This window comes from Haloferax sp. ATCC BAA-644 (assembly GCF_000336975.1).
Taxonomy (GTDB): Archaea; Halobacteriota; Halobacteria; order Halobacteriales; family Haloferacaceae; genus Haloferax; species Haloferax volcanii.
Genome location: NZ_AOLF01000027.1, coordinates 52,557 through 108,492, shown reverse-complemented (window position 1 = coordinate 108,492; position 55,936 = coordinate 52,557). Strand labels below are relative to the sequence as shown.

Annotated in this window: 53 protein-coding genes, 4 tRNA genes and 1 pseudogene (2 of these 58 only partly in view); 33 read left to right on the top strand and 25 right to left on the bottom strand. The window is 66.7% G+C overall.

The genetic code is table 11. From position 1 onward, the window contains the following. The 5 genes from rqcH to C458_RS12840 form a co-directional block, all read left to right on the top strand. Positions 1-1,899: the 3' portion of a ribosome rescue protein RqcH gene (rqcH, locus tag C458_RS12860; protein WP_008576255.1), read on the top strand. It extends 210 nt beyond the left edge of the window; the window shows 1,899 of its 2,109 coding nt (coding positions 211-2,109); the start codon falls outside the window, past its left edge; its stop codon occupies positions 1,897-1,899. Between the two features lie 180 nt (positions 1,900-2,079). Continuing rightward, the gene (locus tag C458_RS12855; RefSeq protein ID WP_008580436.1) at positions 2,080-2,802 is read left to right on the top strand and encodes a DUF4013 domain-containing protein; all 723 of its coding nucleotides are present in this window, start codon (positions 2,080-2,082) and stop codon (positions 2,800-2,802) included. Between the two features lie 67 nt (positions 2,803-2,869). After that, the gene (locus tag C458_RS12850; protein WP_008576250.1) at positions 2,870-3,550 is read left to right on the top strand and encodes a DUF4013 domain-containing protein; all 681 of its coding nucleotides are present in this window, start codon (positions 2,870-2,872) and stop codon (positions 3,548-3,550) included. A gap of 71 nt (positions 3,551-3,621) precedes the next feature. Continuing rightward, entirely contained in the window at positions 3,622-4,692 is a 1,071-nt protein-coding gene (locus tag C458_RS12845; protein ID WP_008576249.1) for an mRNA surveillance protein pelota, read from the top strand. 62 nt (positions 4,693-4,754) lie between these two features. After that, the gene (locus tag C458_RS12840; RefSeq protein WP_008576247.1) at positions 4,755-5,189 is read left to right on the top strand and encodes a hypothetical protein; all 435 of its coding nucleotides are present in this window, start codon (positions 4,755-4,757) and stop codon (positions 5,187-5,189) included. A 15-nt stretch (positions 5,190-5,204) separates the two neighbouring features. On the opposite strand, the gene C458_RS12835 is transcribed toward C458_RS12840, so the two are convergent. After that, entirely contained in the window at positions 5,205-6,203 is a 999-nt protein-coding gene (locus C458_RS12835) for an ornithine cyclodeaminase family protein (RefSeq protein ID WP_008576245.1), read from the bottom strand. A gap of 72 nt (positions 6,204-6,275) precedes the next feature. Then, positions 6,276-6,524, bottom strand: a complete 249-nt coding sequence (locus C458_RS12830) for a hypothetical protein (protein WP_007273297.1) — start codon at positions 6,522-6,524, stop codon at positions 6,276-6,278. A gap of 228 nt (positions 6,525-6,752) precedes the next feature. On the opposite strand from C458_RS12830, the gene C458_RS12825 reads away from it, so the two are divergent. After that, on the top strand, positions 6,753-8,120 hold the full coding sequence (locus C458_RS12825) for an MFS transporter (RefSeq protein ID WP_008576240.1): 1,368 nt from the start codon (positions 6,753-6,755) through the stop codon (positions 8,118-8,120). Positions 8,121-8,180: 60 nt separating this feature from the next. Here the strand turns inward: C458_RS12825 and C458_RS12820 are convergent, their stop codons facing one another. Both C458_RS12820 and C458_RS12815 read right to left on the bottom strand, forming a co-directional pair. Continuing rightward, positions 8,181-8,597, bottom strand: a complete 417-nt coding sequence (locus C458_RS12820) for a DUF3054 domain-containing protein (RefSeq protein WP_004061238.1) — start codon at positions 8,595-8,597, stop codon at positions 8,181-8,183. 21 nt (positions 8,598-8,618) lie between these two features. After that, positions 8,619-9,201 (bottom strand): annotated as a pseudogene (locus C458_RS12815) (class I SAM-dependent methyltransferase). Between the two features lie 58 nt (positions 9,202-9,259). Here C458_RS12815 and C458_RS12810 point away from each other — a divergent pair. The 3 genes from C458_RS12810 to C458_RS12800 all read left to right on the top strand — a co-directional run bounded on the left by C458_RS12810 (position 9,260) and on the right by C458_RS12800 (position 12,328). Beyond that, positions 9,260-9,880, top strand: coding sequence for a GNAT family N-acetyltransferase (locus C458_RS12810; protein ID WP_008576237.1), 621 nt, complete (start codon positions 9,260-9,262; stop codon positions 9,878-9,880). 27 nt (positions 9,881-9,907) lie between these two features. Further along, a complete protein-coding gene (gene fen, locus C458_RS12805) occupies positions 9,908-10,888 on the top strand; it encodes a flap endonuclease-1 (RefSeq protein WP_008576236.1) in 981 nt (326 codons plus the stop codon). Positions 10,889-10,954: 66 nt separating this feature from the next. Then, positions 10,955-12,328 (top strand): hypothetical protein, encoded by a 1,374-nt coding sequence (locus C458_RS12800; protein WP_008576235.1) that lies wholly within the window; start codon positions 10,955-10,957, stop codon positions 12,326-12,328. 9 nt (positions 12,329-12,337) lie between these two features. Here the strand turns inward: C458_RS12800 and C458_RS12795 are convergent, their stop codons facing one another. Continuing rightward, positions 12,338-13,690 (bottom strand): aspartate aminotransferase family protein, encoded by a 1,353-nt coding sequence (locus C458_RS12795; protein WP_008576234.1) that lies wholly within the window; start codon positions 13,688-13,690, stop codon positions 12,338-12,340. A 221-nt stretch (positions 13,691-13,911) separates the two neighbouring features. On the opposite strand from C458_RS12795, the gene C458_RS12790 reads away from it, so the two are divergent. Continuing rightward, positions 13,912-15,180 carry an AI-2E family transporter gene (locus C458_RS12790; protein WP_008576233.1) on the top strand — a complete coding sequence of 423 codons (1,269 nt, stop codon included), beginning with the start codon at positions 13,912-13,914 and terminating at the stop codon, positions 15,178-15,180. Positions 15,181-15,194: 14 nt separating this feature from the next. On the opposite strand, the gene C458_RS12785 is transcribed toward C458_RS12790, so the two are convergent. Further along, complete coding sequence (locus C458_RS12785) at positions 15,195-15,482, bottom strand: PadR family transcriptional regulator (protein WP_004044685.1); 288 nt, start codon at positions 15,480-15,482, stop codon at positions 15,195-15,197. A 608-nt stretch (positions 15,483-16,090) separates the two neighbouring features. Beyond that, positions 16,091-16,237, bottom strand: a complete 147-nt coding sequence (locus C458_RS18495; protein WP_004061251.1) for a hypothetical protein — start codon at positions 16,235-16,237, stop codon at positions 16,091-16,093. Positions 16,238-16,380: 143 nt separating this feature from the next. On the opposite strand from C458_RS18495, the gene C458_RS12780 reads away from it, so the two are divergent. Together C458_RS12780 and C458_RS12775 are read left to right on the top strand one after the other, a co-directional pair. Then, a complete protein-coding gene (locus tag C458_RS12780) occupies positions 16,381-17,091 on the top strand; it encodes a hypothetical protein (protein ID WP_008576230.1) in 711 nt (236 codons plus the stop codon). Between the two features lie 58 nt (positions 17,092-17,149). Continuing rightward, on the top strand, positions 17,150-17,383 hold the full coding sequence (locus C458_RS12775) for a hypothetical protein (protein ID WP_008576229.1): 234 nt from the start codon (positions 17,150-17,152) through the stop codon (positions 17,381-17,383). A gap of 79 nt (positions 17,384-17,462) precedes the next feature. On the opposite strand, the gene folD is transcribed toward C458_RS12775, so the two are convergent. The 4 genes from folD to glyA all read right to left on the bottom strand — a co-directional run bounded on the left by folD (position 17,463) and on the right by glyA (position 20,671). Then, entirely contained in the window at positions 17,463-18,356 is an 894-nt protein-coding gene (gene folD / locus C458_RS12770) for a bifunctional methylenetetrahydrofolate dehydrogenase/methenyltetrahydrofolate cyclohydrolase FolD (protein WP_008576228.1), read from the bottom strand. Positions 18,357-18,455: 99 nt separating this feature from the next. Then, entirely contained in the window at positions 18,456-19,025 is a 570-nt protein-coding gene (locus C458_RS12765; RefSeq protein ID WP_008576227.1) for a VIT1/CCC1 transporter family protein, read from the bottom strand. Continuing rightward, positions 19,025-19,324, bottom strand: a complete 300-nt coding sequence (locus tag C458_RS12760) for a DUF211 domain-containing protein (RefSeq protein WP_008576226.1) — start codon at positions 19,322-19,324, stop codon at positions 19,025-19,027. The genes C458_RS12765 and C458_RS12760 overlap by 1 nt, the downstream gene beginning before the upstream one ends. A gap of 99 nt (positions 19,325-19,423) precedes the next feature. Next, positions 19,424-20,671 carry a serine hydroxymethyltransferase gene (gene glyA / locus C458_RS12755; protein WP_008576225.1) on the bottom strand — a complete coding sequence of 416 codons (1,248 nt, stop codon included), beginning with the start codon at positions 20,669-20,671 and terminating at the stop codon, positions 19,424-19,426. A gap of 366 nt (positions 20,672-21,037) precedes the next feature. On the opposite strand from glyA, the gene tbsP reads away from it, so the two are divergent. Beyond that, a complete protein-coding gene (gene tbsP / locus C458_RS12750; protein ID WP_004061260.1) occupies positions 21,038-21,865 on the top strand; it encodes a transcriptional regulator TbsP in 828 nt (275 codons plus the stop codon). Positions 21,866-21,914: 49 nt separating this feature from the next. Beyond that, positions 21,915-23,603, top strand: coding sequence for a YcaO-like family protein (locus C458_RS12745; RefSeq protein WP_008576223.1), 1,689 nt, complete (start codon positions 21,915-21,917; stop codon positions 23,601-23,603). 237 nt (positions 23,604-23,840) lie between these two features. Here the strand turns inward: C458_RS12745 and C458_RS12740 are convergent, their stop codons facing one another. The 3 genes from C458_RS12740 to C458_RS12730 form a co-directional block, all read right to left on the bottom strand. Then, on the bottom strand, positions 23,841-24,959 hold the full coding sequence (locus tag C458_RS12740) for a DUF63 family protein (RefSeq protein ID WP_008576221.1): 1,119 nt from the start codon (positions 24,957-24,959) through the stop codon (positions 23,841-23,843). A gap of 134 nt (positions 24,960-25,093) precedes the next feature. Next, entirely contained in the window at positions 25,094-25,564 is a 471-nt protein-coding gene (locus C458_RS12735) for an Lrp/AsnC family transcriptional regulator (protein WP_004044674.1), read from the bottom strand. Positions 25,565-25,650: 86 nt separating this feature from the next. Next, complete coding sequence (locus C458_RS12730; protein ID WP_008576219.1) at positions 25,651-26,448, bottom strand: inositol monophosphatase; 798 nt, start codon at positions 26,446-26,448, stop codon at positions 25,651-25,653. Positions 26,449-26,539: 91 nt separating this feature from the next. On the opposite strand from C458_RS12730, the gene C458_RS12725 reads away from it, so the two are divergent. Then, entirely contained in the window at positions 26,540-26,809 is a 270-nt protein-coding gene (locus tag C458_RS12725; protein ID WP_004044672.1) for a hypothetical protein, read from the top strand. Positions 26,810-27,653: 844 nt separating this feature from the next. Here the strand turns inward: C458_RS12725 and C458_RS12720 are convergent. Continuing rightward, a tRNA-Leu gene (locus C458_RS12720) sits at positions 27,654-27,737 on the bottom strand. A 131-nt stretch (positions 27,738-27,868) separates the two neighbouring features. Between C458_RS12720 and C458_RS12715 the strand changes: the two genes are divergently transcribed. Together C458_RS12715 and C458_RS12710 are read left to right on the top strand one after the other, a co-directional pair. Next, positions 27,869-28,354, top strand: a complete 486-nt coding sequence (locus tag C458_RS12715) for a DUF309 domain-containing protein (protein WP_008576215.1) — start codon at positions 27,869-27,871, stop codon at positions 28,352-28,354. 120 nt (positions 28,355-28,474) lie between these two features. Then, positions 28,475-29,341 (top strand): succinylglutamate desuccinylase/aspartoacylase family protein, encoded by an 867-nt coding sequence (locus tag C458_RS12710; RefSeq protein ID WP_004061266.1) that lies wholly within the window; start codon positions 28,475-28,477, stop codon positions 29,339-29,341. An 87-nt stretch (positions 29,342-29,428) separates the two neighbouring features. On the opposite strand, the gene C458_RS12705 is transcribed toward C458_RS12710, so the two are convergent. Together C458_RS12705 and C458_RS12700 are read right to left on the bottom strand one after the other, a co-directional pair. Beyond that, positions 29,429-29,878 (bottom strand): UPF0179 family protein, encoded by a 450-nt coding sequence (locus tag C458_RS12705; protein WP_004061267.1) that lies wholly within the window; start codon positions 29,876-29,878, stop codon positions 29,429-29,431. A 24-nt stretch (positions 29,879-29,902) separates the two neighbouring features. Continuing rightward, positions 29,903-30,283 (bottom strand): DUF5820 family protein, encoded by a 381-nt coding sequence (locus C458_RS12700; protein ID WP_008576210.1) that lies wholly within the window; start codon positions 30,281-30,283, stop codon positions 29,903-29,905. Between the two features lie 559 nt (positions 30,284-30,842). On the opposite strand from C458_RS12700, the gene C458_RS12695 reads away from it, so the two are divergent. From C458_RS12695 to C458_RS12670, 6 genes are all read left to right on the top strand, one after another. Then, positions 30,843-32,915 carry a PrkA family serine protein kinase gene (locus tag C458_RS12695; protein WP_008576209.1) on the top strand — a complete coding sequence of 691 codons (2,073 nt, stop codon included), beginning with the start codon at positions 30,843-30,845 and terminating at the stop codon, positions 32,913-32,915. Between the two features lie 2 nt (positions 32,916-32,917). Further along, complete coding sequence (locus tag C458_RS12690; RefSeq protein WP_049896889.1) at positions 32,918-35,191, top strand: PrkA family serine protein kinase; 2,274 nt, start codon at positions 32,918-32,920, stop codon at positions 35,189-35,191. Beyond that, positions 35,182-36,501, top strand: coding sequence for a YeaH/YhbH family protein (locus C458_RS12685; RefSeq protein ID WP_008576206.1), 1,320 nt, complete (start codon positions 35,182-35,184; stop codon positions 36,499-36,501). The genes C458_RS12690 and C458_RS12685 overlap by 10 nt, the downstream gene beginning before the upstream one ends. After that, positions 36,498-38,507, top strand: a complete 2,010-nt coding sequence (locus C458_RS12680; RefSeq protein ID WP_008576205.1) for a SpoVR family protein — start codon at positions 36,498-36,500, stop codon at positions 38,505-38,507. Before C458_RS12685 ends, C458_RS12680 begins: the two co-directional genes overlap by 4 nt. Before the next feature lie 8 nt (positions 38,508-38,515). Beyond that, positions 38,516-39,064, top strand: a complete 549-nt coding sequence (locus tag C458_RS12675; RefSeq protein WP_008576204.1) for a hypothetical protein — start codon at positions 38,516-38,518, stop codon at positions 39,062-39,064. 105 nt (positions 39,065-39,169) lie between these two features. Beyond that, on the top strand, positions 39,170-40,681 hold the full coding sequence (locus C458_RS12670; RefSeq protein ID WP_008576203.1) for a DASH family cryptochrome: 1,512 nt from the start codon (positions 39,170-39,172) through the stop codon (positions 40,679-40,681). Here the strand turns inward: C458_RS12670 and C458_RS12665 are convergent. The 6 genes from C458_RS12665 to C458_RS12640 all read right to left on the bottom strand — a co-directional run bounded on the left by C458_RS12665 (position 40,678) and on the right by C458_RS12640 (position 47,458). Then, the gene (locus tag C458_RS12665) at positions 40,678-41,109 is read right to left on the bottom strand and encodes a disulfide bond formation protein B (protein WP_008576202.1); all 432 of its coding nucleotides are present in this window, start codon (positions 41,107-41,109) and stop codon (positions 40,678-40,680) included. The two genes, C458_RS12670 and C458_RS12665, sit on opposite strands and share 4 nt — an antisense overlap. 254 nt (positions 41,110-41,363) lie before the next feature. Further along, positions 41,364-42,728: an MgtC/SapB family protein gene (locus C458_RS12660; protein WP_008576200.1), complete on the bottom strand. Its 1,365-nt coding sequence runs from the start codon at positions 42,726-42,728 to the stop codon at positions 41,364-41,366. 384 nt (positions 42,729-43,112) lie between these two features. Beyond that, a tRNA-Glu gene (locus tag C458_RS12655) sits at positions 43,113-43,187 on the bottom strand. A gap of 86 nt (positions 43,188-43,273) precedes the next feature. Then, positions 43,274-45,259: a 3-hydroxyacyl-CoA dehydrogenase/enoyl-CoA hydratase family protein gene (locus C458_RS12650; RefSeq protein ID WP_008576199.1), complete on the bottom strand. Its 1,986-nt coding sequence runs from the start codon at positions 45,257-45,259 to the stop codon at positions 43,274-43,276. Between the two features lie 141 nt (positions 45,260-45,400). Beyond that, positions 45,401-45,982, bottom strand: a complete 582-nt coding sequence (locus C458_RS12645; protein ID WP_008576196.1) for a DNA-3-methyladenine glycosylase — start codon at positions 45,980-45,982, stop codon at positions 45,401-45,403. A gap of 114 nt (positions 45,983-46,096) precedes the next feature. Then, entirely contained in the window at positions 46,097-47,458 is a 1,362-nt protein-coding gene (locus C458_RS12640; protein ID WP_008576195.1) for a RimK/LysX family protein, read from the bottom strand. Between the two features lie 131 nt (positions 47,459-47,589). On the opposite strand from C458_RS12640, the gene C458_RS12635 reads away from it, so the two are divergent. From C458_RS12635 to C458_RS12600, 8 genes are all read left to right on the top strand, one after another. Continuing rightward, the gene (locus tag C458_RS12635) at positions 47,590-48,615 is read left to right on the top strand and encodes a succinylglutamate desuccinylase/aspartoacylase family protein (protein WP_008576193.1); all 1,026 of its coding nucleotides are present in this window, start codon (positions 47,590-47,592) and stop codon (positions 48,613-48,615) included. A gap of 109 nt (positions 48,616-48,724) precedes the next feature. Continuing rightward, positions 48,725-49,120 (top strand): succinate dehydrogenase, cytochrome b556 subunit, encoded by a 396-nt coding sequence (sdhC, locus tag C458_RS12630; protein ID WP_008576191.1) that lies wholly within the window; start codon positions 48,725-48,727, stop codon positions 49,118-49,120. Further along, on the top strand, positions 49,120-49,491 hold the full coding sequence (locus tag C458_RS12625) for a succinate dehydrogenase hydrophobic membrane anchor subunit (RefSeq protein WP_008094908.1): 372 nt from the start codon (positions 49,120-49,122) through the stop codon (positions 49,489-49,491). The genes sdhC and C458_RS12625 overlap by 1 nt, the downstream gene beginning before the upstream one ends. Beyond that, positions 49,491-50,372, top strand: a complete 882-nt coding sequence (locus tag C458_RS12620) for a succinate dehydrogenase/fumarate reductase iron-sulfur subunit (RefSeq protein WP_008576189.1) — start codon at positions 49,491-49,493, stop codon at positions 50,370-50,372. The genes C458_RS12625 and C458_RS12620 overlap by 1 nt, the downstream gene beginning before the upstream one ends. Before the next feature lie 55 nt (positions 50,373-50,427). Next, positions 50,428-52,275: an FAD-binding protein gene (locus C458_RS12615; protein WP_008576187.1), complete on the top strand. Its 1,848-nt coding sequence runs from the start codon at positions 50,428-50,430 to the stop codon at positions 52,273-52,275. Positions 52,276-52,425: 150 nt separating this feature from the next. After that, positions 52,426-52,523: transfer RNA gene (locus C458_RS18165), tRNA-Cys, on the top strand. 222 nt (positions 52,524-52,745) lie between these two features. Continuing rightward, entirely contained in the window at positions 52,746-52,964 is a 219-nt protein-coding gene (locus C458_RS12605; protein ID WP_004043049.1) for a helix-turn-helix domain-containing protein, read from the top strand. A 447-nt stretch (positions 52,965-53,411) separates the two neighbouring features. Then, the gene (locus C458_RS12600; protein WP_004061307.1) at positions 53,412-53,831 is read left to right on the top strand and encodes a hypothetical protein; all 420 of its coding nucleotides are present in this window, start codon (positions 53,412-53,414) and stop codon (positions 53,829-53,831) included. Between the two features lie 36 nt (positions 53,832-53,867). On the opposite strand, the gene C458_RS12595 is transcribed toward C458_RS12600, so the two are convergent. Together C458_RS12595 and C458_RS12590 are read right to left on the bottom strand one after the other, a co-directional pair. Continuing rightward, a tRNA-Thr gene (locus C458_RS12595) sits at positions 53,868-53,941 on the bottom strand. Between the two features lie 11 nt (positions 53,942-53,952). Further along, positions 53,953-54,489, bottom strand: coding sequence for an N-acetyltransferase (locus tag C458_RS12590; protein WP_008576181.1), 537 nt, complete (start codon positions 54,487-54,489; stop codon positions 53,953-53,955). Between the two features lie 328 nt (positions 54,490-54,817). Here C458_RS12590 and C458_RS12585 point away from each other — a divergent pair, with 328 nt between their 5' ends. Beyond that, the gene (locus C458_RS12585; RefSeq protein ID WP_008576180.1) at positions 54,818-55,756 is read left to right on the top strand and encodes a branched-chain amino acid ABC transporter permease; all 939 of its coding nucleotides are present in this window, start codon (positions 54,818-54,820) and stop codon (positions 55,754-55,756) included. Further along, positions 55,753-55,936 carry the beginning of a branched-chain amino acid ABC transporter permease gene (locus C458_RS12580; protein ID WP_008576179.1) on the top strand. 1,184 nt of this gene lie beyond the right edge of the window, so 184 of the gene's 1,368 nt are visible here — the first part of the coding sequence; the start codon lies at positions 55,753-55,755; the stop codon falls past the right edge of the window. Before C458_RS12585 ends, C458_RS12580 begins: the two co-directional genes overlap by 4 nt.

Sequence of the window (55,936 nt, the reverse complement as noted above, 5' to 3'; positions counted from 1 at the left end):
CCGGACGCTCCCGGTCGGCCGCCGAACTTCGCGATGATGCTCAGAAACCGGCTCAGCGGGGCCGACTTCGCGGGCGTCGAGCAGTACGAGTTCGACCGCATCCTCACGTTCACGTTCGAGCGGGGCGACGAGAACACGAAAATCGTCGTCGAGCTGTTCGGACAGGGCAACATCGCGGTGCTCGACGAGACGGGCGAAGTCGTCCGCAGTCTGGAGACGGTGCGACTCAAGTCGCGGACGGTCGCGCCGGGGTCGCAGTACGAGTACCCCGCCTCGCGGCTCGACCCCCTCACCGTCAGCCGCGACGCCCTCGGCCGGAACATGGAGCAGTCCGACACCGACGTGGTGCGGACGCTCGCGACGCAGTTGAACCTCGGCGGCCTCTACGCCGAGGAACTGTGCACCCGCGCCGGCGTGGAGAAGACCCTCGATATCGCCGACGCCACCGACGACGACTACGACGACATCTACGACGCCATCGTCGACCTCCGCGAGCAGGTTCGCGCCGGGGAGTTCGACCCGCGGCTCTACCTCGACGACGACGGCGAAGTCGTGGACGTGACGCCCTTCCCGCTGCGCGAACACCAGAACGCCGGGCTCGACGAGGAGGCCTACGACACGTTCAACGACGCGCTCGACGAGTACTTCTTCCGGCTCGATTTGACCGCCGACGAGCAGGAGGCGACCTCCGACCGCCCGGACTTCGAGGAGCAAATCGCCAAACAAGAGCGCATCATCGACCAACAGGAGGGCGCAATCGAGGGTTTCGAACAGCAGGCCCAAGACGAGCGCGAGCGCGCCGAACTGCTGTACGCCAACTACGACCTCGTCGACGACGTGCTCTCGACCGTCCGCGACGCGCGCGAGGAGGGCGTCCCGTGGGACGACATCGGCGCGACGCTGGAGGAGGGAGCCGAACAGGGCATCCCCGAGGCCGAGGCCGTCACGAACGTCGACGGCGCGAACGGCACGGTCACCGTCGACCTCGACGACGCGACCGTCACCCTCGACGTGTCGATGGGCGTCGAGAAGAACGCCGACCGCCTCTACACCGAGGCCAAGCGCATCGAGGAGAAAAAGGAGGGCGCGCTGGCGGCCATCGAGGACACCCGCGAGGAACTGGAGGCCGTAAAGAAGCGCCGCGACGAGTGGGAGGCCGACGACGACGAGGACGACGAGGAAGACGAAGACGAAGAGCCGGAGGAGACCGACTGGCTCGCGCTCGACTCGGTGCCCGTCAAGTCCACGGAACACTGGTTCGAGCGGTTCCGTTGGTTCCACACCTCCACGGGCTACCTCGTCGTCGGCGGCCGAAACGCCGACCAAAACGAGGAGTTGGTGAAGAAGTACATGAGCAAGCACGACCGCTTTTTCCACACGCAGGCCCACGGCGGGCCGGTGACGCTCCTGAAGGCGACGGGGCCGAGCGAACCCGCCCAAGCGGTCGATTTCTCCGAGGAGACGCTCCACGAGGCCGCGCAGTTCGCCGTCTCGTACTCCTCCATCTGGAAGGAGGGTCGCTTCGCCGACGACGCCTACATGGTCGAGCCCTCGCAGGTGTCGAAGACGCCCGAGTCCGGGGAGTACATCGAAAAGGGGAGCTTCGTCGTCCGCGGCGACCGCGAGTACTTCGAGGACGTACCCGCGAAAGTCGCGGTCGGCATCCAGTGCGAAGACGAAACGCGGGTCATCGGCGGCCCGCCGTCGGCAATCGAGACGCGCGCGGAGACGACGCTGACGCTCACCCCGGGGCAGTACGCCCAGAACGACGCCGCGAAACTGTGTTATCGTCGGCTCCGCGAGCGCTTCGCAGACAAGTCGTTCGTCAGAAAAATCGCGTCACCCGACCAGATTCAGGAGTTCCTCCCGCCGGGCGGGAGCGATATCGCGGACGAGTGAACGTCACCGCCGTCCGTCGGTAATCGAGAGTTAGACGGCTTAATGTTCAATTATTCGGTCACGTCGGGTACAAGATTATATACTTTCTCGTCGTAATGTTGCTTCGAGCGCGCGTGTCAACCCGCGGTTCTCACGCGGCCGAACGGCCGGTGGGTGGGTGGTGGCGCTCGGTGAAACATCATGATTTCAGAATCACTTTCGTATCCTCGCAACGACGAGAATTGGCTCAAGACAGTCCTCATCGGTGGGGTGCTCAGTTTCCTTGGGTTCCTCATCGTACCGACGTTCCTCGTCGTTGGCTATCTGCTCCGCGTCGTCCGCGCGACCATGAAGGGCGACGAGCAACCGCCGGTGTTCGACGACTGGGGTGACATGGCCGTCGACGGCGTGAAAGGCTTCGCCATCGCGTTCGTCTACAGTGTCCTCCCGCTCATCATCATGAGCGTGTTCGTCGGGTCGGCCATCATCGGCATCTTTGCCGGCGGTGGCTCCGACACCGCGGGCATCTTCGGCGGCATCGTGACTCTCGTCGGGCTCCTCGTCTCGCTGGTGCTCGGCCTGCTCGCCGCCTACGTCGTCCCGGCGGCACTGGCCAACTACGCTGAGACCGACCGACTCGGGTCCGCCTTCGACATCGGCACGCTCAGACCCGTGCTCACCTCGGGCAAGTACGCCACCGCGTGGCTCACCGCCTTCGTGGTGCTGTTCGCCGTGTCGGTCGTCCTCAGCCTGCTCAACGTCATTCCGCTGTTGGGGCAACTGCTCAGCTTCGTCCTCGGCCCGTTCGTCGGGTTCTACGCGGCCGTCGCCGCCTACTACATCATCGGCCAGACGTGGGGCGAACTCCACGAGGTCGAGATGATGGACGAAGGCGAGACGCCGGGCGAACAGCCCGCCGTCTGAACTATCAGCGAGAATTCGAATTTTCGACGGAATATCTAAGCCGATAGCGCCGCGACACCCCAACGGTATGCTCTCCGACGCGCTGTGGTTTCTCAAACGAAGCGACGACTGGGTTGCGACGACCATTATCGGCGGGGTTCTCTGGCTGCTCTCTGTGTTGATATTCCCAGGGATTATCCTCCAAGGCTACTTCGTCAGGGCGATGCGGGCGGCCGCGAACGGCGAGCAGGCCGCACCCTCATTCACGGACTGGGGCGAACTGTTCGTCGACGGCCTGAAGCTGTTCGTGGTGACGTTCGTCTGGGCGTTAGTGGCCATCGTCCCGGCGATACTCCTCTCGGTCATCATCGGCATCGGCACGTTCACGGTCTCCGAGGCGGCGACGGGGAGTGCGGCGGCGTCTTCCGCGGGCGGTGTCGGGCTCGGTATCGCCTCGCTCGTCCTCGGTCTCCTCGTGTTCGTGCTCGGACTCCTCGCGGCCTACATCGGGCCGGCCGCCGGAGCGAACTTCGCCATCGAAGGCAACCTCGGGGCCGGCTTCGACGTGCGCACTATCCTCTCCGGCGCGTTCACCGGCGAGTACGCCGTCGCGTGGTTGCTCGCGCTCGTCGTCACGGTCGTGCTCCTGTCTCTTATACACATCTCTGAGCGGGNGATGTGTATAAGAGACAGGGTGATGACGTACTACCTGTGGGCGCGCGGCTTCGCCGACGCCACCGGCAAGGGCCGACAGTCGACCGGATGGTAGGGTAGCTCGGTTGCGATTGCGGGGGCCCGCGATAGCAGGACTCTTTTCCGTTCCCCGACGACCGGACGTGTATGCGCATTTCGAGCCGCGGTCGCGGCGAGGAGGGGCGCGAGCGAATCACGCTCGTCCCCGAGAACGTCGACGACCTCTGGCACCTCTCGTACGTCCTCGAACCGGGTGACCTCGTCTCCGGCGACACCACCCGCCGCATCCAGCGCGACGACGAGCAGATGCGGGACACCGGCGGCGAGCGCGAGCACCTCACCGTCACCATCGAGGTCGACGACGTGGAGTTCGCCCGCTTCGCCAACCGCCTCCGCGTCGGCGGCGTCATCGTCTCCTGTTCCCGCGAGGACCAGCTCGGCCACCACCACACGCTCAACGTCGAGGAGCGCGCCGAGATAACCATCGAGAAACAGTTCAAAGCGGACCAGATAGACCGCATCGAGACGGCCGAACAGGCCGCCGAGAACCCCGACGTGGCCATCGCGACCGTCGAGGAGGGCGCGGCCTACATCCACACCGTCGCCCAGTACGGCACCGAGGAGTACGCCTCGCTCACGAAGCCGACGGGGAAAGGCGAGTACGCCCGCCCGCGGTCCGAACTGTTCGACGAACTCGGTGCCGCGCTGTCGCACCTCGAGGTGGACGCCATCATCCTCGCCGGCCCGGGCTTTACGAAGAACGACGCGATGGACTACTTCGAGAACAACTTCCCCGAAGTCGCGGAGACCATCGTCACGACCGTCGACACCGCCGGCGTCGGTGACCGCGGCGTCCACGAGGTGCTCAAGCGCGGCGCGGTCGACGACGTGCAGAAACAGACCCGCATCGCCGAGGAGGCCAACCTCATCGACGAACTGATGGAGAACATCTCGACGGGCGCGAAGGCGGCCTACGGCGTCGAACAGGTCGCGGAGGCGGCGGACTTCGGCGCGGTCGAACACCTGCTGCTTCTGGACTCGCGGCTCCGCGCGGAGCGACAGGGCGACGGCGACTGGGACGTTGATGTCAACGATATCATCGACTCGGTCGAACAGAAGGGCGGCGAGGTCACCGTGTTCTCCGCGGAGTTCCAGCCCGGCGAGCAGTTGAAGAACCTCGGCGGCATCGCCGCGGTCCTCCGGTACCGACTCCAGTAGCCCGCCTTCGCCGCCACCGCCGGAGAAACCGTTTAGCCGCCGGAAACCAACGTCTAGTCGTGATGCGGAGGGGGCTCTCGGAGGCGACGAAGCGGGTCGACCGCTGGCTCGACCGGGTGTTTTTCGCCGCGTGGGAGGTGTCGGTACTGGCGATTCCGACCCTCTGGTTTCTGCTTTTCGCGACGCCCAGAGCCGCGGTGTCGCTGTCCGGCCGCACCGCCCTCGCGGCGAGCGCCGTCGCCGTCGGTACCTTCCGCGGCGGCCACGTCCGAACCGGGTCGTGGCCGCGGCCCGGTCACCTCCCGACGCTCCCGATTCGCTCGGCCTATTACAGCCTCGTCGTCGGCGGCACGGCCCTGCTCGGCGCGTTCGCGCAGACCGAACTGGGGTCGTTCTGGCCGGCCGTCATCGTCCCGGCGGTCGTCGGCGTCGTCGCGCTGGCGCTCCTCCCTCTCGTCCTCGTCGGAACCGAGCGGGTCGCGCGCCTGACGATTTGACGGGCGGGCGGACGCTTACTGCCCGGTGAGCGACTCGCTCGCCGGCGAGAAGTCGATGGTCGTCCCGAGTCCCTCGTCGCGCGCCTTCTCGTAGAGCATGTGCGCCGCGGCGACCGTCTCGATGCCCGTGCCGCCGCTGTCGAAGACGGTTATCTCCTCGTCGTCCTCGCGCCCGGCGGCGACGCCCGCGACGACCTCGCCGAGTTCGGCGTGGATGTGGTCTTCGTCCACGACGCCGGCCTCGACGGCGGCGAGGAACGACCCGGCGTCCATCGTGGCGCGCTCGCGGAGGTCGGGGACGTACGTCGCGCGCTCGATGGTCGTCTCGTCGAGTTCGCGCTTTTCGGGGTGGTACTGGCCCATCGCGGTGACGTGCGTGCCGGGTTCGAGCAGGTCGCCGTCGAACACCGGGTCCGTGGCGGTCGTGGCCGTGACGACGATGTCCGCGCCCTCGACGGCCGCGGCGCTGGAGGCGACGGCCGCGACGCTGGCGTCGAGCGTGCGGTCCATCTCGCCCGCGAACGACTCGCGGCTCTCCTTCGTCGGTGAGTAGACCCAGACGCTGTCGAGGTCGCGGACGGCCGCGGCGGCCCGAAGCTGACCGCGGGCCTGCGCGCCGCTCCCGATGAGCGCGAGCGTCGAGGCGTCGTCGCGGGCGAGCGCGTCGATGGCGACCCCGCCCGTCGCCCCGGTCTTGAAGGGGTTCATGCTCGCGCCGTCGAGGAGCGCCAGTGGCTCGCCGCTCTCGGCGTCGAAAAGCGGCGTCATGAACCACGCGTCCTCCGCGCCGAAGCCGGCGGAGTACATGTAACCGCCCATCGCGCCCGTCTCGGGCAACACGGCCGCGTAGGAGGTGAGCATGCCCGGCGGCTCGCGGTTGAACAGCTTCGTCCGCGGCTCGGCCGGCGCGCCCTCGCCGCGCTGTCGGTAGCCATCGCGGACGGCCTCGACGTACTCGGCCGGCGTCGCTAGTCCGCTAATCTCGTCGCTCGTGAGGAACAACGTCGCTGTCATGGTCGGAAAAACGAGACCTGCGGTCAAAACCCTGCGGGCCGGCGAACCGGCCGGGCGGGCGTACGATGGGGATTAGTCGGCGTCGAGGACCGATGGAGAAGGCGCGTCAGCGGCGTTGGGACCGGCGTGTTCGTCGAATCGGGACGGAGACGGCGACGAGGGCCCGTTCACGAACAGCGCGTGGCCGGTGAGGAGCGCGGCCACGCCCGCGGCCATCGGCACTGCCGTGGTTAACTGCAACCCGGCGACGGTAAGCGTGCCGGTGATGCCGAGGAGTGCGAGCGGGATGAGCCCAAGAATGTAGTCGTAATATCCGGTCATAATATATACCATACTACGGACGTAAGTGGTATAATTCTTTCCCATAGATGACTGATATTCTCTTCGTGGCCTCCAGATAACGTTCCCATAACTTATAGATGAATAATCGACAGACTGCGTCGGGTTGGATGTCCTCGGAGAACATCACAAATCCGATACTGTGGCTTGTGCCTCTCGTCCGAACAGTCACGGCGGCGCTCGCGTCGCCTGCCGGAACTCCACACGGTTATGGGAGTCGGTACCGTGGCCGGAGACGTGAACCGTAACGACCGCTCCATCGTCGCGTTGGTGATGCTCGCCCACGGGATGGTCCACACGTACGAACTGTCCATCCCCATCTTCGTGGCCATCTGGCTCGGGGAGTTCGCGAGCATCGACCTCGGTCTCGCGACGGTGCCAGTCACGACCGCCTCGCTGGGCGTGATGACGGGACTCGGCTTCGCGCTGTTCGGGCTCGGTGCGCTCCCCGGCGGCATCCTCGTCGACCGCGTCGGCTCCAAGCGTCTCATCGTCGCCTGCCTCCTCGGGATGGCGGGGTCGTTCGTCCTGCTCGCGCTGTCACCGAACCTCGTCGTCGTCGCCCTCGCGCTCGTCGTCTGGGGCGCGGCGGCCAGCGTCTACCACCCCGCCGGACTCCGCCTCATCAGCACCGGCGTCGAGGAACGCGGGACCGGCTTCGCCTACCACGGCATCGCCGGCAACATCGGCATCGGCTTCGGTCCGTTTCTCACCGCGCTCCTCTTGCTGTTTTTCGACTGGCATCTCGTCGCCGGCGTGCTCGCGCTCCCGGCGCTCGCGGCCGCCGCGCTCGCCACCCGCGCCAACTTCGAAGAACAGGCCGCGGTCGCCGCGGCCGACGGCGGTGAGGGGGGTGACCCCGGCGATAGCGACACCAGCGGCGACGGCAAAGCCGGCGCGGGTGTCTCCTCGTTCGCGGAACTGGTCTCGCAGTCGAAGCACCTGTTCGCCGGCGGGTTCGCGCTCGTCTTCGCGCTCGTGATGTTCTCGGGGCTCTACTACCGCGGCGTCACGACGTTCCTGCCGGACCTCCTCGGCTCGGTCATCGGCATCGAGCCGATTCCGGTGTCGGCGCTCCTGCCCGCCGGCCTCGTCTCCGGGTCGGCCGGCCGCGCGCCGACGCTCGACGTGGAACTGTTCGTCTACGCCGGCCTCCTGACGGTCGGCGTCTTCGGGCAGTACGTCGGCGGCAAGCTCACCGACCGCATCAGGACCGAGCGCGGCATCGTCGCCGGCTTCGGCGCGCTCGCCGTCATCGCCATCGCCTTCCTCCCCGTGGCGAGTCTCGGCGTCGGCCCGCTCCTCGCCGTCTGTGCACTGCTCGGCTTCTTCCTGTTCATGGTCCAGCCGTTCTACCAAGCCACCGTCGCGGAGTACACGCCCGCCGGGCTTCGAGGGCTCTCCTACGGCTTTACCTACCTCGGCGTGTTCGGCGTCGGCGCCCTCGGCGGCGCTATCGCCGGTTACATCCTCACGGTCGCTGATTCGACGGCGCTGTTCGCGGTCCTCGCGGGGTTCGCGGCGGCCGCGACGCTCCTCGGCGTGACGCTGTTGCGACGGCGGCCGACGCCCGCCTGAGAGCGGTTGATCGGCCGAAAAACAGTTTTTGACGGGTGAATTCAGTCCGGGCTCCGCGTCTCAGACGAGTTTGAAGTACAGCGTCCGCCAGACGCCGAGCGCGACGGAGCCGAGCACCAGCATGACCGCGACGAACGTGAGTTCGACGCCGCCTTCGAAAAGCGGCGTCCAGCGAATCGCCATGCCGACGACGGTCGCCGCGAGCCACGACCGGACGCCGAGCGGGACGGCCGATTTCGCTGATTCCGCCGCACCGGGTGAGTACGCGCCCAACAGCGGGGCGGTGACGAGCCACCCGATGAGGAACGGGACCGCGGTGAGCACCCAGCCGACCGGGTCGGCCGAGAGGTACGACACTCCGTTGTGCTGAATCACGCCGACGGTGACGAGGAGGAAGATGGCGAGCACGTCGCCCACGGCGATGGGTAACGCCCCGGCATCGAGTCGCTCCTCTAAGAACGACGTCGAGGTTGCCATAGGCGTGGATTCGTCGCCCCCCTAATGGCTCTCCCGTTTTTTTCCGACCACCGTGTACTCGAAGCCGCGTTCGACCACCTCGGCCTCGAAGCCGACGCGTTCGAGAAAGCGCACGAGTTCGTCGGGCGCGGCGAACGCCGACCCGAAGCCGACGACGCGCTCGGCGGCGACCAAGCCCCGGCCGAGGAGCGTCTCGGGGTCGAACTCGTTGACGGCGAACACCCCGCCGGGCGCGAGCACGCGAAAGACCTACCTCGGCGACGCCCCGTTGGTTCGGCATGTGGTGGAAGGCGTCCACGACGGTCACGGCGTCGAGGGCGTCGTCAGCGAAGGGGAGTTCCCGTGCGTCGCCGCGGACGCAGTCGAGACCCCGCTGGCGCGCCCGGCGGAGCATCCCGGCCGAGCGGTCGAGGACGATGCGCTCGGGAACGTCGAGCGCGAGGGTCGCCCGCCCGGAGCCGCCGCCGATGTCGACGACGCGCTCGACATCCCGGTCGGCGCGGTCGAGCGCGGTGCCGAGCGCGCCGGGGTCGGCCGGCGGCATCACGAGGTCGTAGACGGGTGCGAAGCGGTCGAAGAACCGAACGTCGCCAGCGCCGTGCATGGCAGACGCCACGGCCCCGCCGGGGAAGGTTCTTGCGCGCGGCGCCCCCAGTTCGGCCATGGAGTTCGACCTGCTCGGCTGGCCCGAAGACGGGCCGCGACTCCGCCTCGACTACCGGCGGTTCGCCTACGCGGGGAAGTTCGTCACCGCGGCGACGGGCAAGACGGTGCTCCGCGACCCCGACGACTCCCTGCCGCCCCTCGACGACGACCGACCCGCGCCGACCGGCGGCCCCGATTCCCTGCCGCCGCTGGCCGAGGACGTGGTCGCCTCGGTCGCGTTCAACGAGGACCGGACGGACCCGACGACGCTCTGGCTCCGGTACGTCACGGTTCGGCGGGACCGCCGGGGGGACGGACTCGGCCCCGACCTTCTCCGCCGGACCTGCGACGCCGCCGCCGACCGCGGCTACGAGACGGTCCGCATCGCCGCGAACAACCCCTTCGCCTACGAGGCGTGCCACAAAGCCGGGTTCGGCTTCACGGGCCGCGAAACGGGCGTCGCCGAGTTGGTGCTGGAGCGCCCCGCCGGCGCGCCCGCGGCGGTCTCTCGCGAGACCTACCAGTCGGGACTCGACCGCTACCGCGCCCGCGACCTCAACGACCCGGAGCGGGCGTTTCTCGCGGCGCGCGAAGGGGCGGAGCCGCCCGGAGCCGACGGCGTTCACTCGGACGATTGAAACCCTCGGCCCCCGAAGGCAGAGCAAATGGGAAACGCAGACCTGCGGACGCTCGCCGCGCTCTCCGAGGTGTCGTTCGACGAGGTGGCCGGGAGCGTCGTCGCCGTGGACGCCCACAACTGGCTGTACCGCTATCTCACGACGACGGTCAAGTGGACGAGTTCGGAGAAGTACACGACGAGCGAGGGCGAGGAGGTCGCCAACCTCGTCGGCATCGTTCAGGGGCTCCCCAAGTTCTTCGAACACGACCTGACGCCCGTCTTCGTCTTCGACGGCGGCGTCACCGAGATGAAAGACGACGAGGTTGCGAAGCGCCGCGAACAGCGCGAGAAGGCCGAAGCACGGCTCGAAGAAGCCCGCGAGGCCGGTGACTCGGTCGAGGCCGCCCGGATGGAAGCCCGGACCCAGCGGCTCACCGAGACGATTCAGGACACCAGCCGCGAACTCCTCTCGCTGCTCGACGTGCCGGTGGTCGAAGCGCCCGCCGAGGGCGAGGCGCAGGCGTCCTACATGGCCCGTAAGGGCGACGCCGACTACGTGGGCAGCGAGGACTACGACACGCTCCTGTTCGGCGCGCCCTACACGCTCCGACAGCTCACGAGCAAGGGGAACCCCGAGCTGATGGACCTCGACGCGACGCTCGACAAACACGGCATCACCCACGAGCAACTCGTCGATATCGCCATGCTCTGCGGGACCGACTTCAACGAGGGCATCACGGGCATCGGCCCGAAGACGGCCGTGAAAGCCGTCACGGAACACGGCGACCTCTGGTCGGTCCTCGAAGCCCGCGGCGACACCATCCCCAACGCCGACCGGGTGCGCGAGTTCTTCTTGGACCCGCCGGTCACCGACGACTACGACTACGACACCGACATCGACCCGGACGTGGCCGCCGCCCGCGAGTTCGTCACCGAGACGTGGGAGGTCGACCCCGAGGAGGTCCGCCGCGGCTTCGAGCGCATCGAGGAGTCGGTCACGCAGACCGGCCTCGACCGCTGGACGTAGGCCGCGTTCGACCCGAGCAGACAGCCCGCCGACACGTTTACACGGGCCGGTTCGGAACTCCCGCGTGTGTCCCCCTCCGACGCCCCTTCCACAGACGACGATTCCGACTCTTCCTCCGACGCGTCTCGCCCCGACAACCGCTCTTCGCTCTCGCGTCGCCAACTGCTCGGCCTCGTCGGCGGCGCGGGCGCGGTCGGCGGTATCGGCTGGTTCAGGCCGACGTGGCTCCCCGACCCGATTACGGACTGGCTGACGACGGTGTACCCCGACCTGCCGAGCAACTACGTCTGGCGGCCGCCGGTGAGCGACGAGCACGCCGACGCGGCGGTGCGGCGACTCGAAGAGACCGTCGAGCAGGCGAAGCAACTCCGCTCGCGCATCGACCTCGATTCGGTGGACGAGGAGATACGGTTTCACCTTCGCGGGTCGCCGGCGGGCGGTTACCTCGAATCTGCGAAGGACTTGGGAAGCGCCCGAGACCGACTCCGGTTTGCGACCTCCGGGCTTCAGTACGCCGGCGAGACGGTCGGCTACGCGACCGTCGCGCTCGGAGACGACGACCCCGAGTTCCTCGTCGAGCGCGGCCGCGAACTGGACCGAGCGGCCGACGACCTCACGTCGTCACTCTCCGAGTACCGCATCTCAGACCCCGGCCGCGACCTCGCGTATCTCTACGCCATCGAGCGACTCCTCTCGTTCGCGCGCATCGAGATAAGTTGGGACGGCGTCGACGACGGCGGCGAGTCGATGGACTACTCGGCACACGACTTCGCCGGCGAGTGGGGTTCGCAGTTGCAGGCACAACAGCGCCTCCGGACCGCCCGCCATCATCGCGAGCAGTACCGAGCGAATCTCGGAGACGACGCGACCCCGTACCGGGACCGACTCGCTGACGCCATCGACGCGTTCTGGACTCGAATCGACGAGTACCCGCGCCGAAGCGAGATGCGGACCACAATCGAAGAGGAGCGCGACCTGGACCAATCCACGCCCTACGGGGCCGCCCGGTGGGAGTTGTTCACGCTCTGCTTCGACAACGACGCCAGATACGCCGGCGACTACGAACGCGGACTGACCGCGAAGCAGTACGTCGACACCGCTCGCACACTGCTCGCGCGGCGTGCCCACGACTTCGCGCTCGACGCCCTCGACGTGGAACCCGGCGACACCGACTACGACTCCGGCCGGTCGTTCCGAGCGAAACGCCGAGCGATGCGCGAGTTCCGGCGCGTCCGCAACGAGTACGACTCACCCATCGCGGGCGTCGTCGCCAGCGAGGCGGCGAGTCGAATCCGCGCCGGCGACGTGAGTCTCGAGATGGGCGACGGTCCCGCGTGGAAAGAGCGCGTCAACGCCTCGGTGTACTATCTCGTCGGTGCCGGGATAATGCGCGAACTCGGGAACGTGGTCGAACCAGTCGTCAGCCGCGACGCGACCTGACCGACCGCGTTACGACACGTCCTCGATGGCGTCTACCAGCATCGTCGCGCCGAGGTCGATTTCGCGGGCGGTCACGTCGAGCGGCGGGAGGATTCGAAGCACTTTGTAGCCGCACGAGAGGGTGAGCAGGCCGCGCTTGAGGGCGGCTTCCTGCACGGCGTCGCGGCGCGCGTTGGTGTCGAACTCGACGGCGAGAAGCAGGCCCTTGCCGCGCACGTCGACGACGGTCTCGGGCGCGTCGTCGCGCAGGCGCTCGACGAACTGGCGGCCGCGGGCGACCGCGTTGTCGAGCAGGTCGTACTCCTCGATTGCTTCGAGGGTGAACACGCCCTGCATCGAGGAGACGATGTCGCCCGCGCCCCACGTCGAGGAGAGTCGCGAGGTCTCGTCGGGGAATAGCTCGTCGTTCGAAATCGTCGCGCCGACGCGGAGGCCCTTCGCGCCGGTGATGATGTCGGGTTCGATGGGGTAGTGGTCGGAGCCCCACAGCTCGCCGGTGCGGCCGACGCCGGTCTGAATCTCGTCGGCGATGAGCGTCAGGTCGTAGTCGTCGACGACGGCGGCGAGTTCCTCGGCGAAGGCGTCGGAGGGGAAGCGGTAGCCGCCCTCTCCCTGTATCGGTTCGACGATGACGTAGGCGACCTCGTCGGCGTCGATGTGGCCTTTCTTCGGGTGAAGCTTCTGCCGGAGTTTGGAGACAGAAGAATCGGCGTCGGGGAAGAAGCCGCAGGAACACGTCTCGGGCGAGCAGGTCCGGTCGTCGCAGAACGGCACGTCGAGGACGCCCGAAATCTCGGGGAACTTGCGGCGGTAGACCGACTTCGAGCGGTTGAGCGAGAGCGCGCCGAGGGTGCGGCCGTGGAACGCGCCCTCGAAGGTGATGCCGTACTTCGCGCCGTCGGCGTGGTCGTAGGCGATTTTGATGGCGTTCTCGACGGCCTCGGCCCCGGAGTTCGATAGGAACACCGTGTCCATGCCGTAGTGGCTCGTGAGGTCGGTCAGTTTATCCATGAGCGCGGGGGGGCCGGGGAGTCGCTCCTCGCCGGGCGCGGAGCCGTCGCTGACGTAGAAGTCCTGACCCGCGATTTTCGTCGGGTCGACGAGGTCGAACTCGGCCATGCGGTCCATGAGTTTCGGGTTGTTGTAGCCGAGCGGCGCGGCCGCGACGTGGCTCGTGAAATCGAGGAGGACGTTGCCATCGACGTCGGTGCAGAAGGGGCCTTCCGACTCCGCGGTGATGTCCCAGACGAAGTCGTAGACGTACGTGCTCGGCGCGGCGTGTTCGTGGTGGTACGCGACCCACTCGCGGGCTTTCTCGCCGGGCATCGAATCGACGCGTGGCACCGCCGTCTCTCGGTCCATGCGACTCGGTACGGCGACACATAAGTTAAGATGTTCGTTATTATTGATGCAATATCGGCCGCCCCTCGGCCGAGTCGGTCGGTTTCGCCGCGCGAACCGACGGCTTCGACGGTCGGTCGCGACGGCGTTCCGTCGTGACCTGTCGCTCCCGCGATAGGCTTTTGATGCCTCCGCGTCCGTGGTTGGGTATGGCTCTCCCAGACATCCAGCGCTCCCGCGCGATGTGGTGGTCGCTCGCGTTGGTCCTCGCGGGTGCGCTCACCTACGTCGTCTACTCTTTTATCGGGACGTTCGTCTTCGGGCTCTTCATCTACTACGCCACGCGGCCCATCTACCGGCGGATTCGTCGCCGGGTAAAACCCCCGAGTCTGGCGGCCGCCGTGGCGCTTTTCGCCCTCGCACTTCCCGTGCTCGGCCTCGTCGTCTACGCCGCGACCATCGCGCTCCGCGAGTTCCTGCGGTACGCCGACCGCCTTTCGACCGACGAGGTGCCTATTGACCTCGAAGCCTACGGCATCGACCCGACGCTGTTGGAGGGAATCGCCAGCCCGCAGGCGCTGTTGGAGTACGACTTCCGGTCGGTGCTGACGCCCGAGGCGCTCGGCTCGGTGTTCGACTCGCTGAGCGTCGCCGCGAACACCTTCGCGTTTCTCGGCGTCGGCGCGATTCACCTGTTCGTCATGATCGCGTTCGCGTTCTACCTCCTCCGCGACGGCCACCGCCTGCGACGGTGGGGCCAGTCGATGTTCGCCGACGACCACGGCATCCTCGAAGCCTACATGCGCGGCGTGGACCGCGACTTCAACAACATCTTCTTCGGCAACATCCTCAACGCCATCCTCACGGGCACCATCGGCGTCATCGCGTACTCGCTTTTGAACGTCCTCGCGCCGACGGGCGTCCGCATCCCCGCGCCGGCGCTCATCGGGCTGCTCGCGGGCGTGGCGAGCCTCATCCCCGTCGTCGGCATGAAGCTCGTCTACGTCCCCATCGCGGGCTACATGGGACTCGAAGCGGCGATTGCGAACCCGCCCGGACTCTGGTTCGTCCTGCTTTTCGCCGCCGTCTCGTTCGTCATCGTGGACACGATTCCGGACCTCGTGCTCCGGCCGTACGTCTCCGGCCGGAGCCTCCACGTCGGAGCCGTGATGCTCGCGTACACGTTCGGCCCGCTGCTTTTCGGCTGGTACGGCATCTTCCTCATGCCGATGATACTCGTGTTGTTCGTGAACTTCGCCCGACTCGTCCTGCCGGAGCTCTTGGCCGGAAAACCGATTCGGCCGTACATGGTGGACCCGGCGCACTTGGTCGACGGCCCGCCGGTCGAGGAGCTAACCGCTGACGAGGCGGACGACACGCAGCGAGAGCCAGCCGAAACCGAACGGTCGTCGGAGGGCGAGTCGGACGTTCCGGAGACGTTTACCGACCGGGACGAGACGAGGTCAGGCCGAGACTCGCGGTCGCCGTCCGACGCCGGCGTCGACGGGTAGCCCCGGTCGTTCGCTCACGCCTCGAAGTCTTCGGGGACGTACTCCGCTTCCCACTCGTCGCGGGCCTTAATCTCGCGGCGACCGCGGCGGGTAAGCGTGTAGTAGTTGGTTCGGCGGTCGCGCTGGCCCTTGTCGACCAACCCCTTCTCGACGAGCGTGTCGAGGTTGGGATAGAGCCGCCCGTGGTGAATCTCCTTTTCGTAGTAGGCTTCGAGTTCTTCTTTGATGGCGAGTCCGTGCGGCTCTTCGAGACCAGCGATGACGTACAGCAGGTCTCGCTGGAATCCTGTCAGGTCGTACATCGGTAAATTCGATTCGTATGTTACTGTCTAATTCAGATAAGCATATCGGCCTCGACCGACGATTCACCCTCGAAACCGCGCCAGTCTCCGAAATCTTCTGGACGCGATTATGTTGTCTATCTTACTAATATCTCGGAGTGTCCGTTTCGAGGACTGGATATGTCCACAGCTGGACGACTCTCGTGATTTGCGCGACAATATTGTTGATTGTTATCAATGAACATGATATGGCTGTTCGGAACGAAAACCCCACCGGTCGAGGGAATCCTCGACAGTTCCGGGGAGACGGTCGGCCGACTCGGAATCAGGAACTCGTTTTCGGACGGCGAGTGAGACGGACCTGTCGGTCTCAGGTCGTAGTTTCGCGCAGAAGGAAAGCAAGCCGTGCCGGAAATCTCCGGCACGGCATGCCGCCCTGAATTGGTCCCCGCTGACGCTTCGGCCCTCCAAAGCGAAGCGTCACTTACGGCTACTGTTCGGTTTCACTTAAAGATAACGACGCGTGCCAAGCGTTGACAACGATGCTAACTGTCCATCCGAGTGGTACGTACGCGTCGAATTCCGGAGTTCGTCGATTTCGTTCCGTTCGAAGAGTTATGTTTGGTTAGTCACATATGCTCTTCTTCCAACACCCAGCCGAGCGCCCGCTTGTAGTGCGTCATGAGCTTTCTGACTCCTTCGTGCCGCATCTCCTCGGAGTCGAGTTCGTCCTTCAGGAACTCGTACTGCTCTCGAACTTCGGATTCGCTTCGCATACGCAGACGGTGGGCCGCCGGACGTATGTAGCCCGGCGTCTCTCGGGTGGCGACCCCGCGGTCGCGCGACCCGTCCCGCTTCGGGTCCACCAGCCTCGCGTCGGGTCGCCGTGCTTTTGCGCCGTCGGAGCCAACCCGGTCGCATGGAGATACGCGGCGAGCGCGAGTGCAAGGAGTGCGACCACCGATGGTCGTACTACGAGACGGGAAGCGTATCGTGCCCGCAGTGCGGGAGCCTCCGGAGCGTCGGCGTCGGCGGCAGGGAGCGCCACACCGCCACGCAGACCGACCTCGACCTCTCGGCGCACCGCTCCGCCGTCGGTGACGGGTCGATTCGAGACGCCGCGCCGGCGTTGAAATCCGACCTCCGCGACTACGTCCGGCAGACGGGCTACATCCGCGGGGGCGAACTGCTCCCCCTCGGAGACACCCCGCTCGCGGCCCACGAACTCCTCCACGCGGTCGACGTGGTCGCCCGGTCGAACCGACCCACGGACGACGAACAGCTGTACGTCATCAGCCTGCTCCAACGCGCCGACGAGGGCGAACGCCTCGCGTCGGACGCCGTCCCCGACTCGATGACCGACGCCCGCGGTCTCGCCTACGCCGAGGCCATCGACGCCTACTGTCGCGACCTCTCGACGTGGCTCGACGACAACCCGAATCCCGAGGTCAGGACGACGCTCGAAACCCTCTCGAACCACCGCAAACGCGTCGAGGCGCTCGACGGGGCCGTCTCGCTGTCGGAGTCCGAGGCGCTCGTCGAGGCCGCCCGCGAGCTTCACACCGCGCTCGTCGACGACGACCTCGACGCGCTCGCGTCGGCCCGCGACACGCTCGCGGCGCTGTTCTGAGGCCACCGACCACCGCGTTCACCGAACGTTTTTGCCCCGCGGCGACCCTTCGCAGACGATGACTGCCGGATTCGACATCCACGAGGTTCGCCACCGGGTGAAACTACTCCGCGACGACGGCGACACGATGCTCGTCGAGAACCGCGATGGCGTGGCCTGTCCGGCCTGCGGCGACGACTTCTCGCAACTGCTCATCTCCGACCGAACCGCGCACAGCTTCGACGTGGACGCCGGCACCCGCTTTTGCGTCCGGCGGGACGGCGATAGACTGCTCGTGGCGACCCACGAGTGAGAAAAATCGGTTGGGCGGGTCAGCGTCCGGACGGGAGCCGAATCAGCCTGCGGGCGCGGGCTTGCGTTCCGCTCCGAACTCAGGGGAGGTCGACGTCGACGCCCTCGGCCTCGGCGGCGGCCTTTACGGTGTTCCAGAGGAGCATCGCGCGGGTCATCGGGCCGACGCCGCCGGGGACGGGCGTGATGGCGCTGGCCTTCTCCTTCGCGGAGTCGAACTCCACGTCGCCGACGAGCTCGTAGCCCTTCTCGTTGTCCGCGTCGACGCGGTTGACGCCCACGTCGATGACGACGACGCCCTCCGAGAGCATGTCGCCGGTGACGAGTTCGGGGACGCCCGCGGCCGCGACGACGATGTCGGCCTCGCGGGTCTTCGCGGCGAGGTCGTCCGTGCGCGAGTGGCAGACCGTGACCGTGGCGTTGCCGCCCTCGGCCTTCTGGATGAGCAGGTTCGCCATCGGCTTGCCGACGATGTCCGAGCGGCCGACGACGACCACGTCCGCGCCCTCGGTCTCCACGTCGGCGGCGGCGAGGAGCTTCTGGACGCCGTGGGGCGTACAGGGCTTGAAGCGGGCGTCGCCGCCGACGAGGCGACCCACGTTCTCGGGATGGAAGCCGTCGACGTCCTTGGCGGGGTCGATGCGGCGGAGGACGGTCCGGTCGTCGACGTGGTCGGGGACGGGCATCTGGACGAGGATGCCGTGGACCTCGTCGTCGTCGTTGAGGTCGTCGACGAGCGAGTACAGCTCGTCGGCGGGCGTCTCGGGGTCGAGTTCGTAGTCGAACGCCTCGATGCCGACCTCTTCGCAGTCGCGCTGTTTCATCGAAACGTACGTCTCGCTGGCGGGGTCGTCGCTCATCAGCACGGTGGCGAGCCCCGGCTTCACGCCGGCCTCGTCGAGCGCGTCGATGGCGTCGGCCAGCCCGTCGCGAATCTCCTCGGCGACGGCGTTGCCGTCGATGATGGTCGTCATTGTCTCAGACAGCGCGCTCCGGGCATTTCAAAGATTCGAATTTGTGCGTATTATTGGAGACGAACGAAGCAAAATATACACGTCCATGGTTATGTTCGGTTACCCGAACAGCAGATTCACGGCGGCCACCGCGACGCCCGCCAGCGCCATCCGCAGGCCGGCGACGTACCACCGCTGTTCCGATATCGACCCCATGTACGCGCCGAACGCAAAGAGGATGCCCGTTCCGAGGCCGACCGAGGCGAGCGTCGCCCAGGTCATCGACAGCAGCGTGCCGACCGCGAGAAACGGGAGGAGCGGGACGACGATGCCGACGAGCGGGCCGAGCCCGCTGGCGACCGCGTTGATTCCCCGCGCCGCGACCTTGTCGCGTTCGACCGCCGTCCCGCCGAGGTCGGTCAGCATGGCGTCTTCGATGCGCCCGAGTTCGGCCCGCTTTTCCGCGCGCTCTATCTCCCAGACGCTCCAGACGCCGGAGGTCGTCAGCCCCACCGCCGCGCCGACGCCGATTTCGACGACCGTCACCCCGTCCGTGACGCCGGTGAGGTACGCGCCGATGACGAGACCGATGCAGGTCAGCGCGCCGTCGAAGCCGTTCGAGACGAAGTACCGCCGGGAGATGGCGCGGACGCGGTCGTCGCGCAGGAGCGCGCCGAGCCGACCGAACATCACAGCGGCGACGGGTCCTGCGGCTGGTTCCGGTACTCAACCACCGTCTCGCCCGCGACCACCTCGTCGACGGAGTGGACCGTCCCGCCGAGGTCGCGGACGCGGCGCTCGACCTCGTCGGCGTCGACGGCCTCGCCCTCCACGACGAGCCTGAGGTTCTGCACCTCGCGGTCGGTTTCGAGGAGCGTCGCGTTCACGCCGGCCACGCCGGCCGCGTCCGCGACCTCGCGGGCCACCGCCACCGTCGAGGGGCTGTGCGGTTTCAACACGTCGAGAACGAGCCGACGAATCGGAGCCATATCGAGTGGCGATACGGCGGCGCGGGTAATAGTGTTACTCGGGAGAGGGGTTTGAAAAACCGAACGCGCCGGACCGCGGCGGTCGCCCGCGGGCGTCGCTTACTCGTACAGCGGGTTGGCGTCGCAGAGTTCCTGTACGCGCTCGGAGACTTCCGCGAGCACGTCGTCGTCCTCGGGGGCGTCGACGACCTTGACGATGAGTTCGCCGACCTCGCGAATCTCGTCTTCGCCGAAGCCGCGGGTGGTGAGCGCGGGCGTGCCGGCGCGGATGCCACTGGGGTTGAACGCCGAGCGCGTCTCGCCGGGGACGGTGTTCGCGTTCAGCACGATACCCGTCGATTCGAGCGCCTCCTCGGCGGTGCCGCCGGTGAGGTCGGGGTGCGAGTCGCGGAGGTCGACGAGCACGAGGTGCGTGTCGGTGCCGCCGGAGACGACGCTGAGACCGTGGTCTTCGAACGTCTCGGCGAGGACCTTCGCGTTGTCGACGACCTGCTGGGCGTACTCCTCGAAGTCGGGCTGAAGCGCCTCTTTGAAACCGACCGCCTTGCCGGCGATGTTGTGCATGAGGGGACCGCCCTGCCCGCCGGGGAAGACGGCGCTGTCGATGTCGGAGGCGTACTCCTCGTCGCACATGATGATGCCGCCGCGACCGGCGCGGATGGTCTTGTGGGTCGAGCCGGTGACGAAGTCGGCGACGCCGACCGGCGAGGGGTGGACGCCGGCGGCGACGAGGCCCGTGATGTGGGCGATGTCGGCGAGGTGGAGCGCGTCAACGTCGTCGGCGACCTCCTGAATCGTCTCCCACTCGACCGCACGCGGGTACGCGGAGTAGCCGGAAACGATGATGTCCGGTTCGAACTCGGCGGCCTTCTCCGCGAGCTGGTCGTAGTCGATGTAGCCGGTTTCGGCGTCGACTTCGTACTGTTCGACGTCGTAGAGTTTGCCCGTGAAGTTCGCGGGGTGGCCGTGGCTCAGGTGGCCGCCGTGGGTCAGGTCCAAGGAGAGAATCTTGTCGCCGGGGTCGAGCATGGCGAGGTAGACGCCCATGTTGGCCTGCGTGCCGGAGTGCGGCTGCACGTTGACGTGCTCTGCGCCCCAGAGTTCCTTCGCGCGCTCGACGGCGAGGTTCTCCACGTCGTCGGCGTACTCACAGCCAGCGTAGTAGCGCTTGCCGGGATAGCCCTCGGCGTACTTGTTCGTCAGCGCGCTCCCCTGTGCTTCGAGGACCGCTTCGCTGACGTGGTTCTCCGAGGCGATCATCGCGAGCGTGTCGCGCTGGCGTTCGACCTCGCCGTCGAGGGCGTCTGCCACGGCGGGGTCGACGTCGCGGACGTGGCTGTAGTCCATACGTAGTATCCGGTCCAATTACGGCATAAATGTGTCCCATTTGGCTACGCCTGCCGGTGTTGTGTTGCACACCCGTGTATATTCTGTGGCGTGCTACCGTGAACAGATACACGAACGCGCGAGACCCGCCTCTGTCGTCGTGTCTCCGGGCCGAACAGACGACTCGGGTCAGACCCCACGGGCGACGACGACGCTCCGACCGAGTCCTCCGGTTCGGAACCGATTTTCCCACTCCTCGATAGACGTAAAATTTCTGAAACTAGCAGCTCAATTCGCTCGATACAGCGTTGGTACAACTCGATTTCGAATACGTTCTGCCGGTCGTCTTGCGTTAATATTAAATATATTACCGGCGATATTCAAGCTATGGCTATTCGTTCTAATCTACTCGCTGAGGGGGTAGAAGACATCATCCAGTCCGTCCTCTCCTCGTCGGAAGACGAGGTGTTGGTCGCGAACCCGACCGCCGAGGTCATCGAGGGGCTCGTCGCCGTGGCGACAGACATCGACGGCGACCTCCCGGAGATTCGGCTCGTCGCCGACGAGGGCGTCCTGAAGGACGTGCTCGACGACTTCATCGTCGCCTCGAACGCCGCGAACCTCGTCGCCGACGGCGCGCTCTCGATGCGAACCGCCGCCGACGAAGTCGAGAACACGCTGTTCGTCACGCCGAACTCGGTCGTCGCGCTCGTCGCCGCCGGGGACAAGGTCGCCGGTCTCGTCACCGACGACGAGGCGTTCGTCGAGACGGCGTTCGAAGCCCATCAGGCCCACTGGGAGGACGCCCCCGAGTTCAAGCTCCGGACGCCGCCGCTCGCGCGCGTTCGCGAGACGCTCGGTGAGGACATCAGCGAAGAGACGCTCGCCGACTTCGATGCCGTGCTCGGCTCGCTGTCGTCGGCCCGCGGCGACGGCGACGGCCTCGACGAGGTGACCATCTCGCTGCTCGTCGCCGCCCGCAACGAGGTCCTCCTCTACGACATCTCGAAGTGGGGCGAGGACGTGGGCATCGCCAGCAAGGCGACGTTCTCCCGGACGAAGACGAAGCTCGAAGAGCTCGGCCTCATCGACACCGAGAAGGTTCCCATCGACGTCGGCCGCCCGCGACTCCGCCTGAAGCTCGGCGCGGACGAGCTCGTCGCCGCCGGCGCGGACGAACTGGCCGACGAGGCCCAGAAACTGCTCGACGCGTAGCCGACCGCGACCCCCTCGCTTTTTCCCTCCGTCTCTCCTCGTCGCGCGCATGGACATCGGACTCGTCGGGAGCGGTCCCGCCGCCGAGTCGATTCGCGCGGCGTGCGCCGACATCGACGCGACGGTCGCGGAGACGACCCCCGACTCGCTCGGTTCGTTCGACCTCGGCTTCGTCGTCGCCGCGGCCGGCAGCGACGCCTTCGACGCGGCCGACGAAGCCGCTTCGCGCTGGCTCGCGGTCGAAATCGGCGGCGTCGGCGGACACGCCGTCCCCGACCTCGACGCGGCCGTCTCGGCGTTCGACCCCGAAAGCGCCGACTTCGCGGACCTCCGGATGCGGGTCGCGTCTACCACGGAGTCTGAGGGTCGACCCGGCGGCGACCGTGCGGCCGTTCGACTCGCCGGCGCGGTGGCCGGACGGCGCGGCATCGCGCTCCTCTCGGGCGACGACGTGGCCGGGACCGTCGTCGAAGTCCCCGGCCCCGAGCGGTCGTTTCTCCCGACTCCGTCGCCGACGGAGCGGGACCGAACCCTCGACCGCGACTTCCGCGCCGTCGAGTTAGACGACGCGCTCGCGCGGGCCGAATCGGCCGTGGACGACCGCGTCGGCATCGTCAGGCAGGTCGGGGAGCGCGAGTCGTTCCCGCTGCCGTACTACGTCGCGCAGACGGCGGACACGACGGTGTACGCCGACGCTCGGGCGGCCGAACTCGCCGGCGGCGCGGCCGCCGGCTGGGACGAGGCCTACATGAAGGCGCTCGGCGAGGCGCTCGAACGCTACTCGGCGGGCGTCTACCGCGCGAGCGAGTTCGCCGTCGCGCCCGCGGCGTCCCGGCCGGCCGCGGTGCCGCCGAGTCGCTTCGTCAGACCCGACTCGTTCCGCGACCCTGACTCCGACGAACCGATTCGGTGGGTCGAAGGCGAGGACCTCGCGACCGGGGCGACCGTCTCGCTCCCGGCGGAGTTCGTCCACTACCCGCCGCCGTCGGAGCGACACAAGCCGTCGATTACGACCGGTCTCGGCCTCGGTAACTCCGGGGCCGAGGCGATTCTCTCGGGGCTCTACGAGGTCGTCGAGCGCGACGCGACGATGCTCGCGTGGTACTCGACGTTCGACCCGCTCGGGCTGGACGTGACGGACGGGACGTTCGAGACGCTGGCGGCCCGCGCCCGCTCTGAGTCCCTGGAGGTGACTGCGCTCCTCGTGACGCAGGACGTGGACGTGCCGGTCGTGGCGGTGGCCGTCCACCGCGAGGACGAGTGGCCGAAGTTCGCGATGGGCTCCGGCGCGGCCCTCGACGCGAACCGCGCCGCTCGGTCGGCGCTGGCGGAGGCACTTCAGAACTGGACCGAACTTCGCGGGATGGGGCCGGAGCAGGCCGCGACGCAGGGCGGTGCGATTGCGACCTACGCCGACTTCCCGAAGCCGGCGCGGACGTTCGTCTCGCCGGACGCGACGCTCCCCGCGGACTCGGTCGCTCCCGACGAAGTCCCCGAAGGCGCGGCCGAACTCGACGCGGTCGTCTCGGCGGTCACAGACGCCGGTCTCGACGCCTACGCGGCGCGGACCACCCCGCGCGACGTGGCGCGACTCGGCTTCGAGGCGGTCCGCGTGGTCGTGCCGGCGGCGCAACCGCTGTTTATCGGTGAGCCGTACTTCGCTGACCGCGCCGAGTCGGTGCCGCGAGACCTCGGCTTCGAACCGCGACTGGACCGCGAGTTCCACCCGTTCCCGTAGCTGGCGAGTCACGCATCTCGTGGGGTTCGTGGCTGACAGTCGGCACTGGGATCACGTGGGAGGCGACCGAATCGTCCCCGCGCGGCGGTGTGCCGAACATCCGCGAGCCGCCGCGCGGCCTGCGTCACAGCATACAGCGGTGCTGGCCGCGGCTCGGTACTTGAAGCTTCGTCGGGAGGGGGACGAGGGGTCGGAGCGCGGAAACGAGCGGCCGGAACAGAGGAGACGGCGGGTCGATTAGACGCCGAACGTCGCGCGGAGCATGTCGCGGCTCCCCGGCCCGAGCCCGACCGCGAGGACGGCGATGAGAAGCAAGATTGCGTAGCGCGGGCTATCCTCGAATATCTGCTCGTCGAACACCCAGACGACGGCCGTCGCGGCCACGAGCTTGACGAGCAGGAACGGCCACGCGTCGCCCGTGACGGCCAGCACCGACTCGGGGAGCGTGGAGGAGGTGAAGTCGACGACCGCCTGGTTCACCGGGTGCTTCGGGACGAGGTTGTTCCCCGCGCCGAGGTCGGTCATCCAGTCGAGGCCGATGACGTTCGCCACGCCGTCGATGGCGTGGCCCCAGATGACGACGAGGCCGATGTATCCCGTCCCCTCGTTGACTTCGGGGGCGAAGCGCTCGACGAGCCACCACGTCGCCGCGGCGGTGAGCGTCGCGCCGACGAGGATGACGGCGAGCACCTGCGGGTAGAACGTCGCGCCCTGCGCGCCGGTGAGGCCGGCCCACAGGAGGTAGCCGAGCGTGACCGCGAGCACGGCGAGGCCGGCTCCGAACAGCGGCTTCACGTAGTCGTCGACGATTCCCCGTCGCTCGGCGAGGACGCTCCCGACGACGGCGACGAGGGTGATCGCGAAGACGGTCACGTAGATGACCGGGCTGATGACGAGCGTGTTCAGCGGGTAGGTGATGAGGGCGTCGGCGACGCCGGGGGCGTCGTTGGCGTCCTCGACCACGCGGAACGCGCCGCCGAACAGCATGAACGGAAAGAGCGCGTAGAAGAACCGCGGGCGCTCGCCGATGTCGAGGCGGCGGAGGAGGAACACGACGCCCGAGAGGGCGATGACGAGCGTGACCATGTAGCCGACCTCGGAGACGAGCGTGTAGCCGGGGTACGCGACGGGTTCGGCCGCGGCGGCGCACGCCGACGCCGTGTCGAGGTACTGGGTGACGCCGCCCGCGCGAACCGCGCAGACGGCCGAGTTCGCGTCGGCCTGGACGGGGCCCCAGAAGTAGTGCCAGATGAAGCCGTCGTAGACGACGCGAGGGAACGCGAGCGACCCGCCGACGAGGGCGACGAGGATGGCCGCGACGCCGAGCCCCCAGAGGCGCTCGGAGTCGAGACCCATTCGCTCTGCTACCGTTGCCATAGCCGATACCCCGACGGCGGGCCTGTTGAGGGTTCCGGTCTCTCGCACTCCCGGCGCACGCCTCGGCGGAGTGAGTCAGTTCCCGTCGCTGCGAGTCGGCCCCGCGGTGGGGTTCAGTCCTCGTCGTCCGGCTCGCGAATCGGCAACACCGGGTCGTCGTACTCGGTCCCGAGGATGACCATCGTCTGGGACCGCGAGAAGCCGTCGAGTTCGGCGATGTGGTCGAACATGAGCTCGCGCAGGGCGTCGGTGTCCTCGGCGTACACCCGGAGCATCACGTCCCACTCGCCGGTGGTGAGGTTGATCTCTTGGACGCCGTCGATGTCGCGGAGCTGCTGGAGCGCCTCTTTCTCGCGGCCCTGCTTGACTCGGAACCCGACCAGCGCGGAGGTTCCCAGCCCGACCTGCCGCGGGTCGACGTGGGCGTGGTAGCCCTCGATGACGCCGGCGTCTTCCATCCGACCGACCCGGTCGTGAACCGTCGCGCTCGACATGTCGATTCTGCGGGCGATTTCGCTGAACGGGGTCCGCGCGTCCTCCATCAGAATCCGGAGAATCGCCCGGTCCGTCGCGTCGAGGTCCATGCTATCCCTTCTGACGGGGGGTAACTTCGCACTTGCGATGGGTGCACACTCGCGCCCGCGGCGAGCACCGTTCGGGGGTCGCCCGTCTACCGCCCGTCGATTTCGCGGACCGCCTCCAGCACCGCGTCGTGGACGTGCCCGTTCGAGGCGACGAGGCCTTCCGAATCGTGTCGCCACTCGTTGCCGTCGAGGTCCGTGACCGTACCCCCGGCCATTCGAATGAGGTGCGCGCCGGCGACCGAGTCCCACGGGTTCGCCCGCTTGTTCGTGATAACGCCGTCGAGCGAGCCGTCGGCGACGTACGAGAGCACGACCTGCATGCTCCCGTAGCGACGGAGGTCGCCGAAGCGCGTGACGATGGCGCGGGCCGCGGCGGCGTACTCGTCGCGGTCGTCGTAGTCCCACCAGAACGTCGGACAGACGGTACACGTCTCGGGGTCGTCGCGCTGGCTCACCGATATCTCCTCGCCGTTTCGGGAGGCCGTCTCGTCGTCGGCCGCGTAGCAGTCGTCGAGCGCGGGCAGGTAGTTGGCCGCCGCGACGGGATCGCCGTCGCGGACGGCGGCGACCGCGGTCGCCCAGACCGGCACGTTGCGGACGAAGTTGTTCGTGCCGTCGATGGGGTCGACGACCCACGCCGGGCCCGACTCGGGAACCGATTTGCGTTCGTCTTCCTCCTCGCCGACGATGGGTTCGTCGGGGAACGCACCGCGGATTCGCTCGACGACGCGGCGCTGGGCGTCCTTGTCGGCCTGCGTGACCACGTCCGTCTTCCCGCCTTTCGTCTCGACGGCGATGCCGGTTCTGAAGGCGCGCCGCGCGACTGCGCCGCCGTCGCGGGCCGCGCGCTGTGCCCGGTCCGCCCGGGCGTCGAGTTCGTTCATGGGCGTGACAGAACCGGCAGGTGCCTATATCCACCGACCCGGAGGCGACGCGGCCCGGTGGCTTATGTCGATGGGCGGTTTAGCTCGTGGCGTGTCAGACGCTATCGACCTCCCGGCGCGGGTCCGCGAGTCGCTCGCGGACTCGTTCGACGACGCCAGAGCGGCGGTCAGAGCCGGTGACGCCGAAACCGCGCTGGAACACGTCGAGGAAGCGTCTCGGGTGCTCGGCCACAAGGTGCCGCCGAGCCCGCTCAAGGAGAAACTGAAACACGGCGTGGCGGCCGTCGAGCGGACCGCGGCCGACGAACCGCTCGTCGCCTCGGAGTATCTCCGGCTGATGAGTCAGTTGGTACAGCCGTAATCAGGGCGGAACGTCGCTCCCGTACCGGCGACCCGACGCGTCGCGTCGTCGTGTCGTAAACTGCGCCGCCGCGCGGGACGGCTCGCCCGCTCGAAGGGCGAACAACGGAAAAGCCAGAATCCGCAATTAGAACCCGGACGGAAGACGTTTTCCACGGCCCTCACGACCGTATTCGGCTTGCGCCGACTTCCCGAACTCCGATTCCTCGTGGTCCGGTACTTGGTCTTCCCGCCGCTCGCTCGCAGAGCGGTTACGGGGCTGTTTCGGTTCCTCTTCGGCACTTTGACCTCGTCTTCCTGTTACGAAAGACTCGGTGTTCGCGTCGATTCCATTCCTCCGCACCTTGCGATGCGTACCATCGTCGACGCCTTTCACGTCGCCCGACGGATTCGGTTTGGTCGTCCGGTGAGTTCTTGCGCTTCCGGCAACACTATCGTAGGCCCGATATCATAATGAATGTTTCTGATATTTTCTGAATAGTCGGGGAACGCCGATAGTCAGACCGTCCGATAGATCAGTTGAAGCCGCCGTCGAATGTCGACATCGGTCGGCTCTCTCCCGGCCATTTTCACCGGAAACGTGGTCTGTTCATGATGAATTGTTCGGGATGTCTCTAGAGACGCGTGGCGTCCCTGTCGCGACGGCGTGGCCGAACAGCCCACCGGAGTAGAAAAGACGACGTCGGCGGTCGCCCGGCCGGGTTTATATGGAACGGTGACCCACCTCGGCGTTCGTGCGCTCGCCCGCGGAAGGTGGGCCGCGACTCCACGGCGGCCGCTTACACGCCCGGATTCGAATCCCGCGGGACGCACCCACCGGTCATCGCGTCGTGTTTCGACAGAAGTGCGAGGGGAGGGATTTGAACCCACGGACCCCTACGGGAGCGGATCTTGAGTCCGCCGCTTTTTCCTGACTTAGCTACCCTCGCGCGTACTCAAGTACGACAGGGGGACCGCTAAAACGTTGCGAAACGTCAGACGAGGCCGCCGAACTGCTCGACGACGAGTCCGTGGCGTCGCCACCGATGGAGTTACCGGCCTTCCGGTCGCCCTGACTCACATGGACGAACACACCCGCGACCCGAGCGTCGCCCCGCCGCTCGGCAACCCGACGGGGTGGGACGACGACCTGCGGATGTGGGAGCACGCGACGCTCCGGCGGGCGGTCGAACACGGCGTCCGCCTGTTCAACGCCGGTGACTTCCACGAGAGCCACGACTGCTTCGAAGACGAGTGGTACAACTACGGCGCGGGGACCGCCGAAAGCGCCTTCCTCCACGGGATGGTGCAGGTCGCCGCCGGCGCGTACAAACACTTCGACTTCGAGAACGATGCCGGGATGCGGTCGCTGTTCGAGACGGCGCTGGAGTATCTCAGCGGCGTCCCGAGCGACTTCTACGGCGTCGACGTGGACGACGTGCGCGAGACGCTCCGGGCGGCGCTGGACGACCCGACGGCGCTCCACGGCTGGCAGATAGCCCTCGACGGACACCGCGCGACCGCCTACCCCGCCGACTACGACTACGTCGAGGGGCTCGACCACTGACCGCGCTGGGCCGCGATTCCCGGCGATTTGGCCCCGGCCGTCCCGGCGAGGGCGTCCGCGAAAGCGGCGCGAACCGGGAGAATCTAAAGGTCCATTAGCGTCCAGTTCTAGGAACCGGCAATGCGAATCTACGAACTCGGTGACGGCACGCCGGAAGTCTCCGTCGTCGGGTCCATCCACGGCGACGAGCCCTGTGGTGCTCGTGCCATCGAGCGATTCGTCGCGGAGGACCCCGACGTCGAACGGCCGGTGAAGCTCATCGTCGCCAACGAAGAGGCGCTGGCGGCCGACGAGCGCTACCTCGACGACGACCTCAACCGGGCGTTCCCCGGCGACCCCAACGCCGAGAGCCACGAACGACGCCTCGCCCACGACCTCGGTCGCGAGGTCCGCGGCACCACGGCCTTCTCGATTCACTCCACCCAGTCGTACGCCGAACCGTTCGCCATCGTGGACGCCGTCGACGCCATCTCCCGGTCGATTCTTCCACGCCTCCCGGTCGACGTGGCCGTCGAGACGAACCACTTCGCGGAGGGCCGCCTCATCGAGCACGCCCACACCATCGAGGTCGAAGCCGGCCTCCAGAAGTCCGACGAGGCCGCCGACAACGCCTACTGGCTCATCCGGGCGTTCCTCACCGCGACCAACGTCCTCCCCGCGCCCGCGGTTGCGAGCGACGGGGGACGCGAGGGCGGCGCACCGGACGACACCGCGTCGCAGACCGAAGACGACCGCCTGAAACTCGGCATCCCCGAGGAGAACAGCCTCGACGTGTTCCGCCTGCTCGAACGGCTTCCCAAGCCGCCGGCCGACCAGTACGAGGTCCACGCGACCAACTTCGAACCCGTCGTCGCCGGCGAGACGTTCGCCCGCGCCGACGCCGAGCAGTTCGTCGCCGACCGCGACTTCTACCCCATTCTCCTCTCGGCGTACGGCTACGCGGACATCTTCGGCTACGCCGGCGAGAAAGTCGGCACGCTCCCGTAGTCGGTCGGTTCTCTCGTTGCTCCCGTCCGTTCGTCGCCCTCCCCACGAATCAGCGACCGCGTCGGTGGCGCGAACCGCGAAAAAGCCCTATTCGTCGGCGGGTTCGAACTCGACGAGCGTCAGGTTCCGGTCGAGGTGGCAGTGGTCGTGCGGGGGGTCGCCCAGCACGTCGTGGATGCGGTACTCCTGGTCGAACTCCGCCCCTTCGGGGACGCAGTACTCGTGGCTCGGGCACTCGGTGTGCGGGCAGGGACCTTGCAGGCTGGCCTTGCTCCCGGCGTACGCGCCTTTCGAGGGGACGTTCGCCGTGACCGGGGCCGGCTCGACTTCGACGGCGCGGACGCCCTCGTCGTGGACGGCGCAGTCGAGGACCTGCGTGTTCTCGCGCACGTCGAGGACGCGGTAGCGGACGCCCTCGGTGAGGTTGAGACACTGGCGGCGATACGGACAGCCCTCGCAGGCGCTCGATTCACCGTGGTAGACGAACTCGGTGCCGGGGTCGGTCAGGCGGGCACCGACAAGCGTGACGGAGGTCATAGCGGGGATTCTCCTGCGAGGTGGTTAAGGCTCCCGCCCGGTCAGTTCGTCGAGTTTCTCGAAGTAGTCCTCGCGGGGGAGTTGGTAGGCGCTCCGGTAGTCTATCTCGCCGTCCGAAAAGCGCCCGGCGATGTCGGTCGCGCCGTCGACGGCCGCCTCGCGGGAGTCGAACTCCTCGACGACGGCCTCGATTTCGGGTTCGAGGTAGAGCACCGCGTGCCACGTCTCGGTTCGTATCTGCGTCGCGCCCGGGCGGTTCGCCCGCGAGCCGTTCCACACGAACACGGTCGGCATACACTCGGCGGGAAAGGCGCTCTCGTTGAACACGTCCGGGCGAAACGCGAGGATGCGCCGCCCCTCGGGTTCGTCGTTCCAGAGCGTCCACCCGTCGGGCAGGTCGGTCATGGGCGTGCTAGTCCGCCGCGCGTCCTAAGCCTTCCCGCTTCCGTCGCCACCGCCGCTCGGGCTCGACGAGTCGGTCGAGCCGGTCGCCGCGACGCCGGCTCGACGGCCGTGGCCCACCTCTCGAACGTGACCGGGTGGCGACGACATGAATCCCAGCCGACCCGATTAACGGGACCGCCAACGGACTGAATCGCTGATTAAATCGCTACACGCCGGGTCGGATTCGGTTGGGAGAGACCGGTACGCATCCGGAAATCCCCGGCATCGAGACAATCAGTTTACCATTCCGGAGAAAGCGTTATATGCTAACGTCCCTCAAACAATATTAGTCTCGGTCCCCGGGCCGAGCGAGCCGTCGCGCATCGCCTGCAAATCGCCGATTCTGTCGCCCATCGCCGACCCGTCGTGAGCGCGCAGCGGCGGCGACGCACTTCGATTCACCGCCCGCGGTCTGTCGCCGCGGGTCCGTGGCTCGCGGTGTGTCGTCTGCGACCCGCGAACGCGGGCGCGTCGCCCTCGGTCGTCTCCGGACGGCTGGTCCGACGAGGCTCCACGAACAATGACCGGCGAAATTGAAACACTCGCAGACCTGAGCAAGCACTACAAAGACTCCGTGCCCGCGGACCTCCGCGAGGCGAAGAGTTTCGAGTGGTACTTGGAAGAGGTCTACGCCCACCCAAAGATCGCTCGCAACGCCCACCAGCGCGTGGCGGACATGTTCGACTTCTACGGCACCCGTTACGACGAGGACGCGGGCGTCGTGGAGTACCTCATGGCCTCCGAAGACCCCCTTCACGACGGGGAGAACGTCTTCTACGGCCGCGAAGTGCACGAGTCGATTCACGAGTTCGTCAACAAGGTGAAATCGGGGGCCCGCGGCCTCGGCCCCGAAAAACGCATCAAACTCCTCTTGGGTCCCGTCGGCTCCGGGAAGTCCCACTTCGACTGGATTTCCCGCCGCTACTTCGAGGACTACACCATGTCCGACGAGGGGCGGATGTACACCTTCCGGTGGACGAACCTCGGCGACGTCATCCGCGACCAGGACCCCTCCGACGACGTGGTCACGTCGCCGATGAACCAAGACCCGCTCGTGTTGCTCCCGCAGGAACAGCGCGACGTGGTCATCGAGCAGTTGAACGAGAACCTCGACGCGCCGTACACCATCCGGAACGACCAGGCGCTGGACCCCGCCTCGGAGTTCTACATGGACCGACTGCTCGCCCACTACGACGACGACTTAGAGGAGGTCGTCGAGAACCACATCGAAGTCGTCCGGCTCGTCGCCTCCGAGAACAAACGCCAGTGCATCGAGACGTTCGAGCCGAAAGACAAGAAGAACCAAGACGAGACCGAACTCACCGGCGACGTCAACTACTCGAAGCTCGCGGTGTACGGCGAGTCCGACCCGCGGGCGTTCGACTACGCCGGCGCGTTCTGTAACGCGAATCGCGGCATCTTCTCCGGCGAGGAACTGCTGAAGCTCCAACGGGAGTTCCTCTACGACTTCCTGCACGCCTCGCAGGAACAGACCATCAAGCCGAAGAACAACCCCCGAATCGACATCGACCAAGTCATCGTCGGGCGGACGAACATGCCCGAATACCGCGAGAAGAAGGGCGACGAGAAGATGGAGGCGTTCAACGACCGGACGAAACGCATCGACTTCCCGTACGTCCTCGAGTACGAACAGGAGGCCGAAATCTACCGGAAGATGCTCCGCAACGCCGACGTGCCCGACATCCACGTCGAGCCGCACACGCTGGAGATGTCCGGGCTGTTCGGCGTCCTGACGCGCATCGTCGAACCCGACTCCGACACCATCTCGCTCGTTCAGAAGGCGAAGGCCTACAACGGCGAGTTGGACGACGGCGACGACGTGGACGTGCGCAAACTCCGCGAGGAAGGCGAGACGAAAGCCGACATCGCAGAGGGGATGGACGGCGTCTCCGCCCGGTTCATCGGCGACGAAATCGCCGAGGCCATCATGGACGCGACCCACCGCGGCCGGGGCTACCTCTCGCCGCTGTCCTCGTTCACCCACCTCGAAGAGAACCTCGAAAACCACGGGTCGATTCCCGAGGAGAACCTCGAACGCTACCACCGCTACCTCGAGATGGTCCGCGAGGAGTACAAAGAGCGCGCCATCGAGGACGTGCGCCACGCCCTCGCCTACGACATCGACGAGATTCGCCGGCAGGGCGAGAAGTACATGGACCACGTCATGGCGTACATCGACGACGCGACGGTCGAAGACGAACTGACGGGTCGCGACCAAGAGCCCGACGAGAAGTTCCTCCGCGCGGTCGAAGAGAAGCTCAACATCCCCGAGGACCGCAAGGACGACTTCCGACAGGAGGTCTCCAACTGGGTCTCCCGGCGCGCCCGCGAAGGCACGTCGTTCAACCCGCAGGACAACGACCGCCTCCGCCGCGCCCTCGAACGCAAGCTCTGGGAGGACAAGAAGCACAACATCAACTTCTCGGCGCTCGTGAGCGCGAACGAGCTGGACGACGACGAGCGCAACGCGTGGATCGACGCGCTCGTCGACCAGGGCTACTCGCGCGACGGCGCACGGGAGGTGCTCGAGTTCGCCGGTGCGGAGGTGGCGAAGACCGAGCTCGAAGGGTGACCATGCGAGACTACATCCGCGAGGCGGACGAGGCGCTCCGCGGCACCTACGAGGAGCCGATGAGCCTCGGCGAGTACGTCGACGCCGCGTTCGAGTCGCCGTCTATCGCCTCCCACGCGTCGAAGTACCTCTTGGAAGCCATCGAGTCGATGGGGACTCGGCAGGTGGTCGAACAGGGCGAGGAGAAACAGCGCTACCGCTTTTTCGACGACCCCGCCAACGACGGCGAGCACGCGGTCCTCGGCAACACGGAGGTGCTCAACGCCTTCGTCGACGACCTGCGGACCATCGCCGCCGACCGCGGCAAGGCCGAGAAAATCGTCTGGTTCGACGGCCCGACGGCCACGGGGAAATCCGAGTTGAAACGCTGTCTCATCAACGGTCTCCGGGAGTACTCGAAGACCGATGCGGGGCGGCGCTACACCGTCGAGTGGAACGTCGCCAACGCCGACGACACCCGCGGGCTGTCCTACGGCGGCGAGGTAGACGCCGCCGACGAGGACTGGTACGAGAGCCCGGTCCAGTCGCACCCGCTTTCGGTGTTCCCCGCCGACGTGCGCAAGCGACTGCTGTCCGACCTCAACAGCAGGAACGGCGACCACATCCCCGTGGACGTGGACGAGGACCTCGACCCGTTCTGTCTGGAGGCGTACACCTACCTCGAAGAGGAGTTCCGCAGAGCGGGCAAGCAGGACCTCTTCAGCGCCGTCACCGACCCGAAACACCTCCGGGTGAAGAACTACGTCGTCGACGTCGGCCGCGGCGTCGGCGTCCTCCACTCGGAGGACGACGGCTCGCCCAAGGAGCGACTGGTGGGGTCGTGGATGCCGAGCATGCTCCGCGAACTGAACTCCCGAGGGCGCAAGAACCCGCAGGCGTTCAGCTACGACGGGGTGCTCTCGCAGGGTAACGGCCTCCTCACCATCGTCGAGGACGCCACCCAGCACGCCGACCTGCTCCAGAAGCTCCTGAACGTCCCCGACGAGGGCCACGTCAAACTGGACAAGGGAATCGGGATGGACATCGACACCCAGCTCGTCATCATCTCGAACCCCGACCTCGACGCCGAACTCGACAAGTACGCCGACCGGAACGGCCGCGACCCGCTGAAGGCGCTCAAGCGCCGGCTCAACAAACACGAGTTCCGCTACCTGACGAACCTCTCGCTGGAGGCCGAACTCATCCGCCGCGAACTGACCAACGAGACGAGCGTCTGGACCGACGACCCCGAGGCGATGGCCGACCGCGTCGCAGAGGCCGTCGCATTGGACGTCCGCGAGGGACCGGGCGAGGTCCGCACCCGCGAACTCGCGCCCCACACCGTCGAGGCCGCCGCGCTATACAGCGTCGTAACCCGCCTCGACGACGACGACGTGCCGCGCGACCCGGACCTCGAATTCGACCTCGTGGACAAGGCGCTGTTGTTCGACCGCGGCTACCTGCAAGTCGGTGACCAGCGCCGCGAGGTGTCCGCGTTCGAGTTCGTCGGCGACGCCGAGGGGACCCACGGGATTCCCGTGACGTTCACCCGCGATGTCATCGCTGACTTGCTCCACGACCGCATCGACCGCAGACACCCCGACCTCGACGTGTCGTCGGTGGTGATGCCGACCGACGTGCTCGACGAGATGGTCGCAGAACTCTCGGACGCGCCCGTGTTCTCGCGGGCGGAGTCCTCGGAGTACGAGGGCCGCATCGCGGCCGTCAAATCGTACATCTTCGACCAGCAGGAGGCCGACGTGCTCGACGCGCTCCTCGCGGACAAAGGGGTCGAGCGCGAGACGGTCGAGGAGTACGTCGAACACGTCTACGCGTGGGCGTCCGACGGACAGATAGAGACCGAACGCGGGCCGGTCGACCCCGACCCGCTTCTGATGAAGCTGTTCGAGACCGAGCACCTCGGGCGCTTCTCGCCGGACGACTACGAGGGCAACGAGCCCTCCGAGTCGGTCGAGGAGTTCCGCAACGAGAAGGTCATCACCGCGCTCAACCGCTACGCGTGGGAGAACCGCGACGAGGGCTTTACCGTCTCCGACGTGGACCTCACCGAGATTCCGGTCATCCGGACGGTGCTCGAAACCCACGACTGGGAGGACGTGCGCCGGCTGTTTTCCGACCTCGACCCCCGCCAGTGGGACGACCCGCCGGCGAACACCGAGACGGCGCGGGTGAAAGCACGCACCATCGACGAACTGGTCGACCGCGGTTACACCGCCGCGTCGGCCGAACTGACCAGCCGTGCCGTGATGAAGGAGGTGAGCCACACATGGGACTGAGAGACGACCTCGAACGATTCCGCGAAGTGGGCGAAGAGCGACGCGAAGACCTCAAGGAGTTCATCTCCTACGGCGACCTCGGCGCGTCCGGCTCGAAGGACATCAAGATACCAATCAAGGTCGTGGACCTGCCGGAGTTCAAGTACGACCGCCTCGACATGGGCGGCGTCGGGCAGGGGAAAGGCGGCACGCCCGACGTGGGCCAGCCGCTCGGCCAGCCCGAGCCCGGCGACGGCGAGGGCGAAGACGGCGACCCCGGCGAGGAGGGGGCCGAACACGAGTACTACGAGATGGACCCCGAGCAGTTCGCAGAGGCGTTGGACGAGGAACTCGGCCTCGAACTCGAACCGAAGGGCAAGGAGGTCGTCGAGGAGGTCGAAGGCGACTTCACCGACATCACCCGGAGCGGCCCCCACAGCACCCTCGACTTCGAGCGCCTGTTCAAGGAGGGCCTGAAGCGCAAGCTGGCGATGGACTTCGACGAGGAGTTCGTCCGCGAGGCGATGAAAGTCGAGGGCACCACCGCCCGCGAGGTGTTCGAGTGGTGCCGCGAGAACAACATCCTCGTCTCGATGGCGTGGATAGAAGACGAGTGGAGCCGCATCCCGGACGACGAACGCGGGACGTGGGCCACCTTCGCGGAGATGGAGGAGAACGTCGAGCGGACGACGGCCATCCAGCGCATCCGCCGCGAGGGGCTCCGCGAGATTCCGTTCCGCCGCGAGGACGAGCGCTACCGCCACCCCGAGGTCATCGAGAAGAAGCAGTCGAACGTCGTGGTCGTCAACATCCGCGACGTGTCGGGGTCGATGCGGGAGACGAAGCGCGAACTCGTCGAGCGCACGTTCACGCCGCTGGACTGGTATCTCACGGGCAAGTACGACCACGCCGAGTTCGTCTACATCGCCCACGACGCCGAGGCGTGGGAGGTCGAACGCGACGAGTTCTTCGGCATCCGCTCGGGCGGCGGGACGCGAATCTCGTCGGCCTACGAACTGGCCAAGGAGGTCTTAGACGAGCGCTACCCGTGGCGCGAGTGGAACCGCTACGTCTTCGCCGCGGGCGACTCCGAGAACTCCTCGAACGACACGAAAGAGCGGGTCGTCCCGCTCATGCAGGAGATAAACGCGAACCTCCACGCCTACGTGGAGACCCAGCCCGGCGGGACCGCAATCAACGCAACCCACGCGGAAGAGGTCGAACGGAGCCTCGGAGAGCAGGGTAACGTCGTGGTCGCGTACGTCTCGGAGCCCGACGACGTCATCGACGCCATCTACACCATCCTCAGCACGGAGGCGACAGCAGAATGAGTTTCAGACGACACCGCAGAGACGCACAGCGCGAGGCCGCCAGACTCGACGAGCCCGTCCGGGAGGCCGGCGCGCTCGCCAAGAAGCTCGGACTCGACCCCTACCCGGTGAACTACTGGGTGGTCAACTACGACGAGATGAACCAGCTCATCGCCTACGGCGGGTTCCAAGAGCGGTATCCGCACTGGCGGTGGGGGATGACCTACGACCGCCAGCGGAAGACCGACCAGTTCGGCATGGGCAAGGCGTTCGAAATCGTCAACAACGACGACCCGGCGAACGCCTTCCTCCAGGAGTCGAACTCGCTGGCCGACCAGAAGGCCGTCATCACCCACGTCGAGGCGCACTCGGACTTCTTCAAGAACAACCAGTGGTTCGGGCTGTTCTCCGACGAGGGGCAGTTCGCCGCCGCCGCGATGCTCGAGCGCCACGCCCAGACCATCGAGCGGTACGTGGAAAACCCGGACATCAGCCGGGACGACGTGGAGAAGTTCATCGACGCCGTCCTCTGTCTGGAAGACACCATCGACCAACACCGGACCATCCGCGAGGCCGCCGCCGACGAGGACGGCCGCATCCCCGAGGACATCCGCGCGCAGTTGGACAGCCTCGACATCTCCGACGACGTGCGCCGCGAGGTGTTCGACGACGCGTGGCTCGAAGGGGTCGAAGAGGCCGAACGCGAGGCCGCGAAGCTCACCGACCCCCGGAAGGACGTGCTCGCGTACGTCCGCGAACACGGCATGCGGTACGACGAGGAGACGGGCAAGGCCGAGGAGATGGAGCCGTGGCAGAAGGACGTCCTCGACATGCTCCGCGAGGAGGCGTACTACTTCGCCGCCCAGAAGATGACGAAGGTGATGAACGAGGGCTGGGCGGCCTACTGGGAGTCGCTCATGATGGGTGACGAGCGATTCGCCGGCACGGACGAGTTCATCACCTACGCCGACCACCAGTCGCGCGTCCTCGGCTCGCCCGGACTCAACCCCTACAAGCTCGGCAAGGAGCTGTGGGAGTACATCGAGAACTCGACGAACCGCGCGGAGGTCGCAGACAAACTCCTGCGCGTGACGGGCGTCACGTGGCGCAACTTCCACGAGACGGTCGACTTCGACGAGGTACAGGAACTGCTCCGGGCGGACCCAGCTATCGACGGCGTCAGCGCCGACTCCCTCGACGAACTGTCCGAACTCGGCCCCGACGACCCGAGAGTCGACCACGAGACTCTCGACAGGGCGCTGTCGGGCGACGACTCGCTCGACCTCGATGCCTACCCGTGGAAGCTCCTCACCTACGAGGGGCTCGCGGAGCGACACTACTCGCTCGTCAAGTCGCAGAACCGCGGGTTCCTCAGCCGGATTCGGCGCTCCGAACTCGAACAGCTCTCGCGGTACATGTTCGACGACGAGGTGTACGACAGCGTCGAAGACGCCCTCGCCGACGTGGACAAGACCGCCGGCTGGGACCGGATGCGCGAGATTCGCGAGAGTCACAACGATGTGACGTTCCTCGACGCGTTCCTCTCCGAGGAGTTCGTCCGCGCGAACCACTACTTCGCCTACGAGTACTCCCAGTCGTCCCAGCAGTTCCGCGTCTCCTCGTCGGAGTACCGCGACGTAAAAAAGAAGCTCCTGTTCCAGTTCACCAACTTCGGAAAGCCGACCATCGCGGTGTACGACGGGAACTTCGACAACCGCGGGGAGCTCCTCTTGGGCCACCAGTACAACGGCGTCATCCTCGACATGAAACAGGCCAAGGGCGTCTTGGAGCGCGTCTACCACCTCTGGGGCCGGCCGGTGAACCTGATGACCATCACGAAGGAGTTCGACGAACACGAGGTCGAAGTCGCCCGCCGACGGGGGCGCGAGCCGACGCCCGAAGAGCGGGCCATCCGGATTCGGTACGACGGCGAGTCGTTCGAGGAACACGACCTCGACCCCGAGCTGGAAGCCCGCATCGCCGCCGGCGAGGTCGACTACGACACGAAGCCCGATGACTGGCTCTGAGCGGGGCGATGGACGACGCTGACTCGTCGACTCCGCCCGGAGACGAAGAGCAGGCGGACGACTCGCTCGACGAGGCCGACATCCACGACGTGCTCAGAAACGAGCGGCGACGGCTCGCGCTCGAACGGCTGCGCGACGGTGACGGGCCGGAGTCGGTCGGTGACCTCGCGGAGCACATCGCCGAGATAGAGTCGGGCGAGTCGCCGCCCCCGAAGAACGTTCGCCAGAGCGTCTACATCTCGCTGCATCAGACTCACCTGCCGAAACTCGATTCGCTCCGTATCGTCGCGTACGACTCGCGGGCGAAGACCGTCTCGCTGGGGTCGAGCGCGGCGGAACTCGACTACTTCCTGGACGACGCGGAGCCGACGCAAGCTCCCTTCGCGCTCCTGTCGCTCGCGACCTGTCTCGCCGGCCTCGCACTCCTCGTCGCCGGGTGGATGGGCGTCCCCGTCATCGACGGCGTGGACCCGCGACTGGTCGCCGGCGTCGCGCTCACCGCGGTCGCCGCCGTCGCCGGCGCGGAACTCGGCTTACGGACGCGAAGCCGGACGTAGCTCGGAGACACGGCCGCGGTCCGTCCTTATTCCATCCGCCCCGATTCCACCAGCTCCGAATCCGCCGTTCGACTCAAGTCACCCCCATCCTAAGCGCCGCCGACGATGTCCGAGTCAACTTCGCTCGCGTGGTTCCGCCGCGACCTCCGTCTGCACGACAACGCGGCGTTCGCGGCCGCCTGCGGCGCCGACCGCGTGGTTCCCGTCTACTGCGTGGACCCGCGCGAGTACGGCGACCGACCGTTCGGCGGGCCCGACTCCTTCGACTTCGAGAAGACCGGCGCGCACCGCGCCCGCTTCCGCCTCGAATCGCTGGCCGACCTGCGGGCGTCGCTCCGCGACCGCGGAAGCGACCTCGTCGTCCGCGAGGGCCGCCCCGAGTCCGTCCTCCCCGAACTCGCCGCCGCCACCGACGCCGACTTCGTGACGGTCCACACGCGCCCGACGCCCGAGGAGTCGCGCGTCGAATCGGCGGTCGAAACGGAACTTCGAGGCGACGGCGTCGAACTCCGGCGCGTCTGGGGGCACACGCTCACCCACCTCGACGACCTCCCGATGGTGCTTTCCGACCTCCCGGACACGTACACGACGTTTCGGAAGGCGGTCGAATCGGCCGCCGAAGACGCCGGGACGGGCGATGCGGCAGTCGGCGACGAGCACGCGAGCGACGGCGACCCCGGCGGTCGCGACCCGCGTTCCGACGTGACCGTCCCGCCGCTTCCCGACGACGCGCCCGTCGCGGGCGAGTTCCCCGCGCTTTCGGACCTCGTCGGAACCGCGGACGCGAACGCCGACCGCGCTCCCGACGACCGCGGCGTCCTCCCTTTCGACGGCGGCGAGACGGCCGCGCTCGACCGCGTTGAGTCGTACGTCTGGGCGGGCGACCACCTCCGGGAGTACAAGGAGACGCGAAACGGGCTGCTCGGAGCCGACTACTCCTCGAAGTTCTCGCCGTGGCTGAACGAGGGCTGTCTCTCGCCGCGGTACGTCAAGGCCGAGGTGGACCGCTACGAGGCCCGCCGAGTCGAAAACGACTCGACGTACTGGCTCGTGTTCGAACTCCGTTGGCGCGACTTCTTCCAGTTCCAGTTCGCCAAACACGGGAGCGACTTCTTCCGCCGCGGGGGCATCCGCGACCGAACCGACATCGACTGGCGACGCGACGACGCGCAGTTCGAGCGCTGGGCGGCGGGGAAATCGGGTATCCCCTTCGTCGACGCGAACATGCGAGAACTGAACGCGACGGGTTACATGTCGAACCGCGGGCGGCAGAACGCGGCGTCGTTCCTCGCCAACGACCTCAGACTGGACTGGCGACGCGGCGCGGCGTACTTCGAGACGCAGCTCGTCGACTACGACCCCGCGTCGAACTACGGCAACTGGGCCTACATCGCGGGCGTCGGCAACGACTCGCGGGACCGCTCGTTCGACGTGCGCTGGCAGGCGACGCGCTACGACGAGGACGCCGAGTACGTGAAGACGTGGCTCCCCGAACTCGACGCCTTACCCGCCGAGTACGCCCACGAGCCGTGGCAACTCAGCGAGAACGAACAGGCGAGCTACGGCGTCGAGTTGGGCGTGGACTACCCCGAACCGATGGTCGATTTCTCCGATTAGATGCCCCACGCGTCGTCGGTCTCGCCGCCGACACGGGCCACGGCGACCGCGAGAACCGTCACGAGCGCGAACCCGATGAACGCGAGTCGCGGAATCGTCAGGAGGCCGCCGAGCATCGAATACTGGATGGACGTACACGGGCCGCCGACGGTACAGGTCGCTCCGGGCGCGACTTGCAGGTACGAATGGTAGCCCGAAAGCGCGAGGCCGCCGAGCGAGAGGGGGAGCACCGTCTTCCAGACGCCGGGTCGGTCCTCGACCGCGGCGACCCCGAGCACCACCACGAGCGGGTACATCAGGATGCGCTGGTACCAACAGAGGTCGCAGGGCGTCAGTCCGAGGCCGAGGCTGAAGTAGAGGCTCCCGCTCGTCGCGGCGAGCGCGACGAGCGTTCCCGCGGCGAGCGTGGCGCGCGTCGCGTCCGACACGGTCAGGCGCTCCCGCGACGAGGCGCGCGCCTCGCTCCGCTCGGTCCGTTCGGCTTCGGAGCCGACTGGTGTCGCTCCTCGGGCGGTTCGCCACGGTCTCGTCGAGTCGAGTTGCGTATCATCGCTCGTTGGTCGTGGCGCGACGATAGCCCTCGGCGTACCTCAAGCCATCGGCTCGCCCGGCGAGCCGTCGTCGCTCCGGTCGCACGCCCGCGGTGGTCGCTGGCTGCTCGCGTTGGGGCCGCCAGTCCCGCTCACGGCTGAAAGCCGACGGTAGTGACGATAATGACGCCGACGACGCCGGCGACCACGAGGAGCGCGCTTCGCCGGGCCACCGGCCCGAGGAGCTCCCGGTCGACGCTCGCCGCGAGCGCGACCTTGACCGCGATGCTCGCGGCGGTGCCGGCGAGGACGCCGACGACCGCGGTCGTTCCACCGATAGTGCCACCGTCGTAGAGCGTGACGGCGGTCGTAACGACCGACCCGCTCGACACGAGCCCGCCGAGGAAGCTCGTCACGACGAACCCGGTCGCGCCGAAGTACTCCTGTGCCGCCGCGGAGGCGAGCAACACGAGGAGGAAGAAGACGCCGAATCGGAGGGCGCTTTCGAGGCTGAACGGCGACTCGAACGCCACGTCGAGGTCGACGCCCCACTCCCGGGTGTGAAGCGCGTAGCCCACCCCGACGAGCGCGATGAGCCCGAGGGGGACGCCCACCTCGACCGCGAGCTCCGGGACGAACACGGCGACGAGCGAGAGGTTCCGAAGCGCCATCGCCGCGTCGGCCATCAGAATCGCGCCGGCCGCGAGCGGCCGAATCGACGGGTTTCGATTGGTCCGCCCGGCTATCTCACCGATGACGGCCGTGGAGTTCACCAACCCGCCGAAAAACCCCGTGATGGCGATGCCGCGCTCGCCGTACCGGCGGATGATGACGTAGTTGACGAAGCCGATTGCGCTCACCGCGACGACGAGCAGCCAGACGGTCCGGGGGCTGACAGCGTCCCACGGACCGACCTGTCCCTCGGGGAGCAACGGGTAGACGACGAACGCGATGATGGCGAACTCGACGGCGCTTCGGACCTCGTCGGTCGTCAGTCGCCGCGCGAACCCGTGGAGTTCGCGCCGCAGAACCAACAGGAGCGACGAGGTGAGCGCGACGACGACCCCCTCGATGACGAAGCCGCTGACGACCGCCGCGCCGACCGCGTAGGCGACCAGAAGCGACGTGGACGTGGTGAGCGAGAGGCTCACGCCGAGGTCGTCTAATCGAGCGGCGCTGTCAGCGGTGCTGTCGTCGTCGCGGCGGGCATCTGACTCGTCGTCGGCGTCGTCCTGCGAGTCGGCTCCGTCGCCCCGCCCGTTCGGCCCGCGGTCGAACAGCCCGCGACTCCCGAGCAACACCGCCTGGACGACCACCAACAGACCTCCGACCGCGAGGAGGATGTCGCTCCCGACTGCGACGGCGATGCCGCCGAGGAGGCTCGTCAGGGTGAACGTTCGAACGCCGGCGCTCTTTTTCGACCGCTCGCGCTCTAAGCCGAGGAACATCCCTAACGCCGCCGCGACGAACAGGCGGACGATGACGGGGTCGACCTGCGAGGTGAACTCTTCGACCATCACCGAACCTCCGCATCTCCGTGTCCCATGCTATCGTGTGTTTTAATTGCTATCGTTAAAAACGTGCAAGCTAATCGAGTCTGTCTGCGGCGAATGGGTCGGCCAAGACGTGAATCGCAGTCGCTCGCACTTCGAAGATAGTTCAGCAGGGAACTGCTCGGTCGGTGATTTGAACTCCCCTTGCAACACGTTACTCGCTAGTTCAACATCTCCTGTGTCGCCGCATTCGGTTTCACAGAACCGAGAGACACAGAAACCTCTCGGAGACCTGTGTTCGACAGAAGTGCTCGGTCAGGGATTTGAACCTCAGTCGCTCACTCTGTTCGCTCCCTGTTTCAAATCCCCTACGCTCCGCTCTCTTCGTCACGTTGTTCTTCAGAAGAGTGCTCGGTCAGGGATTTGAACCCTGGTCCTCGGCTCGAAAGGCCAAGATGATTGGCCGGACTACACCAACCGAGCGTCTGCATTCACGAGTGGTCGTTGGACTATTTTAAGCGTTGCGTTCCATCGTGGGTGAGTGAGAGGAACCCACCCACGACGGCCGATTACTCGCCCGTGAACTCGGGGTCGCGGTCGCTCGTGAAGGCGGCGACGCCCTCCATCAGGTCCGAGGTGGTAAACAGCAGACCGAACGCCTGCGCTTCGACTTCCAGTCCCGAATCGGTGTCTTCCCAGCCGTTGTGCATGGCGCGCTTGGTGTAGCGCTGGGCGACCGGCGGACCCTGTGCGAACCGCTTCGCGTACTCGAAGGCCCGTTCTTCGAAGTCGTCGTCGTTCTCGACGACCTCGTTGATGAAGCCGTAGTCGGCCATCGTCTCGGCGTCGTAGCGGTCGGCGCTGAAGATAATCTCCTTCGCGCGGCCGGTGCCGACGATGCGCTGGAGGCGGACCGTACCGCCCCAGCCGGGAAGGAGGCCGAGGTTGTGCTCGGGTTGGCCGAGTTCGGAGCGCTCCGTGGCGATGCGGAGGTCGGCGCACATGGCGAGTTCCATCCCGCCGCCGAGACAGAAGCCGTCGATGCCGGCGACGACCGGCTTGTCGAGTTTCTCGAGCTTTCCGAACGTCTGTTGGCCTTTCCGCGAGATTTCGACGCCCTCGACGGCGTCGCCGCCGCCCGCGGCGATGCTCGTCACGTCGGCACCGGCGGAGAACGCGCGGTCGCCGGCCCCCGTGAGAAGCACGGCGCGGACCTCGTCGTCGGCGGCGAGGGTGTCGAGCGCCTCGGAGAGTTCGTCCATCAGTTCGACGCTGATGGTGTTGAGTCGGTGCGGCCGGTCGAGAGTGATGTGGCCGACACCGTCGCGCACCTCGACGGCGATGGCGTCGAACGCGGGAGCGTCGCCGGATTCGTCCTCGCCGCCGTCGCCGTAGAAGCCCCCGCCCGACTGGGCGAGGTCGCGGAGGTAGTCGACGGCTTCGTAGCGCGCTTCGCCGGTCTCGTCGTGGAGTTCGTCGAGGGCGTCGACGAGGGTGGCGATGCCGGCGCTGTCGGCCATCTTCGCCGGGCCGTCGGGGAAGCGCCCGCCGAGTTTGACCGCGCGGTCGATGGCGGCCGGGTCGGCCACGTCGTTGCCGACGAGACCGGCGACCTCGTTCGCCATGACGCCGAGGAGTCGGTTCTTGACCGCTTCGCTCCCCTCGTCGTGGGGGATTTCAGCGCCCGCGCCGTCCTCGTAGTCGTAGAAGCCTTTGCCGGTCTTCTGGCCGAGGTCGCCCGCTTCGACCTTCTCCGAGAGGAGCGGACAGGGTTCGTAGGCGTCGCCGAGCACCTCGTGCATGTATTCGAGGACGTGGTAGCCCACGTCGATGCCGACGTAGTCAGCGAGTTCGAAACTCCCCATCGGGAGGCCCATGTCGTACTTCGTCGTGGCGTCCACTTCGGCCATCGTCGCGTCGCCCGCGTGGACAATCCACGCGGCCTCGTTCATCAGCGGGACGAGGATGCGGTTCACGATGAAGCCGGGGCTGTCCTTGCGGACGCGGACGGGCGTCTTGCCCATCGACTCGGCGAGGTCTTCGACGAGGTCGAGCGTCTCGTCGGCGGTGTGCGCGCCGGAGATGACCTCGACGAGGTCCATGCGGACCGGCGGGTTGAAAAAGTGCATCCCGCAGAAGCGCTCGGGGCGCTCCGTGACCTCGGAGAGTTCGGTGATAGAGAGACTGGAGGTGTTGGTGGCGAACACCGCGTGGTCGGGGGCGTACTCCTCCAACTCGGCGTACACCTCCTTTTTGATGGCCATCTTCTCGGGGACGGCCTCGACGACCACGTCGGCGTCGGCGACGGCCTCGTCGAGGTCCACCGCGGTCGAGACGCGGGCGAGCGCGGCGTCGGCGTCGTCCTGCGACAGTCGGTCCTTCTCGGCGAGTTTGTTCAGCGACCACTCGATTTTGTCGTAGCCCTGCTGGACGAACTCGTCTTCGATGTCGCGCAGGACGACGTCGTAGCCGGCGAGGGCCGCGACCTCCGCGATGCCGTGGCCCATGTTGCCCGCTCCGAGCACGGTGATACTGTCGACGTCAGCTACGTTCATGGAAGAACGTTACACTGCGTCGCGGTTTCAACGTTTCCCTCGCGTAGAATGTAAACTCAGATTGTGTTTATTCGATTAACGGTCTACGTGGGTGCAGTCTATCGATTACTCGGACTAGACTCCGTTTCCACCCAGTCGAAGTTAGTCCACGCACCGCCAGAGATACCGGCTGGCGTAGCTCCGATAGGGTGCCCATCGCTCGGCGCGCTCGCGCATCTCGCCGCGGGGGACGGCGTCGCGCTCGAACCCGAAGACGTGTTCCATGCCGCGCCGAATCCCGAGGTCCTCGACCGGGAACACGTCCTCGCGGGCGAGCACGAAGATGAGGAACATCTTGGCGGTCCAGTCACCGACGCCGCGAATCTCGGTGAGCGCCGCGACGACCTCGCCGTCGTCCATCTCTCGTAGCGACTCGGCCGACAGGCCGTCTCGGAACGCATCGGCGACGTTGCGGACGTAGCCGACCTTCTGGTTCGAGAGGCCGCAGTCGCGCAGGACGCTCTCGTCGGCGGCGAGGATGCCTTCGGGCGTGACCTCGACGCGGTCGAACAGGCGGTCCCGAATCGTCGCCGCCGCGGTCGTCGAGAGCTGTTGATTGACAATCGAGACGACCAGTCGCTCGAAGGGGTCGTCGGCGGGGTCGAGCGAGAGCGGGCCGTGTTCGTCGACTACGTCGCCGAGGTGCGGGTCCGCCCGGAGTTCGCGGTAGGCGTCGTCGCTCATCGACTCGTGGTTGGGTCGTCGGGGAGAAAAGTGCGCGTGTCTCGGGTGCTCGGATGCGGTCGCCCGTCGTTCGACGGCGGTGACCGCGCCGGTGGCCCGGTGTGGCGGGCCGACTTACTCTTCGAGGAGTTCTTCTTCCTCGTCGTCGCTGTCGTTTCGGTCGGCGTTGGCGCGGCGGCGCACGTCCACGCGGTAGTGTTCGAGGATGTCGCGGCCGAGCAGCAGCGGGTAGTCCATGTGCGAGCGGTCCTCGACGCTGGCGGTCACGGTGTGCTGGGTGCCGCCGATACCGATGACGAGGTCGACCACGGGGCGGGCCTTCCCGCTCTTGAGGCTCCCGGACTTCACGCGCGTCATGCTCTTAATCGGCCCTGCGCCGATTTCGGCGGCGAGGCTCGTGTCGATGCTCGTCCGGGTCGCGCCGGTGTCGGACTTCGCGAGGGTCTGCTGGGAGCCGCTGGTCCCGTTGACGACGACCTCCTCGATGTAGCCGATGAGGGGCGCTTCGCCGTCGATGATGGGCGACTCGTTGGGGGCACACGAGGGGACGGAGTCGTCGAGCGTCGCCGACAGCTCCTCGACGCGCGTCTCGTCGACCTCGCCGCCCGCGCGCTCGATTGCGAGCTTCGCGATGTGCGGCGCGGGGCTCTTGCCCGTCGCCTGATAGAGGCCCTTGAAGCCGGCGGTCGGGTTCGCTTCGAGGACGAACCAGCCGTCTTCGCCCTCGACGAGGTCGACGCCGACGTAGTCCATCTCCATCACTTCGGCGGCGTAGAGCGCCGTCTCCTTGGCCTCATCGGGCATCTCGTCGGTCGCGTCGAGCACGTCGCCGCCGAGGGCGACGTTGGTCCGCCAGTCGCCCTCCGGGGCGTAGCGGTACATCGCGCCGACGATATCGCCGTCGACGATGTAGACGCGCAGGTCGCGGTGGCGGTCGCCGTCGCGGTCGATGAGCTTCTGGAGGAACGCCTGCCGGTTGCCGACCTTCGGGTTGACGGGCTCGGTCAGGTCGACCTTCCACGTCCCGCCGCCGTGGGTGCCGATGGCGGACTTGTAGACGCCCACGTCGCCGAAGCGCTCGCGGCCCTTGTTGAGCCGGTCGTTCGAGAGCGCGAGCAGCGCGTCGGGCACCTGGATGTTCCAGTTGGCGAGGGTCGCGGCCGTGGCGAACTTGTGGATGGCCGCGAGAACCGCGTCCGGCTCGTTGAGCATCGGTCGGATGCGGTTGAACGTCGTCGCCAATCCGAGCAGTTCCGCGGGTTCCTCGGTGTTCGACAGGAGCAGTCGGTTCGCGATGATGTCCACCTCAGGCTCGACTGTCACCTCGCCGTCTTCGATGCTGACCGCCGCGTTCTCCCGACGGAGCCACACCGGCTCGTGACCGAGGTCTTCGACCGCGTTGAGGATTGCCTTCGTCTCCTTGCTGTTGTGCAGAGAAAGCACGCCGACACGCACGGCGTCGTCTGTGGTGGACATACTCAGTTGATATCCTCCCGGTTTCAAAGACATGACGGTCGAGAGCCGGCCGCCCGCGATTCGCAGCCGCGAGGACGGCGTCGGGCGGTCCGTCGCGACCGTTTATAACCCCGGCCCTCCCATCGCATCACATGGCCGACAACGAGGCCTTCACCTACAACGGCGGGAAGGTCGAGCCGGGCGAGACACAGGACATCCGGTACGGCATCTCCGAGACGTATCTCGGGGACCCGGTTCGCATCCCCGTCACCATCATCAACGGGGAGCGGGCGGGGCCGACCGTGTTCCTCTCCGCCGCCGCCCACGGCGACGAACTGAACGGTATCGAGGTCGTCCGCGAGGTGGCCTACGAGTGGGACCTCGCGGACCTCGCGGGCACGCTCGTCTGTATGCCGGTGATGAACGTCCCCGCCTTTCTCGCCCAACAGCGGTATCTTCCCATCTACGACCGCGACCTGAACCGGTCGTTTCCGGGCTCCGAGACCTCGACGGGAGCCAAACGGATGGCCCACCGCATCTACCAGAACTTCATCGCGCCCTGCGACCTCGGCATCGACTTCCACACCTCGACGCGGGGGCGAACTAACATGCTCCACGTCCGCGCGGACATGTCAGACCCCGCCGTCGCGCGCCTCGCCAACGCCTTCGGGTCGCACGTCATCATCGACAGCTCCGGGTCCAGCGGGATGCTCCGAACCGAGTCGTCGGAGAACGGGACGCCGGCCATCACCGTCGAGATGGGCGAGGCCCACCGCTTCCAGCGCGAACTCATCGACGAGGCGCTCGCGGGCGTCGAGAGCGTTTTCGCCGAGTACGGCCTTCGGGGGACCTCGACGGTCAACTGGCCGGGCTGGCGGACCGTCATCTCCGACGAAAACGAGAAGACGTGGCTCCGCGCCGACGCGGGCGGCATCGTCGACATGCACCACGACCGCGGCGCGCTCGTCCACGAGGGCGACCGTATCTGCACGATTACGAACCCGTTCAAGGACGACAACGTGACCGTCGTCGCCCCCTTCACGGGCCTGCTCGTCGGTGTCCTCGAAAACCCGGTCGTCTACCCCGGTAACCCGCTTTGCCACCTCGTCGAACTCAAGGACAAGGTGCGGCGCGTCGTCGAGCGCGAGCAGTCCGGGTCCCCCGAAACGACGCGCTGAGGCCGTCCGGCGCGACTCGGGACGCTCGGGGGCGGCGATTTTTGCCGACCTTCACGAAACTCCATACACGTAAGTTCTATACCCTCCCCTTCCCGACACTCACAAGAGCATGAGTCAGTCTTACAATCGGGGCCTCATCGAGGACTTCAGCAGATGGCGGGAGTTCTCGGCCGGCATGTGGGCCTGGATATTCCACAAGTTCACCGGCTGGGTGCTTGTGGGCTATCTCTTCACCCACATCGCCGTGTTGTCGACGGCCCTCTCGGGCGCGACGGCGTACACGAACACGATTCAGGCGCTGGAGAGCCTCCTGGTCGTGCGTATTCTCGAAGTCGGGCTGCTCGCGGTGGCGGTGTTTCACATCCTCAACGGGCTGCGGCTGCTGTTCGTCGACCTGGGCGTCGGGCTGGAAGCGCAGGACAAGAGCTTCTACGCGTCGCTCATCCTCACGGGTGTCATCGTCGTCGCGAGCGTCCCCACGTTCCTCTCGGGGGTGAGCCTCTGATGGCGGAGCGCTACACGTCCTTCGAGCCCGGCGGCCGGCGGTGGCTCTGGCAGCGGCTGACCGCCGCCTTCCTCGTCGTGGTGCTGGCGTTCCACTTCTTCCTGCTGCACTTCGTCAACCACGCCGACGAAGTGACGTTCGCCCTCTCGCAGGCGCGCATGGAGCAGCTGACGTACTTCTCGCTGATGATCCTGTTCCTCGTCACCGCGACGTTCCACGGGGTCAACGGCGTCTACAACGCCCTCGTCAACCAGGGCCTTTCCGGCACCCGGAAGACGGCGGTCAAGGCGATTCTCGGTCTCGCGAGCGTCCTGCTCATCGTGCAGGGCGTCCGCACGGCCCTCGCGTGGGCCGGAGGTGTTCCCATCTAATGAGCACGCAAGTTCCCGAATCAGTCGAAGAGGAATCGGTCACGGAGACGGCGTCCGCCGGCAAGCAGAAGCGCGACGCGAAAAAGCGCGAGCGCGCCGAGCGCGTCCAAGAACAGCGCGAGGCCGAGGCGGCCGAGAAAGCGCGCTCCGCGGACGACACCTACCACCTCAAGGTCTTCCGCTACGACCCCGAGGTGCCGGAGAAACAGGAACCTCGCTTCGACGATTTCCACGTCCCGTACAAGCAGGGGATGACGATTCTCGACGCCCTCATGTGGGCGCGGGACCACTACGACTCCTCGCTTACCTTCCGGCACTCCTGCCGGCAGGCCATCTGCGGCTCCGACGCGCTGTTCGTCAACGGCTCGCAGCGACTCGGCTGCAAGACCCAGCTGTCGGACCTCTCGGAGCCGATTCGGGTCGAACCGCTCCCGCACTCCGACGTGGTCAAAGACCTCGTCGTCGACATGGAGCACTTCTACGACCAGATGGAGTCGGTCGAGCCGTACTTCCAGACGAACTCGCTTCCCGACGGCGAACTCGACGAGCAGCGCCAGACGCGCGAGAACCGCGAGAAGGTCAAGATGTCCACCCGCTGCATCTGGTGTAGCGCGTGTATGTCCTCGTGTAACATCGCCGCCGGCGACAACGAGTATCTCGGTCCCGCGGCCATCAACAAGGCCTACCGCTTCGCCATGGACGAACGCGAAGGCGAGGACATGAAGCAGCGCCGCCTCGAAATCCTCGAACAGGAACACGGCGTCTGGCGCTGTCAGACCCAGTTCTCCTGTACCGAGGTGTGCCCGAAGGACATCCCCCTCACGGAGCACATCCAGGAACTCAAGCGCGAGGCGATCAAGAACAACCTGAAGTTCTGGTGAACTTCCCGGTGAAACCCTGAAGTTCGACCAACCCTACGACACACCCAAACACACCATGTACGAACACGACGTTATCGTAGTCGGCGCGGGCGGGGCGGGCCTGCGCGCGGCGATTGCGGCACACGAGGAAGGGGCCGACGTGGCCATCGTGTCGAAGCTCCATCCGGTCCGAAGTCACACGGGCGCGGCGGAGGGCGGCATCAACGCCGCGCTCCGCGAAGGCGACTCGTGGGAGGACCACGCGTACGACACGATGAAGGGCTCGGACTATCTGGCCGACGCGCCGGCGGCCGAGACCCTCTGTAAGGACAGCCCGAAAGAGACCATCCAGCTCGAACACTGGGGGATGGCGTTCTCCCGGGACAACGACGGCCGCGTCAGTCAGCGACCGTTCGGCGGGCTCTCGTTCCCGCGGACCACCTACGCGGGCGCGGAGACGGGCCACCAGCTGCTCCACACGATGTACGAGCAGCTCGTCAAGCGCGGCATCAAGGTGTACGACGAGTGGCACGTCACCCGACTGGCCGTCACCGACGAGGAGAAGCCGGAGGACCGAAACTGCCACGGCATCGTCGCCTACGACGTCCAGACCGGCCAGGTCGAGGGCTTCCGCGCCCGCAACGGCGTCATCCTCGCCACCGGCGGGCTCGGGCAGGTCTACGACCACACGACGAACGCGGTCGCCAACACCGGCGACGGCGTCGCGATGGCCTACCGCGCGGGCGCGCCGATGGAGGACATGGAGTTCATCCAGTTCCACCCGACGACGCTCCCCTCGACGGGCGTCCTCATTACCGAGGGCGTCCGCGGCGAGGGCGGCATCCTCTACAACGAAAACGGCGAGCGCTTCATGTTCGAGTACGGCTACGCGAACAACCTCGGCGAACTCGCCTCCCGCGACGTGGTCTCCCGGGCCGAACTGACGGAGGTCAACGAGGGCCGCGGCATCGAAGACGAGTACGTCCACCTCGATATGCGCCACCTCGGCGAGGAGCGCATCATCGACCGCCTCGAAAACATCGTCCACCTCTCGGAGGACTTCGAGGGCGTCAACCCCCTCGAAGCGCCGATGCCGGTCAAGCCCGGCCAGCACTACGCGATGGGCGGCATCGAGACCGACGAGAACGGCGAGACGTGCATCTCCGGCCTGTATGCGGCCGGCGAGTGCGCCTGCGCCTCCGTCCACGGCGGCAACCGCCTCGGCGGCAACGCGCTCCCCGAACTCATCGTCTTCGGCAAGCGCGCCGGCCACCACGCCGCGGGCAAAGACATGGAGGAGGCCCGAATCACGACCGGCAAGGAAGGCGAGTACGAACTCGGTGAAGTCGATTCGCCGGTCGAACTCGGTGAAGCCGGTATCGGTGAAGACGCCGTCGCGGACGGCGGGACGGCGGCGGACGCCGGCGCGTCCGTCTCCGGGGCCGACCTCGTCCAGCGCGCCGTCGAAGACGAGCGCGAGACCATCGACACCCTCCTGGAGCGCGAAGACGGTATCCAGCAGGCCGAGATTCGCGAGCGCGTCCAGAAGTCGATGACGCGCAACGTGAACGTCTTCCGCGAGGAGTCGGCGCTCAAGGACGCGCTCCGCGACATCCGCGAGGCGCGCGAACTCTACCAGCAGGTGTTCGTGGGCGACAAGTCGCGGACGTTCAACACGGACCTCCTCCAGACGCTGGAGATGCGCAACATCCTCGACATCGCGGAAGCCATCACGCTCGGCGCACTCGCGCGCAACGAGTTCCGCGGAGCCCACTGGCGCAAGGAGTACCAAGAGCGCCGCGACGAGGAGTGGCTCAAGCACACGATGCTCTCGTGGAACGACGGCCGCCCGGAACTCTGGTACAAGCCGGTCATCCTCGAAGGCGAGAACAAGACGTACGAGCCGAAGACGCGGAGCTACTGACCCGACTGCGCCCCGTCCGAGTCGCGGCCGACCAATTTCTTTCGTCGCCGCCTTCGAGCGGTGCATCGCATGGAACCCAACACGCCACAGCCGAGGGCTTCGGCCGGGGTCACCAACGCCTATTTGCCCGCTCGACCCCTACGCGCGACCGGAAGGGTAGCTCAGTGGTAGAGCACACCGGTACAGGCCCTCGCGGTCGGTCCGGTGGTTTTCAATGGCTTCGCGTGGTTCGACTCCCGCCCCTTCCGTCGCTTCGGGACGACGTCCTCCGAGAGCCCGAGACCCGCGTCCTTCGACGACAGTCGAAGTTAGCGCCGTCGAACGCCGCAGCGAATCGGATGTACGTTCGTGAGGGATGCGACGATTCTCCCGAATTCGTGACGTTCGCGGCCTCACTCCCGACCACCGAACTTCGACGATTGTTGTAAGAGAGTTTTATTATCGTCGAAGCAAAGAGGATGACAACGACCATGCAACAGACGGTTCCGACCATCGAAGTCCCCGGCGAACTCGAATCGCCCTCGGCCAAGCTCGTGTACCTCTATCTCACCACGCACGACGGCGCGTCCATCTCCGACTTGCAGAACGGGTTGGAGATGAAGAAAATCGCCCTTTACAGCATTCTCAGCACGCTCTCGAAGCGCGGCTTCGTCCGACAGGACGCCGAACACTACCACGTCGCTCAGTGACGGCCCGGTGAGTCAGTGATTTCTCGGTGAGCGCGCCGCCCGCACCTGCGCGCCGTCGCGAACCATATCCTCGCAGTTCGGGCAAACGCGCGGGTTCTCCATGCCATCGGGAGTGAATACTCGGGCGTATGCGGGCGTCACGAACGAACCACAGTTCTGACATTCCGGCATGGTAGCTAGTATCCTCCATGAATATCACATAAGTTTTCTCCCTATACGAGTGCGAGAAGCAGGCCGGCGACGAGGAGCGCGAAGATGAGAAGCGACACGGCGAGCATGAATTGGTCGGAGCCGTTCATACCGAACACGACGTTCCCGATAAAGATAAAATTCCGTCTCGACGCCGCGGCCCGTTGCTCTCGGCGGTGTTGTCTAATTTTCGGCCGCGATAACGAGGGGGGTAGAACTAAATTCCTCGCACCCGTCGGTCCCCTAACGGTCCTCCCAATGGAGTTCGTGTACGCGCTGTCTGGGTTGTTCGCCGGGCTCTTTCTCGGAGCGGTGGCAGTCGTCACTGCGCTCACGTACACGCCCTACGGCGCGTCGCTGTTCGACACCGCGATAACGGCGCTGACCGGCGTCACGCTCCAACTGGGTAATCTTCTTTTCATCTCGGCGCTCACGGCCCTCGCGTTCGAGGGGCTGGCGATGGGCGGGATTCGGTATCCGGTCGTCGTCCCCGCGGCGTTCGCGTACGTGCTGACCCACGTCACGGTCTACTACTCGTGTATCCGCATCACCGACCTCCAGTCGGAGCCGCTCGACCCCGACGTTATCATCAAGCATAACCCGTTCCGCGCGCTCGTCCTCGGCGTTCCGGGGTCGTTGCTCCTCATCCGGGTTCGGTCTCCCACTCGACGGAACTGACGACGGTCCGGAAAACGCGAGTGAAACGGCGAGAGAAGCCAGGAGTGGGATTCGAACCCACGAAGTCTCGATTACAAGTCGAGTGCATGAACCGCCCATGCTCTCCTGGCGCGTCTGTCGATTACCCGTCCTCCTTTGAGTGTGTATCGCTTCGCATCGATTTCTCCAGTTCGACGCGGTGGGGTCGATAGCCGTGTCGCCGGTAGAACCGACGGGCGGCCTCGTTGTCCGCCAGCACGTCCAGCGCGACGGCGTCGACGCCGGCGTCGGCCAGCGCGTCCTCCGCCGCCGCCAGCAACCGCGTTCCGACGCCGGCGTCTCGGTACGCCGGGCGGACGAACAGATTCCGAACCATTCCGCGAGTCGCGTCCTGTTCGTACGCTCCCGCCTCGATGTCGAACATGACGAACCCGACGAGACCGTCGGCGTCCGCGTCCTCTGTGCTGCTTCCGCCCTCCGTGCCGCCAGTGCTCACATCGCCCTCGCGGGCGACGAGCACGCCGTCGGCGGCGACGTGTCGAGCCAGCGCCTCGCGTATCGGCGTTCGGTTAGCCTCGGCCCGGAGGTGCGAGCCGGACGCCCGCTGGTCCGCGGCGAGTTCGACCCACAGCTCGACGAGGTTGTCGAGCTCCGAAAACGCCGCCGAACTGACGCGCATGGTCCCTGTCGGGACTCTACCCGCTTTTAAGTGTCGACGACTCGGACCGAATTCGAGTAATCGAGGTCCTGCGGGGTGTCAAGCGGGGTCAGTAAAGACGACCGATGGAGAAAGATTTATCTATGTTTATCGTCCGCACATATCATGAGGATAGTTATCAATGGGTATTGCCGAAACCTACTCCCGTGGAAGGCGGTTCGCCATCGAGCGTCCGTTCGCGCTCGTCTTGGCGGTCATCGTAGTCGTACTACTCGGTGACTTACTTCGCGGGTTAGCAACGGGGCAGACGCAGTTTGCCGACATTGGCACGCTCGTCTGGGATGGTCTGATGCGGGGGCTCGTAATCGGCCTCGCGGGCATCGGGTTGTCGATGACGTACAGTATTCTAAACTTCGCTAACTTCTCCCACGGCGACTACATCACGGCCGGGGCGTTCTCGGGGTGGGCGACGACGTACCTCATCGCCGGGTTGGGACGCGCCGATATCGGCGCGCTCCTGCTCGTCGGGGCCGGGGGGTCGGTCTACGGCGGGACGCTCGGCATCGGGATGCTCTCGACGCCGCTCGCGGTCGTCGCCGGCATCGTCGTCTCCGGCGGCTTCGCCATCGCGCTGTCGCTCGCGGTCGACCGCGCCATCTTCAAACCGATTCGAAACGAGGACGGCATCACGCTCCTCATCACGAGCGTCGGCGTCGCGTTCGCGCTCCGCTACCTGATGCAGTTCGTCTTCGGCTCTGACGTGCGCGGCACGACCGCCCAACCGCCCTCGGTATCGCTGTACTTCGTCGACGGCACGGTCTTCATCAACGCCCACGACATCACGCTCCTCGTGGTCGCCTCGGCGCTGATGCTCGGGGTTCACGTCCTCTTACAGCGGACGAAACTCGGGAAGGCGATGCGCGCGATGGCCGACAACAAGGACCTCGCGCTCATCACCGGCATCTCGACCGAGCGCGTCGTCCGCGCGACGTGGATTATCGGCGGCGGACTGACTGGCGTCGCCGGGTATATGTTCATTCTCTGGAAGGGGACCCTCGGGTTCAACGACGGGTGGCTGCTGTTGCTTCTCATCTTCGCCGCGGTCATCCTCGGCGGCATCGGCTCCATCTACGGGGCCATCGCCGGCGGCCTCGTCATCGGGCTGACGGCGTCGATGTCGGTCCTGTGGATTCCCTCGGCGTTCTCGCGGGCCGCCGCCTTCGTCGTCATGATCGTCATTCTCCTCGTGAAACCGTCCGGGCTGTTCAGCGGGAGGGCGACCGCATGAGCGTCCGCGACGACTTCACCGACCGCATTCCGGGCGGCGACGCGGGTCTCATCGTACTGGTCCTCCTCGGGACGTACCTCGCGTACGTCCTCGCGGGGCTCGTCCTCGGGTACACGCTCCGCGGACAGCTCAACTCCATCGCGACGCTGACGTTCTACATCGGCGTCTTCGCCATGCTGT

What these genes read in the sequence shown, in the direction of transcription:
- C458_RS12765 (WP_008576227.1), bottom strand. Translation starts at nt 19,025, where the DNA reads ATGTTCGGTCGGCTCGGCGCGCTCCTGCGCGACGACCGCGTCCGCGCC.
- C458_RS12715 (WP_008576215.1), top strand. Translation starts at nt 27,869, where the DNA reads ATGGACGAACACACCCGCGACCCGAGCGTCGCCCCGCCGCTCGGCAAC.
- C458_RS12695 (WP_008576209.1), top strand. Translation starts at nt 30,843, where the DNA reads ATGACCGGCGAAATTGAAACACTCGCAGACCTGAGCAAGCACTACAAA.
- C458_RS12740 (WP_008576221.1), bottom strand. Translation starts at nt 24,959, where the DNA reads ATGGGTCTCGACTCCGAGCGCCTCTGGGGGCTCGGCGTCGCGGCCATC.
- tbsP (WP_004061260.1), top strand. Translation starts at nt 21,038, where the DNA reads ATGGCTATTCGTTCTAATCTACTCGCTGAGGGGGTAGAAGACATCATC.
- C458_RS12845 (WP_008576249.1), top strand. Translation starts at nt 3,622, where the DNA reads ATGCGCATTTCGAGCCGCGGTCGCGGCGAGGAGGGGCGCGAGCGAATC.
- sdhC (WP_008576191.1), top strand. Translation starts at nt 48,725, where the DNA reads ATGAGTCAGTCTTACAATCGGGGCCTCATCGAGGACTTCAGCAGATGG.
- C458_RS12700 (WP_008576210.1), bottom strand. Translation starts at nt 30,283, where the DNA reads ATGACCGACCTGCCCGACGGGTGGACGCTCTGGAACGACGAACCCGAG.
- C458_RS12690 (WP_049896889.1), top strand. Translation starts at nt 32,918, where the DNA reads ATGCGAGACTACATCCGCGAGGCGGACGAGGCGCTCCGCGGCACCTAC.
- C458_RS12855 (WP_008580436.1), top strand. Translation starts at nt 2,080, where the DNA reads ATGATTTCAGAATCACTTTCGTATCCTCGCAACGACGAGAATTGGCTC.
- C458_RS12605 (WP_004043049.1), top strand. Translation starts at nt 52,746, where the DNA reads ATGCAACAGACGGTTCCGACCATCGAAGTCCCCGGCGAACTCGAATCG.
- C458_RS12670 (WP_008576203.1), top strand. Translation starts at nt 39,170, where the DNA reads ATGTCCGAGTCAACTTCGCTCGCGTGGTTCCGCCGCGACCTCCGTCTG.
- C458_RS12675 (WP_008576204.1), top strand. Translation starts at nt 38,516, where the DNA reads ATGGACGACGCTGACTCGTCGACTCCGCCCGGAGACGAAGAGCAGGCG.
- C458_RS12760 (WP_008576226.1), bottom strand. Translation starts at nt 19,324, where the DNA reads ATGGCTCCGATTCGTCGGCTCGTTCTCGACGTGTTGAAACCGCACAGC.
- C458_RS12785 (WP_004044685.1), bottom strand. Translation starts at nt 15,482, where the DNA reads ATGTACGACCTGACAGGATTCCAGCGAGACCTGCTGTACGTCATCGCT.
- fen (WP_008576236.1), top strand. Translation starts at nt 9,908, where the DNA reads ATGGGAAACGCAGACCTGCGGACGCTCGCCGCGCTCTCCGAGGTGTCG.
- folD (WP_008576228.1), bottom strand. Translation starts at nt 18,356, where the DNA reads ATGACGACCATCATCGACGGCAACGCCGTCGCCGAGGAGATTCGCGAC.
- C458_RS12620 (WP_008576189.1), top strand. Translation starts at nt 49,491, where the DNA reads ATGAGCACGCAAGTTCCCGAATCAGTCGAAGAGGAATCGGTCACGGAG.
- C458_RS12615 (WP_008576187.1), top strand. Translation starts at nt 50,428, where the DNA reads ATGTACGAACACGACGTTATCGTAGTCGGCGCGGGCGGGGCGGGCCTG.
- C458_RS12640 (WP_008576195.1), bottom strand. Translation starts at nt 47,458, where the DNA reads ATGTCCACCACAGACGACGCCGTGCGTGTCGGCGTGCTTTCTCTGCAC.
- C458_RS12635 (WP_008576193.1), top strand. Translation starts at nt 47,590, where the DNA reads ATGGCCGACAACGAGGCCTTCACCTACAACGGCGGGAAGGTCGAGCCG.
- C458_RS12730 (WP_008576219.1), bottom strand. Translation starts at nt 26,448, where the DNA reads ATGAACGAACTCGACGCCCGGGCGGACCGGGCACAGCGCGCGGCCCGC.
- C458_RS12660 (WP_008576200.1), bottom strand. Translation starts at nt 42,728, where the DNA reads ATGGTCGAAGAGTTCACCTCGCAGGTCGACCCCGTCATCGTCCGCCTG.
- C458_RS12830 (WP_007273297.1), bottom strand. Translation starts at nt 6,524, where the DNA reads ATGACCGGATATTACGACTACATTCTTGGGCTCATCCCGCTCGCACTC.
- C458_RS12820 (WP_004061238.1), bottom strand. Translation starts at nt 8,597, where the DNA reads ATGGCAACCTCGACGTCGTTCTTAGAGGAGCGACTCGATGCCGGGGCG.
- C458_RS12710 (WP_004061266.1), top strand. Translation starts at nt 28,475, where the DNA reads ATGCGAATCTACGAACTCGGTGACGGCACGCCGGAAGTCTCCGTCGTC.
- C458_RS12600 (WP_004061307.1), top strand. Translation starts at nt 53,412, where the DNA reads ATGGAGTTCGTGTACGCGCTGTCTGGGTTGTTCGCCGGGCTCTTTCTC.
- C458_RS12795 (WP_008576234.1), bottom strand. Translation starts at nt 13,690, where the DNA reads ATGGACCGAGAGACGGCGGTGCCACGCGTCGATTCGATGCCCGGCGAG.
- C458_RS12790 (WP_008576233.1), top strand. Translation starts at nt 13,912, where the DNA reads ATGTGGTGGTCGCTCGCGTTGGTCCTCGCGGGTGCGCTCACCTACGTC.
- C458_RS12745 (WP_008576223.1), top strand. Translation starts at nt 21,915, where the DNA reads ATGGACATCGGACTCGTCGGGAGCGGTCCCGCCGCCGAGTCGATTCGC.
- C458_RS12625 (WP_008094908.1), top strand. Translation starts at nt 49,120, where the DNA reads ATGGCGGAGCGCTACACGTCCTTCGAGCCCGGCGGCCGGCGGTGGCTC.
- C458_RS12775 (WP_008576229.1), top strand. Translation starts at nt 17,150, where the DNA reads ATGACTGCCGGATTCGACATCCACGAGGTTCGCCACCGGGTGAAACTA.
- C458_RS12810 (WP_008576237.1), top strand. Translation starts at nt 9,260, where the DNA reads ATGGAGTTCGACCTGCTCGGCTGGCCCGAAGACGGGCCGCGACTCCGC.
- C458_RS18495 (WP_004061251.1), bottom strand. Translation starts at nt 16,237, where the DNA reads ATGCGAAGCGAATCCGAAGTTCGAGAGCAGTACGAGTTCCTGAAGGAC.
- C458_RS12590 (WP_008576181.1), bottom strand. Translation starts at nt 54,489, where the DNA reads ATGCGCGTCAGTTCGGCGGCGTTTTCGGAGCTCGACAACCTCGTCGAG.
- C458_RS12840 (WP_008576247.1), top strand. Translation starts at nt 4,755, where the DNA reads ATGCGGAGGGGGCTCTCGGAGGCGACGAAGCGGGTCGACCGCTGGCTC.
- C458_RS12585 (WP_008576180.1), top strand. Translation starts at nt 54,818, where the DNA reads ATGCGGGGGCTCGTAATCGGCCTCGCGGGCATCGGGTTGTCGATGACG.
- C458_RS12705 (WP_004061267.1), bottom strand. Translation starts at nt 29,878, where the DNA reads ATGACCTCCGTCACGCTTGTCGGTGCCCGCCTGACCGACCCCGGCACC.
- C458_RS12650 (WP_008576199.1), bottom strand. Translation starts at nt 45,259, where the DNA reads ATGAACGTAGCTGACGTCGACAGTATCACCGTGCTCGGAGCGGGCAAC.
- C458_RS12825 (WP_008576240.1), top strand. Translation starts at nt 6,753, where the DNA reads ATGGGAGTCGGTACCGTGGCCGGAGACGTGAACCGTAACGACCGCTCC.
- C458_RS12780 (WP_008576230.1), top strand. Translation starts at nt 16,381, where the DNA reads ATGGAGATACGCGGCGAGCGCGAGTGCAAGGAGTGCGACCACCGATGG.
- glyA (WP_008576225.1), bottom strand. Translation starts at nt 20,671, where the DNA reads ATGGACTACAGCCACGTCCGCGACGTCGACCCCGCCGTGGCAGACGCC.
- C458_RS12645 (WP_008576196.1), bottom strand. Translation starts at nt 45,982, where the DNA reads ATGAGCGACGACGCCTACCGCGAACTCCGGGCGGACCCGCACCTCGGC.
- C458_RS12835 (WP_008576245.1), bottom strand. Translation starts at nt 6,203, where the DNA reads ATGACAGCGACGTTGTTCCTCACGAGCGACGAGATTAGCGGACTAGCG.
- C458_RS12685 (WP_008576206.1), top strand. Translation starts at nt 35,182, where the DNA reads ATGGGACTGAGAGACGACCTCGAACGATTCCGCGAAGTGGGCGAAGAG.
- C458_RS12735 (WP_004044674.1), bottom strand. Translation starts at nt 25,564, where the DNA reads ATGGACCTCGACGCGACGGACCGGGCGATTCTCCGGATTCTGATGGAG.
- C458_RS12680 (WP_008576205.1), top strand. Translation starts at nt 36,498, where the DNA reads ATGAGTTTCAGACGACACCGCAGAGACGCACAGCGCGAGGCCGCCAGA.